This is a genomic window from Methylorubrum rhodesianum (genome assembly GCF_014199985.1).
Lineage (GTDB): Bacteria > Pseudomonadota > Alphaproteobacteria > Rhizobiales > Beijerinckiaceae > Methylobacterium > Methylobacterium rhodesianum.
On record NZ_JACHOS010000011.1, the window covers coordinates 110,055 to 165,028 of the forward strand.

At 69.8% G+C, this 54,974-nt stretch carries 56 protein-coding genes (2 of these 56 cut by a window edge); 31 read left to right on the top strand and 25 right to left on the bottom strand.

Features of this window, described 5'->3' with window-relative positions; all coding sequences use genetic code 11:
• A protein-coding gene (locus tag HNR01_RS16945; protein ID WP_183668795.1) for an MFS transporter crosses the window boundary here: on the bottom strand, positions 1-274 show its beginning. 1,037 nt of this gene lie to the left of the window's left edge; 274 of the gene's 1,311 nt are visible here — the first part of the coding sequence; it begins with the start codon at positions 272-274; its stop codon lies off the left edge, out of view.
• A gap of 253 nt (positions 275-527) precedes the next feature.
• Between HNR01_RS16945 and rlmH the strand changes: the two genes are divergently transcribed.
• The 8 genes from rlmH to HNR01_RS16985 all read left to right on the top strand — a co-directional run bounded on the left by rlmH (position 528) and on the right by HNR01_RS16985 (position 10,553).
• Positions 528-1,025 carry a 23S rRNA (pseudouridine(1915)-N(3))-methyltransferase RlmH gene (rlmH, locus tag HNR01_RS16950; protein ID WP_153874524.1) on the top strand — a complete coding sequence of 166 codons (498 nt, stop codon included), beginning with the start codon at positions 528-530 and terminating at the stop codon, positions 1,023-1,025.
• Positions 1,022-2,437 carry a murein hydrolase activator EnvC family protein gene (locus HNR01_RS16955; RefSeq protein WP_183668797.1) on the top strand — a complete coding sequence of 472 codons (1,416 nt, stop codon included), beginning with the start codon at positions 1,022-1,024 and terminating at the stop codon, positions 2,435-2,437. The genes rlmH and HNR01_RS16955 overlap by 4 nt, the downstream gene beginning before the upstream one ends.
• The gene (locus HNR01_RS16960; RefSeq protein WP_183668799.1) at positions 2,437-3,759 is read left to right on the top strand and encodes a S41 family peptidase; all 1,323 of its coding nucleotides are present in this window, start codon (positions 2,437-2,439) and stop codon (positions 3,757-3,759) included. The genes HNR01_RS16955 and HNR01_RS16960 overlap by 1 nt, the downstream gene beginning before the upstream one ends.
• Before the next feature lie 152 nt (positions 3,760-3,911).
• On the top strand, positions 3,912-5,111 hold the full coding sequence (locus HNR01_RS16965; RefSeq protein ID WP_183668801.1) for a divergent polysaccharide deacetylase family protein: 1,200 nt from the start codon (positions 3,912-3,914) through the stop codon (positions 5,109-5,111).
• 313 nt (positions 5,112-5,424) lie between these two features.
• On the top strand, positions 5,425-7,113 hold the full coding sequence (locus HNR01_RS16970) for a methyl-accepting chemotaxis protein (RefSeq protein WP_183668803.1): 1,689 nt from the start codon (positions 5,425-5,427) through the stop codon (positions 7,111-7,113).
• Between the two features lie 154 nt (positions 7,114-7,267).
• A complete protein-coding gene (locus HNR01_RS16975; RefSeq protein ID WP_183668805.1) occupies positions 7,268-7,852 on the top strand; it encodes an RNA pyrophosphohydrolase in 585 nt (194 codons plus the stop codon).
• Between the two features lie 27 nt (positions 7,853-7,879).
• Positions 7,880-8,536 (top strand): DUF2939 domain-containing protein, encoded by a 657-nt coding sequence (locus tag HNR01_RS16980; protein WP_017485609.1) that lies wholly within the window; start codon positions 7,880-7,882, stop codon positions 8,534-8,536.
• A 94-nt stretch (positions 8,537-8,630) separates the two neighbouring features.
• On the top strand, positions 8,631-10,553 hold the full coding sequence (locus HNR01_RS16985; protein WP_153874529.1) for a potassium transporter Kup: 1,923 nt from the start codon (positions 8,631-8,633) through the stop codon (positions 10,551-10,553).
• A gap of 122 nt (positions 10,554-10,675) precedes the next feature.
• Here HNR01_RS16985 and HNR01_RS16990 read toward each other — a convergent pair whose 3' ends face one another.
• The gene (locus HNR01_RS16990) at positions 10,676-10,981 is read right to left on the bottom strand and encodes a hypothetical protein (protein WP_017485607.1); all 306 of its coding nucleotides are present in this window, start codon (positions 10,979-10,981) and stop codon (positions 10,676-10,678) included.
• A 205-nt stretch (positions 10,982-11,186) separates the two neighbouring features.
• Complete coding sequence (locus HNR01_RS16995; RefSeq protein ID WP_183668807.1) at positions 11,187-11,978, bottom strand: hypothetical protein; 792 nt, start codon at positions 11,976-11,978, stop codon at positions 11,187-11,189.
• 105 nt (positions 11,979-12,083) lie between these two features.
• Between HNR01_RS16995 and HNR01_RS17000 the strand changes: the two genes are divergently transcribed.
• On the top strand, positions 12,084-12,707 hold the full coding sequence (locus tag HNR01_RS17000) for a Pr6Pr family membrane protein (RefSeq protein WP_153874530.1): 624 nt from the start codon (positions 12,084-12,086) through the stop codon (positions 12,705-12,707).
• Positions 12,708-12,710: 3 nt separating this feature from the next.
• Here HNR01_RS17000 and HNR01_RS17005 read toward each other — a convergent pair whose 3' ends face one another.
• From HNR01_RS17005 to HNR01_RS17035, 7 genes are all read right to left on the bottom strand, one after another.
• Entirely contained in the window at positions 12,711-13,439 is a 729-nt protein-coding gene (locus HNR01_RS17005) for a pseudouridine synthase (protein ID WP_183668809.1), read from the bottom strand.
• 13 nt (positions 13,440-13,452) lie between these two features.
• Positions 13,453-14,385 (bottom strand): class I SAM-dependent methyltransferase, encoded by a 933-nt coding sequence (locus HNR01_RS17010; protein ID WP_246417535.1) that lies wholly within the window; start codon positions 14,383-14,385, stop codon positions 13,453-13,455.
• 200 nt (positions 14,386-14,585) lie between these two features.
• Positions 14,586-15,557: a GTPase Era gene (gene era, locus HNR01_RS17015; RefSeq protein WP_017485602.1), complete on the bottom strand. Its 972-nt coding sequence runs from the start codon at positions 15,555-15,557 to the stop codon at positions 14,586-14,588.
• Positions 15,558-15,562: 5 nt separating this feature from the next.
• On the bottom strand, positions 15,563-16,333 hold the full coding sequence (gene rnc / locus HNR01_RS17020; RefSeq protein ID WP_153874531.1) for a ribonuclease III: 771 nt from the start codon (positions 16,331-16,333) through the stop codon (positions 15,563-15,565).
• A 61-nt stretch (positions 16,334-16,394) separates the two neighbouring features.
• Complete coding sequence (lepB, locus tag HNR01_RS17025; protein ID WP_026105691.1) at positions 16,395-17,201, bottom strand: signal peptidase I; 807 nt, start codon at positions 17,199-17,201, stop codon at positions 16,395-16,397.
• A gap of 131 nt (positions 17,202-17,332) precedes the next feature.
• On the bottom strand, positions 17,333-17,767 hold the full coding sequence (gene acpS, locus HNR01_RS17030) for a holo-ACP synthase (RefSeq protein WP_183668811.1): 435 nt from the start codon (positions 17,765-17,767) through the stop codon (positions 17,333-17,335).
• A complete protein-coding gene (locus HNR01_RS17035; protein ID WP_017485598.1) occupies positions 17,764-18,513 on the bottom strand; it encodes a pyridoxine 5'-phosphate synthase in 750 nt (249 codons plus the stop codon). Before HNR01_RS17035 ends, acpS begins: the two co-directional genes overlap by 4 nt.
• 167 nt (positions 18,514-18,680) lie before the next feature.
• Between HNR01_RS17035 and HNR01_RS17040 the strand changes: the two genes are divergently transcribed.
• The 3 genes from HNR01_RS17040 to HNR01_RS17050 all read left to right on the top strand — a co-directional run bounded on the left by HNR01_RS17040 (position 18,681) and on the right by HNR01_RS17050 (position 23,776).
• Entirely contained in the window at positions 18,681-20,096 is a 1,416-nt protein-coding gene (locus HNR01_RS17040; protein WP_183668813.1) for a sensor histidine kinase, read from the top strand.
• A gap of 113 nt (positions 20,097-20,209) precedes the next feature.
• Positions 20,210-22,792: an ABC transporter permease gene (locus HNR01_RS17045; protein ID WP_183668815.1), complete on the top strand. Its 2,583-nt coding sequence runs from the start codon at positions 20,210-20,212 to the stop codon at positions 22,790-22,792.
• 216 nt (positions 22,793-23,008) lie between these two features.
• On the top strand, positions 23,009-23,776 hold the full coding sequence (locus tag HNR01_RS17050; RefSeq protein ID WP_183668817.1) for a Bax inhibitor-1/YccA family protein: 768 nt from the start codon (positions 23,009-23,011) through the stop codon (positions 23,774-23,776).
• Positions 23,777-23,885: 109 nt separating this feature from the next.
• On the opposite strand, the gene yidD is transcribed toward HNR01_RS17050, so the two are convergent.
• Entirely contained in the window at positions 23,886-24,203 is a 318-nt protein-coding gene (yidD, locus tag HNR01_RS17055) for a membrane protein insertion efficiency factor YidD (protein ID WP_183668819.1), read from the bottom strand.
• Between the two features lie 5 nt (positions 24,204-24,208).
• Positions 24,209-24,670 carry an iron-sulfur cluster assembly scaffold protein gene (locus HNR01_RS17060; protein WP_183668821.1) on the bottom strand — a complete coding sequence of 154 codons (462 nt, stop codon included), beginning with the start codon at positions 24,668-24,670 and terminating at the stop codon, positions 24,209-24,211.
• 285 nt (positions 24,671-24,955) lie between these two features.
• Between HNR01_RS17060 and folE the strand changes: the two genes are divergently transcribed.
• The 3 genes from folE to HNR01_RS17075 are packed head-to-tail and all read left to right on the top strand — an operon-like array spanning position 24,956 to position 27,231.
• A complete protein-coding gene (gene folE, locus HNR01_RS17065; protein WP_486347946.1) occupies positions 24,956-25,717 on the top strand; it encodes a GTP cyclohydrolase I FolE in 762 nt (253 codons plus the stop codon).
• A gap of 21 nt (positions 25,718-25,738) precedes the next feature.
• Entirely contained in the window at positions 25,739-26,161 is a 423-nt protein-coding gene (gene hisI, locus HNR01_RS17070) for a phosphoribosyl-AMP cyclohydrolase (protein WP_183668823.1), read from the top strand.
• Complete coding sequence (locus HNR01_RS17075; RefSeq protein ID WP_153874536.1) at positions 26,158-27,231, top strand: patatin-like phospholipase family protein; 1,074 nt, start codon at positions 26,158-26,160, stop codon at positions 27,229-27,231. The genes hisI and HNR01_RS17075 overlap by 4 nt, the downstream gene beginning before the upstream one ends.
• Before the next feature lie 50 nt (positions 27,232-27,281).
• On the opposite strand, the gene HNR01_RS17080 is transcribed toward HNR01_RS17075, so the two are convergent.
• From HNR01_RS17080 to HNR01_RS17090, 3 genes are all read right to left on the bottom strand, one after another.
• Positions 27,282-27,713 carry a CBS domain-containing protein gene (locus HNR01_RS17080; protein WP_017485589.1) on the bottom strand — a complete coding sequence of 144 codons (432 nt, stop codon included), beginning with the start codon at positions 27,711-27,713 and terminating at the stop codon, positions 27,282-27,284.
• A gap of 403 nt (positions 27,714-28,116) precedes the next feature.
• Complete coding sequence (locus HNR01_RS17085) at positions 28,117-29,001, bottom strand: transporter (protein WP_017485588.1); 885 nt, start codon at positions 28,999-29,001, stop codon at positions 28,117-28,119.
• 240 nt (positions 29,002-29,241) lie between these two features.
• Positions 29,242-30,066: a rhomboid family intramembrane serine protease gene (locus HNR01_RS17090; RefSeq protein ID WP_183668825.1), complete on the bottom strand. Its 825-nt coding sequence runs from the start codon at positions 30,064-30,066 to the stop codon at positions 29,242-29,244.
• A 251-nt stretch (positions 30,067-30,317) separates the two neighbouring features.
• Here HNR01_RS17090 and HNR01_RS17095 point away from each other — a divergent pair, with 251 nt between their 5' ends.
• The 6 genes from HNR01_RS17095 to HNR01_RS17120 all read left to right on the top strand — a co-directional run bounded on the left by HNR01_RS17095 (position 30,318) and on the right by HNR01_RS17120 (position 36,408).
• Positions 30,318-30,938, top strand: a complete 621-nt coding sequence (locus HNR01_RS17095; RefSeq protein ID WP_153874538.1) for a PAS domain-containing protein — start codon at positions 30,318-30,320, stop codon at positions 30,936-30,938.
• Between the two features lie 358 nt (positions 30,939-31,296).
• Positions 31,297-31,920: a PilZ domain-containing protein gene (locus tag HNR01_RS17100; RefSeq protein WP_183668827.1), complete on the top strand. Its 624-nt coding sequence runs from the start codon at positions 31,297-31,299 to the stop codon at positions 31,918-31,920.
• A gap of 536 nt (positions 31,921-32,456) precedes the next feature.
• The gene (locus HNR01_RS17105) at positions 32,457-33,119 is read left to right on the top strand and encodes a transglutaminase-like cysteine peptidase (protein ID WP_183668829.1); all 663 of its coding nucleotides are present in this window, start codon (positions 32,457-32,459) and stop codon (positions 33,117-33,119) included.
• 215 nt (positions 33,120-33,334) lie between these two features.
• Complete coding sequence (locus tag HNR01_RS17110; protein ID WP_017485583.1) at positions 33,335-34,039, top strand: transglutaminase-like cysteine peptidase; 705 nt, start codon at positions 33,335-33,337, stop codon at positions 34,037-34,039.
• A gap of 127 nt (positions 34,040-34,166) precedes the next feature.
• Positions 34,167-35,282 carry an ATP-binding protein gene (locus tag HNR01_RS17115; RefSeq protein WP_183668831.1) on the top strand — a complete coding sequence of 372 codons (1,116 nt, stop codon included), beginning with the start codon at positions 34,167-34,169 and terminating at the stop codon, positions 35,280-35,282.
• A gap of 157 nt (positions 35,283-35,439) precedes the next feature.
• The gene (locus HNR01_RS17120) at positions 35,440-36,408 is read left to right on the top strand and encodes a Tim44 domain-containing protein (protein WP_183668833.1); all 969 of its coding nucleotides are present in this window, start codon (positions 35,440-35,442) and stop codon (positions 36,406-36,408) included.
• A gap of 91 nt (positions 36,409-36,499) precedes the next feature.
• On the opposite strand, the gene HNR01_RS17125 is transcribed toward HNR01_RS17120, so the two are convergent.
• The 5 genes from HNR01_RS17125 to HNR01_RS17145 form a co-directional block, all read right to left on the bottom strand.
• A complete protein-coding gene (locus tag HNR01_RS17125; protein WP_012454106.1) occupies positions 36,500-36,706 on the bottom strand; it encodes a Trm112 family protein in 207 nt (68 codons plus the stop codon).
• Between the two features lie 63 nt (positions 36,707-36,769).
• Positions 36,770-37,438 (bottom strand): LON peptidase substrate-binding domain-containing protein, encoded by a 669-nt coding sequence (locus HNR01_RS17130; protein ID WP_183668835.1) that lies wholly within the window; start codon positions 37,436-37,438, stop codon positions 36,770-36,772.
• Positions 37,439-37,523: 85 nt separating this feature from the next.
• Positions 37,524-38,432 (bottom strand): thioredoxin family protein, encoded by a 909-nt coding sequence (locus tag HNR01_RS17135; protein ID WP_026105690.1) that lies wholly within the window; start codon positions 38,430-38,432, stop codon positions 37,524-37,526.
• 130 nt (positions 38,433-38,562) lie between these two features.
• On the bottom strand, positions 38,563-39,087 hold the full coding sequence (locus tag HNR01_RS17140) for a hypothetical protein (protein ID WP_183668837.1): 525 nt from the start codon (positions 39,085-39,087) through the stop codon (positions 38,563-38,565).
• 72 nt (positions 39,088-39,159) lie between these two features.
• Entirely contained in the window at positions 39,160-40,152 is a 993-nt protein-coding gene (locus HNR01_RS17145; protein WP_183668839.1) for a glutathione S-transferase family protein, read from the bottom strand.
• A 183-nt stretch (positions 40,153-40,335) separates the two neighbouring features.
• Here HNR01_RS17145 and HNR01_RS17150 point away from each other — a divergent pair, with 183 nt between their 5' ends.
• The gene (locus HNR01_RS17150) at positions 40,336-41,454 is read left to right on the top strand and encodes an NADH:flavin oxidoreductase/NADH oxidase (RefSeq protein WP_183668841.1); all 1,119 of its coding nucleotides are present in this window, start codon (positions 40,336-40,338) and stop codon (positions 41,452-41,454) included.
• A gap of 166 nt (positions 41,455-41,620) precedes the next feature.
• On the opposite strand, the gene HNR01_RS17155 is transcribed toward HNR01_RS17150, so the two are convergent.
• Positions 41,621-42,400 carry a phosphodiester glycosidase family protein gene (locus HNR01_RS17155; protein ID WP_183668843.1) on the bottom strand — a complete coding sequence of 260 codons (780 nt, stop codon included), beginning with the start codon at positions 42,398-42,400 and terminating at the stop codon, positions 41,621-41,623.
• 227 nt (positions 42,401-42,627) lie between these two features.
• Here HNR01_RS17155 and HNR01_RS17160 point away from each other — a divergent pair, with 227 nt between their 5' ends.
• Positions 42,628-43,158, top strand: coding sequence for a hypothetical protein (locus HNR01_RS17160; RefSeq protein WP_026105689.1), 531 nt, complete (start codon positions 42,628-42,630; stop codon positions 43,156-43,158).
• Between the two features lie 69 nt (positions 43,159-43,227).
• Here HNR01_RS17160 and HNR01_RS17165 read toward each other — a convergent pair whose 3' ends face one another.
• Positions 43,228-43,635 carry a DUF4174 domain-containing protein gene (locus HNR01_RS17165; protein WP_183668845.1) on the bottom strand — a complete coding sequence of 136 codons (408 nt, stop codon included), beginning with the start codon at positions 43,633-43,635 and terminating at the stop codon, positions 43,228-43,230.
• A 91-nt stretch (positions 43,636-43,726) separates the two neighbouring features.
• Between HNR01_RS17165 and curA the strand changes: the two genes are divergently transcribed.
• From curA to panC, 5 genes are all read left to right on the top strand, one after another.
• Entirely contained in the window at positions 43,727-44,743 is a 1,017-nt protein-coding gene (gene curA, locus HNR01_RS17170) for an NADPH-dependent curcumin/dihydrocurcumin reductase (protein ID WP_017485571.1), read from the top strand.
• Between the two features lie 204 nt (positions 44,744-44,947).
• Positions 44,948-45,496, top strand: a complete 549-nt coding sequence (ssb, locus tag HNR01_RS17175; RefSeq protein WP_183668847.1) for a single-stranded DNA-binding protein — start codon at positions 44,948-44,950, stop codon at positions 45,494-45,496.
• A gap of 268 nt (positions 45,497-45,764) precedes the next feature.
• Complete coding sequence (locus HNR01_RS17180) at positions 45,765-46,370, top strand: helix-turn-helix domain-containing protein (protein WP_017485570.1); 606 nt, start codon at positions 45,765-45,767, stop codon at positions 46,368-46,370.
• A gap of 70 nt (positions 46,371-46,440) precedes the next feature.
• The gene (locus HNR01_RS17185) at positions 46,441-46,815 is read left to right on the top strand and encodes a hypothetical protein (protein ID WP_183668850.1); all 375 of its coding nucleotides are present in this window, start codon (positions 46,441-46,443) and stop codon (positions 46,813-46,815) included.
• Positions 46,816-46,891: 76 nt separating this feature from the next.
• Positions 46,892-47,749 (top strand): pantoate--beta-alanine ligase, encoded by an 858-nt coding sequence (panC, locus tag HNR01_RS17190; protein ID WP_183668851.1) that lies wholly within the window; start codon positions 46,892-46,894, stop codon positions 47,747-47,749.
• A 142-nt stretch (positions 47,750-47,891) separates the two neighbouring features.
• Here panC and HNR01_RS17195 read toward each other — a convergent pair whose 3' ends face one another.
• The 3 genes from HNR01_RS17195 to HNR01_RS17205 all read right to left on the bottom strand — a co-directional run bounded on the left by HNR01_RS17195 (position 47,892) and on the right by HNR01_RS17205 (position 52,389).
• Positions 47,892-49,730, bottom strand: coding sequence for an NADPH-dependent assimilatory sulfite reductase hemoprotein subunit (locus HNR01_RS17195; RefSeq protein WP_183668916.1), 1,839 nt, complete (start codon positions 49,728-49,730; stop codon positions 47,892-47,894).
• A 267-nt stretch (positions 49,731-49,997) separates the two neighbouring features.
• Positions 49,998-51,773 carry a diflavin oxidoreductase gene (locus HNR01_RS17200; RefSeq protein ID WP_183668853.1) on the bottom strand — a complete coding sequence of 592 codons (1,776 nt, stop codon included), beginning with the start codon at positions 51,771-51,773 and terminating at the stop codon, positions 49,998-50,000.
• 112 nt (positions 51,774-51,885) lie between these two features.
• On the bottom strand, positions 51,886-52,389 hold the full coding sequence (locus tag HNR01_RS17205) for an Lrp/AsnC family transcriptional regulator (RefSeq protein ID WP_017485565.1): 504 nt from the start codon (positions 52,387-52,389) through the stop codon (positions 51,886-51,888).
• A gap of 250 nt (positions 52,390-52,639) precedes the next feature.
• Here HNR01_RS17205 and HNR01_RS17210 point away from each other — a divergent pair, with 250 nt between their 5' ends.
• The 3 genes in view from HNR01_RS17210 to cysN are tightly spaced (each overlapping or abutting the next) and all read left to right on the top strand, a layout consistent with a single transcriptional unit that may run on beyond the window.
• Positions 52,640-53,449 carry a phosphoadenylyl-sulfate reductase gene (locus HNR01_RS17210; protein ID WP_183668855.1) on the top strand — a complete coding sequence of 270 codons (810 nt, stop codon included), beginning with the start codon at positions 52,640-52,642 and terminating at the stop codon, positions 53,447-53,449.
• Positions 53,449-54,378: a sulfate adenylyltransferase subunit CysD gene (gene cysD / locus HNR01_RS17215; RefSeq protein WP_183668857.1), complete on the top strand. Its 930-nt coding sequence runs from the start codon at positions 53,449-53,451 to the stop codon at positions 54,376-54,378. Before HNR01_RS17210 ends, cysD begins: the two co-directional genes overlap by 1 nt.
• Positions 54,378-54,974, top strand: partial view of a sulfate adenylyltransferase subunit CysN gene (gene cysN, locus HNR01_RS17220; protein WP_183668859.1) — the 5' portion only. The gene runs 816 nt beyond the window's last position; only the first 597 of its 1,413 coding nucleotides appear in the window; its start codon is at positions 54,378-54,380; its stop codon lies beyond the right edge, outside the window. Before cysD ends, cysN begins: the two co-directional genes overlap by 1 nt.

Here is a 54,974-nt window from a genome sequence, read left to right on the forward strand (position 1 = left end):
TGATGAGCATGGCCGGCTTGCGCCCGGCCCGGTCGGCGAAGGCGCCGATCAGCACGCCGCCCACGGGCCGCATCACGTAGCCGATCCCGAACAGCGCGAGCGAGGCGAGCAGGCTGTCGGTCGGGCTGTCCGAGGGGAAGAAGGTCGCGCCGATCGACTTGGCGAAGAAGGCGTAGATCGTAAAGTCGTAGAATTCGAGGGCGTTGCCGAGCACCACGGCTCCCACGGCCTTGCGGTCGAGGCGCGGCTGCGCGGCACTTGCGGGCGAATGCATCGTGATCCTGTCGTGAGATCCCGGATGGGCGAGGCGCGGCGGGCGGCCGGCTCCGGGCGAGGCGTCGGTGATCGTCGCCGGCTGCGGGCGGCAGTTAGGTCGTCGCGCCCGTGCCGCCACCCCGTCGCGGCCGCGCATGGGCCGGGCCGCCGCCTGTTGCCGGCCACGTTTTCTTGAGCCGGGCGGCTCCCGGTCCTCGATCCGATCGTGCTATCGGGCGCCAGGACCTCGCCGCCGGAACTGTTGACGCCCCTTGCGCCTGCTCGTCATCGCCATCGGCCGCCTGAAGAACGGGCCGGAGCGGGATCTCGCCGCCCGCTACCGCGAGCGCGCCGTCGCGCTCGGCAGAAGCCTCGGCGTCACGGCCTGCGACCTCACCGAAATCCCCGAATCCCGCGCGCGGCGGGCCGCCGACCGCGTGACCGAGGAAGCAACCGCGATCCTGGCCCTCGTGCCGGCAGACGCGGCCCTCATCGCCTGCGACGAGCGCGGCCGTTCGGACTGGCCGAGCGAGCGGATCGCGGACAGGATCGGGGCGTGGCGCGACGCGGGGCGGAGCAGCCTCGTCCTCGTCGTCGGCGGCGCGGACGGCCTTCACGAGAGCCTGCGCGCGCGCGCCGACCATATTCTCGCCTTCGGAGCGGCGACACTGCCGCACGGCCTGGTGCGCGTGCTCGCCCTCGAGCAGGTCTACCGGGCTCTGACCATCCTGGCCGGGCACCCCTATCACCGGGGCGATCCCGACGCATGAGGCCACCGGTGAGCGCCGATACGAGGTCCGCGACGATCCTGGCGGCCATCAAGCCCGCTATCCTGCCCGCTGCCCTGCTGATGGCGCTCGCCAGCCTCGCGGGTGGCCTCGTTCTGCCCGTGTTCGCGCAGACGACGCCCGATCCCGAGACGATGCGGCGCACGCAGGAGGAGCGGGACCGGCGCGCTCAGAGTCTCCGGCAGATCGAGGAGGCGCTGGCAGCCAGCGCCAGCAGCCGGACCGCCCTCGAAGCCGAGGTCGCCGCGATCGGGTCCGACCGGACCAAGCTCAGCGCCGCCCTGCTCGATGCCGGCCGTCAGGCCCAGGCGACCGAGGACCGGATGAACCGGCTGGAGGAGCGGCTGCGGTCGCTCACCGAGAGCGACGCGGCGATCCGCAAGTCGCTGGATGCGCGCCGCGCGGTCATCGCCGAGATCCTGGCCGCGCTCCAGCGGATGGGCCGGCGCCCGCCGCCGGCCGTGCTGGTGCGTCCCGAGGACGTGCTCGCGGCGATCCGCACCTCGATGATGCTCGGCGCCGTGGTGCCGGAGCTGCGCGGCGAGGCGGACACGCTGGCCGGCGACCTCGCCGAGCTGGTGCGGGTGCGCGGCCTCATCGCCGCCGACCGGGAGGCACTCAAGAAGGATCTGGCCGGCTGGGCCGGAGAGCGCCAGCGCCTCGACGCGCTCATCGCCGCCCGCCGCAGCCGGCAGGCGCAGGTCGAATCGAGCCTCACCGCCGAGCGTCAGAAGAGCGCCGAACTCGGTGCCCAGGCGAAATCCCTCAAGGATCTGGTGGACCGGATGGAGGGCGAGTTGTCGAGCGCCCGCCGGGCCGCCGACGAGGTCCGCGCCGCCGCCGAACGGGAGCAGCGGGCGATCCAGGAGAAGTTCGCCGCCGCCGGCGCGCGCGACCCGGCGCGGCTGGCACCTAAGGTGAAGTTCGCCGAGGCCCGCGGCGATCTGCCCAGGCCGGTGAGCGGCAGCCTGATGCGCGGCTTCAACCAGCCCGACGGCCAGGGCGGCACCACCCGCGGCATCTCGCTGCGGACGCGACCGAAGGCGGTCGTGTCCTCTCCCGCGGACGGATGGGTGTCGTTCGCCGGCCCCTTCCGCTCCTACGGCCGACTCTTGATCATCAATGCGGGCGACGGCTACTATCTGTTGCTCGCGGGGATGGATCAGATCAACGTCGAGGTCGGCCAGTTCGTGCTGGCGGGCGAACCGGTGGCCGTGATGGGCGAGGGCAGCGGCACCCCGGCAAGCACGCCGCCGAATGTGACGCAGGCTGCGTCACAGAGGGACGATGATCGCATTGATCCCGTCCTGTACGTCGAGTTCAGGAAAGACGGCGGCTCCATCGATCCGGAGCCGTGGTGGGCGAAAAGTTCCAGCGAGAAGGTTCGCGGATAATGCGCAAAGTGTCCCTCGTGTTGCTCGGCGCGGCCCTCGGCATCGGCGCCTCGGCCCTGTCGACCCAGACCCAGCTCCTCTCCGGCACGAGCGCCATCGCGGCCTCGGCGGAGACCTACCGGCAGCTGAGCCTGTTCGGCGACGTGTTCGAGAAGGTGCGCACCGACTATGTCGAGAAGCCCGAGGAGTCGAAGCTGATCGAGGCGGCCGTCAACGGCATGCTGACCTCGCTCGATCCGCATTCGAGCTACATGGACGCGAAAGCCTTCCGCGACATGCAGACGACGACGAAGGGTGAATTCGGCGGCCTCGGCATCGAGGTCACCATGGAGGACGGCCTGATCAAGGTCGTGTCGCCGATCGACGACACGCCCGCCTCGAAGGCCGGCCTGCTCGCCAACGACATCATCACCCAGATCGACGAGGATCAGGTCCAGGGCCTGACCCTGAACCAGGCCGTCGACAAGATGCGCGGTCCCGTGAACTCCACGGTGAAGCTGAAGATCTCCCGCAAGGAGGCCAAGGATCCGATCGACGTCTCGTTGACCCGCGACGTCATCAAGATCCGCCCCGTCCGCTCGAAGGTCGAGAGCGGCGATGTCGGCTACGTCCGCCTGACCCAGTTCAACGAGCAGACCTACGACGGCCTCAAGACGGCGATCGACAAGCTCCAGAGCGAGATCGGCGGCGACAAGCTCAAGGGCTACGTCCTCGATCTGCGCAACAACCCCGGCGGCCTGCTCGATCAGGCGGTGATGGTCTCCGACGCCTTCCTCGACCGCGGCGAGATCGTCTCGACCCGCGGCCGCAACCCGGACGAGACGCAGCGCTTCTCCGCCAAGGCCGGCGATCTGGCCAAGGGCAAGCCGATCGTCGTGCTGGTGAACGGCGGCGCGGCCTCGGCCTCCGAGATCGTCGCCGGCGCCCTTCAGGATCACAAGCGCGCGACCATCATGGGCACGCGTTCCTTCGGCAAGGGCTCGGTGCAGTCGATCATCCCGCTCGGCGGCCAGGGCGCCCTGCGCCTCACCACGGCGCGCTACTACACGCCGTCCGGCCGCTCGATCCAGGCCAAGGGCATCGAGCCGGATCAGGAGGTGCTGCAGGAGGTGCCCGACGACCTGAAGGGCAAGGACGAGACCAAGGGCGAGGCCGGCCTGAAGGGCCACCTGAAGCAGAAGGACACCGAGGAGCGCGGCGGTTCCTCGGCCTACATCCCGCCGGACCCGGCCAAGGACAAGCAGCTCATCGCCGCGGTCGACTTCCTGCACGGCATCCAGAAGGGTGCGGCCAACGTGACGAAGCCGGCCACCCAGAACTGATCGTGGCGCCCGCGGCGGCCCTTTGCCGTGCGGGTTAGCGAAAGATTAACCATGACGGCCCGCAATGCCGGTTCAGACCGGGATTGCGGGCCGTTTCTCGTTGAAGGCCGCGTCCGGTCGTCGGAACTTGCGCCAAAGGGGCGGAACGGCGGGTGAGCGACGCGGCCGACGACATCCTGACGAAACCCCTCGGCGTCGCGGACAAGGCGGCCCGGCCGCGCTTCGCGCTGCGCCCTTATGTGGGCGCGGCCACCGGTGCCGGCATCCTGACGCTCGCCCTCCTGGCCGGAGGCCTTGCCCTGACGGGGGATCCCCGCGGCGGCGAACCGCGCGCGGCGGCGATCATCGAAATCCGCGAAGCCCCGGCGCCCCGCGCAGCCGAGGCGGCGGCGCCCGTCCCGAAGGGCCCGGCCCAGTCGGCGAGCGAGGTCGAGCAGGCGTCCGGCGTCACTGTCTTCCGCCCCGACGGGTCGGCGGCTCCCGACGCGCCGGTGATCATCCGCGTCCCGAACGCCGCCCAGGTCAAGCTCGCCCCCGCGCCCGATCCGCGCCTGACCGAGCGCGGGCGTCACGGCCCGCTGCCCCGCCTCGGCGAGGGCCGTCTCCGCCCCCTCGACGTTTATGCCCGCCCGGAAGAGCCCGGAACCGGACCGCGCATCGCCGTCCTCGTCTCCGGCCTCGGCATCGGCGAGAACGCCACCCTGGGCGCCATCGCCCGGCTTCCCGCCGCGGTGAGCCTCGCGCTCTCGCCCTACGGCAACGACCTGGAGAAAACGGCCATCCGCGCCCGGGAGGCCGGGCACGAAATCCTGCTCCAATTGCCGATGGAGCCGTTCGACTTTCCCGACAGCGATCCCGGCCCGCAGACGCTCCTGGCCTCCGCCCGCCCGGGCGAGAACCTCGACCGGGCCGCCTGGGCGATGAGCCGGTTCCCCGGTTTCGTCGGCGCCGTGAACTTCATGGGTGCCAAACTGATGAGCGAGCCCGGCGCCCTGGAGCCGGTGCTGAAGGATCTCTCCGCCCGCGGCCTCGGCTTCGTCGACGACGGTTCGGCCGCCGGCTCGAAGGTTGCGGAGGTCGCGGCCAAGACGAAGCTGCCGACGGCCCGCGCCGAGATCGTGATCGACGCCGTTGCCCGACCGGACGCGATCGACGCGGAACTCGCCCGCCTTGAGACGTTGGCCCGGCAGAAGGGTTTCGTCCTCGCCTCCGCCAGCACCTCGCCGCTGACCATCGACCGCCTGTCGCGCTGGTCGCGGGATCTGGAAACACGGGGCATCCGGCTCGTGCCCGTCAGCGCGATCCTGCGCCGTCCCGGCGGCGTCGCCAAGCTGTCGAGCGCCGCGCCCTGACCAGCGCCCGGACGCTTTCCGCATCACGGCACGCTGGAATCGATGAGCAGGGCCGGAGCGGCAACACGCCGCTCGGTCCGTTGCCTCGGCCGATCACGCGCCGGCGCTGACGTCTCCACCGTCAAAATACGAACCGATCCCATCCAAGCGATCATTTGTTCGTTTTCGCCCGGCCTAAATCGGTCGCCCCATTTTAATCCGCTCGCCATGAGCGAAATCTGATCAGCAGTTTGTGATCCAGTAAGCGTTTTCGGGCCAGGGTTTTGCCACTCGCCCAATAAGTGTGCGCGAGCCACTCCTGTCGGGGTCTACCGTGTCACTTCAATCGCTTCCCATTCGCAGCAAGCTGATCGCCTCGTTCACTGTACTGACGGTCCTCCTCGTCGGTCTGGGCGTACTCGGTCTCATCGGAACCCAGACGATGCGTGACCAAGCGCTCGACATCGAGCGCAATTGGCTGCCCAGCGTGCGCCTGCTCGGCGAGATCGACACGGCAGCGGCGCGGATGAACACCGTGATGCTGCGGCACACGCAGGCGACCGACCCGCAGATGGTGTCCTCGATGGACAAGGACTTCGAGCGCTTCGGCAAGCTGATCGACGACAAGCGGGCGGCCTACGAGCGCCTGATCGCGAATGCCGAGGAGCGGTCGCTCTACGACACCTATGTGCGCGACGCCGCCACCTTCGAGACCGAGCGGCGGATCGTGATGGACCTGTCGCGTCAGGGCCGGAAGGCGGATGCCTTCGCCTATTACGAGTCCAAGGGCCTCGTGCCGCGCCGGGCGATGTCGAATTCGCTGGAGAAGCTGGTCGCCTTCAACAACGAGGGCGCGGCCCGGGCGATGAAGGCGGGCGAGGCCATGTTCCAGCAGGTACGGACGATCGGTCTCGCCGTCCTCGTCCTCGGCGTCGCCCTCTCGATTCTGCTTGCCGTCCTCATCATCCGCGGCGTCACCCGCGGCATCGCCTCGGTGGTGCGGCCGATGCAGGCCCTGGCCGCGGGCGACCTCTCGGTCACGATCCCGCACCAGGGGCAGCGGACCGAGATCGGCTCGATCGCCGACGCGGTGCAGATCTTCAAGGATGGCCTGCTCCGGATGCGCAGCCTCGAAGAGGAGAGCGCGGCGGCCCGCGCCGGTGCGGAGGCGCAGCGCAAGGCGGCGATGCGCGAGATGGCCGAGCGGTTCGAGGGTGCGGTCGGCGGCGTCGTCAGCCTCGTCTCGTCCGCCGCCTCCCAGCTGCAGGCCTCGGCGCACGGCATGACCGGCGCCGCGACCCGTACCGCGAACCAGTCGGTCAGCGTGGCGGCCGCGGCCGAGGAGGCGGCCACCAACGTCAACACCGTCGCCGCGGCGGCCGAGGAACTCGGCGCCTCGGTGCAGGAGATCGGCCGTCAGGTCAGCGGCTCATCGAGCCTCGCCCAGGCTGCGGTCGGGGAGGCGGCGCAGACGGCCGCCCATGTCCGGGCGCTGAGCGCGGCGGTCGCCAAGATCGGCGACGTCGTCACCATGATCACCACGATCGCGGGGCAGACCAACCTTCTGGCGCTGAACGCCACGATCGAGGCGGCCCGCGCCGGCGAGGCCGGCCGCGGCTTCGCGGTGGTCGCCGCCGAGGTCAAGGAACTCGCCAACCAGACCGCCCGGGCCACCGAGGAGATCTCCGGACAGATCGGCCGGATCCAGGAGACCACGGGTCACGCAGTCACGGCCATCGGCAGCATCACCGGGCGCATCGAGGAGATCAGCTCCGTGGCGGCCTCGATCGCCGCGGCGGTGGAGCAGCAGGGCGCGGCGACGCAGGAGATCGTGCGCAACGTCGCCCAGGCGGCAATGGGCGCGGGCGAGGTGACGAGCAACATCTCGGGCGTGGCCCAGGCCGCCGAGGAGGCGGGTGCCACCGCCGCCCAGGTGCTCGCCGCCTCCTCCGAGCTGTCGCGCCAGTCCGAGCATCTCAGCAGCGAGGTCGGCCGCTTCCTGGCCAACGTGCGCGCCGCCTGAACGAAGGCGGAAACGGCCGAGAGGGAAGGCGGGCGCGGCCGAGGCTGCGCCCGCCTTCGTTCCACGGCCTCAGATGGATGGCAGGTCGGCGTTGCCCGCACCGGTTCGGCCTCCTATGGTCGCGCCGCCAGCAAAAGCCCGCCCATAGCCCGCGATGACCCGCCCCAGAGACGATCTCCTGCGCCTGCCGGAAGGCAGCGCGCTGCCCTACCGCCCCTGTGTCGGCGTCGCACTGTTCAACCGCGACGGCCGGGTGTTCATCGGGCGGCGCAAGCGCGAGGCGGGCCCCGAGCACGTCGACGGCGATCTCGCGTGGCAGATGCCGCAGGGCGGGATCGACGAGGGGGAGGAGCCCCTCGCCGCGGCTTTGCGCGAACTCCACGAGGAGACCAACGTGCCGGCCGACGCCGTCACGCTGCTCGGCGAGACCCGCGATTGGCTCGCCTACGACCTGCCGCCGGAAGTCATGAAACGGGCCTGGAAGGGCCGCTACCGCGGCCAGCGCCAGAAGTGGTTCGCCTTCGGCCTGACCGGCAGCGAGACGGTGATCGACGTGGACGCCCCCGGCGGCGGTCGCCACAAGCCCGAATTCGATGCGTGGCGCTGGGAGCGGCTGGAGGCGCTGCCGGACCTCATCATCACCTTCAAGCGCCCGGTCTACGAGGGTGTCGTCGCGGCCTTCTCCGGTCTGACCGGCTGGAACGGCGCCGGGAAAGATGCCGCGGGCGATCCGGCATGACGCATCCGCGCATTCGCGGCTGATCCGATGCGGTGGTGGCTCATTCCCCTTCTCGCGGTGGCGGCGTGGTTCGCCTACACCCTGACGCCGTTCTGGTCGCTCTACGATTTCGCGGCGGCGGTGCAGGCGGGCGACGCCGCGGCCGTCGAGCAGCGGGTCAACTTCCGAACCCTGCGCCTGTCGCTGGCCCGGCAGATCAGCGCCGCGGTGAAGGCCGACAGCAACGCCCTCGATCCGCGCGAGCGGCAGCGCATCGCCGACGCGGCGGCGGCGGTGGCGCTCCCGGTGATGGAATCGGCGCTGACGCCGCAGGCCGTGATCGATCTCCTCGACGACGGCTGGCCCCAGGGCGCCGACCTCGCCGCGCCGGCCAACCGGCACGAGCGGCGCGACGGCCTGCGCATTCCCGATCTCAAGCGGCTCCTGCGCTACTATCTCGCCTCCGACATGCGCGGCTTCCGCTCCGTGTTGATCGACGTGCCGCCCGATCGGCCCCGGCACCAGCAGTTCCGCATCCGCCTGCGCCTGCGCGACTGGGGCTGGCGTCTCGTCGATATCGAGCTTTCCGATGACCTGCGCCGCCGTATCGCCGAGAAGGCCGCCGCCGCCGCCGCGCGTCTGCGCGACGGGCGGCCGAGCCCGGACAGGGCGCCATCGGATCCCCCCGCCTCCCGCGAGCCCTGACAGCGCCTGACAATTCTTAGATAGGCGCCCTGGACGCCGGACGCGCTCTCCATAGCTGAGCCGCCACGATCGGCCCCGCTTCCGGAGCGCTGCCTTGAGCCAGGACGCTGCACACCTGCCGGGAGCCGACGATTCGGGCCCGGGCCGCCGCCTCGGCGCGGGGCTTCTCGTCGCCACCCTCGGCGTCGTCTACGGCGACATCGGTACGAGCCCGCTCTACGCGCTCAAGGAGGCGGTGCGCGCCGCGAGCCCGGGCGGCCCGCCACCTGCCGTCGCGGTGACCGGCGCCGTCTCGCTGATCCTGTGGGCGCTGATCCTCGTCGTCGCGCTGAAATACGCGGTGCTGATCCTGCGCGCCGACAATCGCGGCGAGGGCGGCATCGTGGCGATGCTGGCGCTGCTCGGCGCCCGCCACGCCGAGCCCGGCTCGCGGCAGGCGCTGCTGCTGGTGGTCGGCCTCGTCGGCGCCGCCCTGCTCTACGGCGACGGCGCGATCACGCCGGCGATCTCGGTCCTGTCGGCGGTCGAGGGGCTGCGGGTCGATGCCCCTGCCCTCGACCGCTTCATCGTGCCGATCGCATTGGCGATCCTCGTCGGGCTCTTCCTCGTGCAGCGGCGGGGCGCGGCCTTCATCGGAAAGATCTTCGGGCCGGTGATGCTGGTGTGGTTCCTCGTACTGGCGGCCCTCGGCCTCGGCGGCATCGCGCAGGCGCCGCAGATCCTCACCGCGATCAATCCGCTGCGCGCGGTCGAGTTCACGGCGCATGCCGGTCTGCATGTCGGATTCGCGATGCTCGGCGCGGCCTTTCTCGCCGTCACCGGCGGCGAGGCGATGTACGCCGATCTCGGCCATTTCGGCGCGCGGGCGATCCGCGTCGCGTGGTTCACCCTCGTGCTGCCGGCGCTGGTGATCCACTATTTCGGGCAGGGTGCGATTCTGCTCGTGGACCCGTCGGCCGCCGAGAACCCGTTCTACCGCCTCGCACCGGACCTTCTGCATTACCCGCTGATCGGGCTGGCGACGCTCGCCGCGGTCATCGCCTCACAGGCGGTGATCTCGGGCGTGTTCTCGCTGACACGGCAATCAATCCAGCTCGGCTTCCTGCCGCCGCTGCGCATCGTCCACACCGCCCCCGACGAGAGTGGCCAGATCTACGTGCCGCTGGTGAACTGGCTGCTCGCCGCAGCGACGCTGTCAGCGGTTCTGATCTTCCGCTCCTCCGACGCGCTGGCCGGGGCCTACGGCATCGCCGTGTCGCTGCTGATGGCGATCACGACCCTGCTCGCCGGCCTCGTCGCCCGCAAATGGGGCTACGGCCTGCCCGTCGTGCTCGCGGTCAACGGCTTCTTCCTCGTGATCGACCTGATCTTCCTCTCCGCCAACAGCGTGAAGCTGTTTGAGGGCGGCTGGTTTCCGCTGCTGCTCGCCGGGATCATCGCCTTCCTGATGCTGACCTGGCGCAAGGGCAATGCCTGCATGGAACAGGCCCGCATCGCCCTGCGTCCGCCCGAGGCGCAGTTCCTGGAGGGCCTGCGCCGGGAGCCGCCCACCACCCTGCCGGGCGCGGCCGCCTTCCTGTCCTCGGCGACCGAGGGCATCCCGCTGCCGATGATGCGCTTCGTCGAGCGCCTAGGCGCTCTGCACGCCCGAGTGGTGATCGTGACCGCTTTGTTCGAGGAGACGCCGACGGTGCCGCGCGACGAGCGGGCGCGCGTCACCGAGATCACCCCCGACATCCGCCGCGTCGTGCTGCGTTACGGCTTCATGCAATCGGCCTCGATCCCCGAGGGGCTCGACTGCGCCGTCCATGCCGGCCTGCTGCCGAAGGAATTCACGGAGGATCTGACCGTCTTCGTCGGCCACGAGACGATCATCCCGGTCTCCGACCGGCGCGGCATGTCGGACTGGCGCGAGGCGGTCTTTGCGGTGATGCAGAACAACGCCGAGCGCACCGGCGCCCATTTCTGCGTGCCGGCCCGTCAGGTGATCGAGATCGGTACCGAGATCGAGATCTGACGCCGCTTCGTCATCGCAAGGCGAAGCCGAGGCGATCCGGCGCGCGCCGTCTCCGGACAGGGCACGCCTCTGGAACGCTTCGCTGAGGCTCGCGATGACGGCGAGCGGGGTGGACGGCGGCGTCAGTCGTCCGCCATCCCCTTGCCCGTCATCCGGAGCTGCGAGGCGACGCATTCGCGTAGCGCGTCCTCGATCTTGGCCTTCTGCGCGTTGGAGTATCCCGCGACATCGTCGATGCATCTGACGAAATAGCCCGCGGTGAAGCTCTCGTTGACCGACACGAACGACTTGCCGAAGCGCGTCGCGAGCTGGAGGCGTTCCATCGCCGGGCTCTGCCGCCACGCCTCCAGCGTGTCCGTCATCGATAGGGCGTGGGCAGCGCCGGGCAGGAGGGCAGCGGCGAGGAACAGAGCGGAGAAGCGGAGCATCGTGCCAAAATCTCCCGATCGAGTTTCTCATTTTACAGCAAAATTCTTCCGAACAATCCTTTGACTAAGCAAATCGCACCGGCTCGCTCGGACCAATTAGACTCATAGACTTTGAAAAAATTCGAGGCAGCCGATCTTTCATCCTTTCTTCTTATTTTGCTCTGAGACTGTTCCGACGGCATCATGATCGGGTCGGCCACCTCGATCATGCACGCCAATCGGAAAAGCCGGCGACGCCATGGATCAGGCGCCGGTTGCGGGCGGCTTCGCCGAAGGGGGCGAGTTCCCAGGTCCAGGCCTCGTCGGGTGCCCCGAGCCGCACGCCGTAGAGAAGGTCGTGCCGGGCCTCGATCCGCCCCTGGCGGTCCTCCTCGGTCTCGTCGATGTCGGTGACGAGGCAGACCCGCGCCTTCAGGCCCGCCAAAGCGTCGAGATGCGCCTCGACGATCCGCCGGCCGAAGGCGTCGCCGTCCGCCGGGGTCCAGCCGCCGAGAGGGCGGCGCGACGCTTCCAGCCGCGCGACCGGGCGGATCGGCAGTTGCGAGAGAAGGTTGGCGGAGATGACGAGGCCGGTGCCCGGCTCGGCGCAGACCGGCGGCAGGCACGGTTCGAGTTCGCGCGCCGCGCCGGTCATCAGCCCCATCGCGCCGCTCAGATCCGCCGTCAGCGTTTCGACATTGGAAAATGCCCGGATCGCCCGCTGGGCGGGCCGGAGATGCACGGCATCGACCAGCACCACCCGGCGGAAGCTGCGGGCGAGATCCGTCAGGGGCACGTCGAGCAGCAGGCCGGAGCCCAGCACCACGGCGGTGTCGCGCCGCTCCGTCCCCGCGATGGCCGCGCGCATCACGGCGCGGCTCGCCGCGAGGTGAGGCGCCCAGGCCCGGCGGCAGCGCCGCGCCCGCGACATCAGCCAGATGCTGTCGCGCAGGTATCCGAGCCGGCGCTGGGCCCGCGGCGCGGGCGTAATCAGGAGATGCAGGAGGTCGAGCAACACGGGCGCCGGGCGTCCGGCACGGCGCCGCGCCTGTCAAGCGGCGTCACGTCTTGGTCGCGAAGGAGCGCCAGAACGCTGAGCCCTCCACCGCTCCGACGCCCGACCATGGATTCCCGAAGTGCCCGCCTCGCCGCCGCCCTGATCGCGCTCTGCGCCGCCCTCGGTGTTGCGGCCGGCTTCTCCGCCGTGTTCGGCCGGACCGGCTCGGTGCCGCTGACCGTCTGGATCATGGTCGCCTACTTCACGAACCTGACCGGGCTCGTCGTCCTCGCCGTGTTCGGCGGGATCGCCCTGCGGGCGCCGGCTCTGGCCCAGCCCCGCTTCGTCGCCACGGCCCTGCTCGCGACCCTGCTCGTCGGCCTCGTTCAGCGGCTGCTGCTTTACGGCCTCAGGACCCTGCGCGGCGGCGACCTCGTCGGCGACATCCTGCTCCATCAGGTGCTGCCGGTTCTGGTGCCGCTCTACTGGCTCGCCTTCGTCCCCAAGGGGCGCCTCGCGCCCCGCGACCTCGCGCTGTTCGCGAGCTATCCGCTGATCTATCTCGGCTACACGCTTCTGCGCGGCGCCTACGACGCGCGCTATCCCTACCCGTTCCTCGATGTCGGCAAGATCGGCTGGGGGCCGGTCGCAGCCTATGCCGGGGCGATCGCGGCGGCCTTTCTCGCCGTCGGCTGGGCGCTGGTGCTCCTCGATCGCCGCCTCGCCCGGCGCAAGGCGGCGCTCGGGTAGCCGCTAGCCCGCGAACAGCGCGGCGATCTCGCCCGGCCCCAGGATCCGGAACTCCCCCGCCGGCAGGTCCGCCGGGAGCGCGAGGCCGCCGACGCGGTCGCGGTGGAGCGCATCGACGTGGTTGCCGAGCGCGGCGAACATGCGCCGGACCTGGTGATAGCGGCCCTCGTGCAGGGTGACCGTGCAGAGGGTCGGGCCGTCGATCTCCATCTCCACCGGAAGGAGCGGCTTGTCCTCGCCTTCCAGCATCAGCTCGCCCGAGGCGAGGATCGCGGCCTCGTCGCCCTGAAGCGGGCGGGCCAGCGTAACCCGGTAGCGCTTGGAGACCTTGGCCTTCGGCGAGATGATCCGATGCAGCAGCGCACCGTCGTCGGTCATCAGCAGGAGGCCCGAGGTCTCCTTGTCGAGGCGCCCGACCGTTGAGATCGCCGGATCGCGCCGCCGCCACCGCTCGGGCAGCAATCCGTAGACCAGGGGCCCCGCCTCCTTGTGCGAGCAGGTGACACCGAGCGGCTTGTGCAGCATCAGGCAGAGGCCGGGCAGCGGATCGAGGGCTGCGCCCTGGACCGTCATCCGCTCGGAGAGATCGGGATCGAGGGGCAGGCGCTGCGAGGCGTCCCGCAGCGCCTGCCCGTCGAGGCGGACGAGACCGGCCCGGGCCAGCCCCTCGACCTCCCGGCGCGAGCCGTAGCCGAGATTGGCCAGCAGCCGGTCGAGGCGGACGGCCTTCACTTGCGGGCCTCGCTCATTTCCGGGCCTCGAACAGCTTGTAGCCCCCCTCCGTCACCGTCGGCGTGACCGTGCGGAAAGCCGCGCGCAGGGGCGCCTCGTAGGGCAGGTGGCCGTTGGCGACGAGATGAAGCGTTCCGCCCGGCCGAAGAGCGGCCGCGGCGCGGGCGATGAAGGCCTGTCCCAGCGCCTGATCCTCGGCGCCGCCGTCGTGGAAGGGCGGGTTCGAGACGACGAAGTCGAGGCCCGACAGCGGCGGCGAAGCGCCGCGCAGATCGGCCCAGTGGGCGGTGGCGCGCGCGTCCGCGACGTTGCGCCGGGCCATCTCGATGGCGCGGCGGTCGATGTCGATGAGCGCGAGCGAGGCGACCTTTTCGGATTTCAGCACAGCGCGCGCCAGAATGCCGAGGCCGCAGCCGAAATCGGCGCCGCGCCCCGCGAGCGGCGGCAGTTGCCGGAGCAGCAGGGCGGTGCCGGGATCGAGCCGGTCCCACGAGAAGATGCCGGGCTGGGTGCAGAGCGCGAGATTGTCGATGTGGCGCGGGGCACCGGCTTCGACCGCCGCCTCGATGCCGCATGGCGCCTCGGGCCGCGTCGCCGTGCAGATGCGGTGGTGGCGCCGCGGCTCGTCGGTGACGGCGCAGCCGAAGCCGCGCAGCTCCTTGGCGAGGCGCGTACCGCCCTTATCCTTGGGCGCCAGCGTCACCAGCCGCCCGCCGGGCCGCACCGCCCGGATCGCCAGTGCCAGAACGTAGCGCCGCTCGACCGTGCCGGGGGGCGCCAGCAGCAGGGCGGCCTCCAGGCTCGCCTCGGACACGTCCTCCAGCCGCGCCGAACCGGGGATCAGCGGCGAGACCTGCGCGGCACCGTCGGGCACGGCCGCGAGGTCGGCCGGCGGGAGGCCGTAGAGGACGGCCCGCATGTCGGGGTCGGCGTCGGATTGGAGCATGGGCTGGGGCTGATGATCGGGCCGCGGCGCTCGGCGCCAGAGAGGATCTCCAACCTTCGCCCCTCAGCCCGAGGTGCCCGCGCCAGCGGGACTCGAAGGTTTCTTCCCCGATCGCGCGATACCGGAAAGATCCTCCGAAGCCGCCGCCTCGCGCCGGCGCCTCAGGATGAGGGCGGAGATTGGATCGAGGGAAATAGAGGTCAGCCGGTCGGAAATTCGAGTCCCATCTCGCGATAGCGCGCGGGATCGTCGGCCCAGTTCTCGCGGACCTTCACGTGCAGGAACAGGTGCACCTTGGCCTCGGCCACCTCGGCGATCTCGATGCGGGCCGCCTGCCCGATCGCCTTGATGGTCTGACCGCCCTTGCCGAGCACGATCGAGCGCTGGCTCTCGCGCTCGACGAAGATGGTCTGCTCGATCCGCACCGAGCCGTCCGGCCGCACCTGCCACTGGTCGGTCTCGACGGTGGAGCGGTAGGGCAGTTCCTCGTGGAGCCGGTCGTAGATCTTCTCGCGGGTGATCTCGGCGGCCAGCATCCGCAGCGGCGCGTCCGAGATCTGGTCCTCCGGGTAGAGCCAGGGACCGGGCGGCATCCGGGCGGCGAGCGCCTTGCGCAGGTCGGCCACGCCGTCGCCGTTGAGCGCCGAGATCAGGAAGGTGTCCTCGAACGGCACCATCGCGTTGAGCTTGGCCACCAGTTCGAGCAGCCGCTCGCGGGCGATCAGGTCGATCTTGTTGAGGATCAGGATCTTGGGCCGCTTCACCTCGGGCAGGCGACGCAGGATGGTCTCGACCTCCTCGTCGGCGCCCTTGCGGGCATCGATCAGCAGGCAGACCGCGTCGGCATCGGCCGCGCCGCTCCAGGCGGAATGCACCATCGCCCGGTCGAGGCGGCGCTTGGGCGCGAAGATGCCGGGGGTGTCCACCAGCACGATCTGCGCGTCGCCCTCCATGACGATGCCGCGCACCAGCGCCCGCGTCGTCTGCACCTTGCGCGAGACGATCGAGACCTTGGCGCCGACGAGGGCGTTCAGCAGGGTCGACTTGCCCGCATTCGGCACGCCGATCAGCGCGACGAAGCCCGCACGGGTGTCCTGAGGCGGCTCTTGAGGCGCCGCCGCCTGGGGGAGAGCGTCTTCGCCCTCCGCGTCGTCCGGCTCGTGCTCAGACATCCGACCTAACCACCTGATCCATCCTGTCCCTGCGTCCCGCCGATATTCTCGCGGGCGAGCACGGCGCGGGCCGCTTCCTGTTCCGCCACGCGTTTGGAGGCGCCCTCGCCGTATCCCGGTTCAATGCCTTCGACCCGCACCGCGATCCGGAAGACCGGCGCGTGATCGGGTCCGGAGCGCTCCACCACCTCGTAGACCGGGATCGCGAGGCTGCGCGCCATCGCCCATTCCTGCAAGGCCGATTTTGCGTCGCGCCCGCGCGGGGCCGCGGTTTCCTCGCCGGGGCGGAAGCTGCGCTGCACGATGGCCCGCGTCGCCTCGTAGCCGGCATCCAGAAACACCGCACCGAGGATCGCCTCGCAGACATCGGCCAGGATGGTCTGGTTGCGCCGCCCGCCCGTCTGGATCTCGCCGGGACCGAGATTGAGATGCGGCCCGACCTCCCAGGCCTCGGCCACCGCGGCGCAGGTCTCGCGTCGGACGAGACCGGCCAGCCGCCGCGACAGCTCGCCCTCCTCCGCATCCGGCAGCGACTTGTAGAGCGTCTCGGCCACCGCGAGCCCGAGAACCCGGTCACCCAGAAACTCGAGGCGCTGGTAGCTGCCGACCCGGCCCGACGCGCCGGCCTTGCTCACATGGGTGAGCGCCAACGGCAGCAGGGTAGGGTCGGCGAAGACGTGGCCGATGCGCGCCTCCAGCACGGCCAGGCTCGGGCGCGGGCGATGCGCGCGCCGGGCGCGACTGGAGCGTCCGGCGCCCTCGCCGGCCTCGCTCATCGCCGTCCACCCTGGGGGAGAACGGCGGATCGTTTCGCCGCTGACACGTCCGCTCGAGAGACTAGTGGATGGTGGAGAAGATGCGGCCCCAGCGCACGTCCGCCGGCCAGCGCCAGATCTGCCAGGCCGGCGTGCGCTCGTCGATGGAGAAGAAGATCATCTCGGCGCGGCCGACGAAGTTCTCGAACGGCACGTAGCCGACGCTGGCGAGATCGCGCGAATCGGTCGAGTTGTCGCGGTTGTCGCCCATCATGAAGAAGTGGCCCGGCGGCACCGTGTAGACCTCGGTGTTGTCCCAGAAGCCGCGGTCGCCGTCGCGCTCGATCACCCGGTGGGTCACGCCGCCCGGCAGCGTCTCCATGTACTGGGGCACCTTCACCACCTGGTCGAAGGCGTCGAGCGTCTCGTAATCGGCGATGCGCTCGCGCTTGACCGGCTTGCCGTTGATGTTGAGCACGCCCTCGACGACCTGGATCTTGTCGCCGGGCAGGCCGATCACCCGCTTGATGTAGTCGGTCGCGTTGTCCTTCGGCAGCTTGAACACGGCGATGTCGCCGCGCTTCGGCTCGGCTGCCCAGACCCGGCCATGCGCCTGAAACGGCAGGTACTCCGAGAGTGGCAGCGAGTACTTCGAATAGCCGTAGGTGTATTTCGAGACGAACAGGTAGTCGCCGATCAGGAGCGTCGGGATCAGCGAACCCGAGGGAATGTTGAAGGGCTGGAACAGCAGCGTGCGCACCACCAGTGCGATCAGCAGCGCCTGTACGCCGACCTTCACGGTTTCCCGGATGCTGGCCCAGGTTCCGGGCTCGGCCGTCCGGATCTCCGTCTTGCCCTCGCGATCCACGCGCGCCTGTCCTGTATTCATGAGTGGTATGCCTCCGGCCCCGCCGTCTGATCCGGCAGCCGCTGCCCATTGGCCGGTGGACTGTCGTGCTGGGCGGCGGGTCTAGACTAAGCCGCGCCGCCCCGCAACGCGGAGGATGGGCTGCCAAAAACCTATGATGGGACCGAGCCGGCAGGCTGAGTCGGCGTCGAGAGCGGCACGGCCTCAATAATCACGAAGGCTTGCGCCAGGGGCGGCTCGTCGGTGAGCGTGAGGTGGAGCCGCGCCTCGTAGCCCGGCGGCACCATGCGTGCGAGGTGTTCCCGCGCACCTCCGGTCAGGGCGAGCGTCGGTTGGCCGCTGGGCAGGTTGACCACCTCCATGTCGCGCCAGAACACGCCCTGGCTCATGCCGGTGCCCAGCGCCTTGGAGCAGGCCTCCTTCGCCGCGAAGCGCCGGGCGTAGGACGGACCGCGGGCGGCGCGCCGGTCGCATTTCGCCCGCTCGCCGTCGGTGAAGACGCGATGGGTGAAGCGCTCGCCGAAGCGTTCGAGCGAGGACTCGATCCGGCGGATGTCGCAGAGGTCGGTGCCGATTCCGAGGATCACGGCTCGGCCTGCCGCCGCGCCCGGTCCATGGCTGCGCGCATGTCGTGGACCGCCTGCCGCAGGCCGACGAAGATCGCCTCGGCGATCAGCGCGTGGCCGATGTTAAGCTCGCGGATCTGCGGCAACGCCGCCACGGGGCCGACGCTCTCGACGGTGAGGCCGTGGCCGGCATGGATCTCGAGGCCGAGCCCGGCGCCGTGGGCGGCGGCGCGCACGATGCGGTCGAGCTCGTGCGCGGTTCTCGCAGCGTCGCCCGCGATCACCGCCTCGCAATAGGAGCCGGTATGCAGCTCGACCACGGGGGCGTGGAGGGCGCGGGCGGCCTCCATCACCGCCTCGTCCGGCTCGACGAACAGCGAGACGCGGATTCCCGCCTCCGACAGGGTCCTGATGCGGGGGGCGAGATGCGCGCGGCCGGCGATGATGTCGAGACCGCCCTCGGTGGTGCGCTCCTCGCGCTTCTCCGGCACGAGGCAGGCGGCGTGCGGCCGCGTGGCAAGCGCGATGCCGACCATCTCGTCGGTCGCCGCCATCTCGAGGTTGAGCGGTACCGGCAGCTTCCGCAGCGCCGCGATGTCGGCATCGCGGATATGCCGGCGGTCCTCGCGCAGATGGGCGGTGATCCCGTCGGCGCCCGCCGCCACGGCCTCGTGGGCGGCGCGCACCGGATCGGGCGCGAGCCCGCCGCGGGCATTGCGGACGGTGGCGACGTGATCGATGTTCACGCCCAGGCGCAGGGACGACACGGCAGGCTTCCGAAGCTCCGAGGATGGGAGGGCTGCCGGTGTAGCGGCTGCCGCGGGAGCTTGGAAGGGTCCGGGGTGGCCCACACGCGTCGAAGCTTTGGGGATAGGCGCGGGACGGGCCGCGTTTCACGTCGCCGGAGGCCGCGTCGGCATATAGCTCTGAGTCGATGCACAAGCTGCTGATTCAGCTCGGCCTTCGCTTCGACGACCCTGACGAGGAGCGCTCCTTCGTGCGGAGCTTCACGCTCCACGACCTCGGCCGCACGCAGGCGGCGATGGTACTGGGCGCCTTCGTCTATTGCTCGTTCTCGGCCATGGACTGGATTCTCAGCCCCGAAGCCTGGGCCGTGGCAACCACGCTCCGGCTCGTCGTCGCCGTGCTCGTCCTGCTGCCGGCAACCCTTCTGCTCACCCGGCCGGACGCCCGCCCTTTCGCCGAACAGATCTACCTCGTCTACTGCGTCGTACCGGGCTGCGTGCTGAGCGTGATCTACGTCTTCCTGCGGCCGAGCTTCGACCACGGCGCGGCCGGTCTGATCGTGGTGATCCTGTTCGTCTCGACGCTCCTGCCCCTGCGGGTCCCCTCGTTCGCGGCGTTCGCGGCCCTGACCTGGACCTGCTTCGCCCTCTTCGAGACGATCGCGACGCACGAGAATCCCGGCCTCGCTCTGGTGAACAATGCCGAGCTCGGCGCGGCCTACGCGCTCTCGCTCTACGGGGTCGGCGCCCGGGAGTTTCGCGCCCGGCGCCAGTTCCGGACGACGCAGGAACTGCACGTCGAGAAGGAGCGCTCGGAGGCGACACTGGCCGAATTGCGAGCGGCCCAGGCGCAGCTGGTCCAGGCCGAGAAGCTCGCCGCGCTGAGCCAGCTCGTGGCGGGCGTGGCGCACGAGATCAACACGCCCATCGGCCTCGCGCTGACGACCTCAACCGCCTTCGACCACGACCTCGCGCGGCTGCGCCGAACCATCGCCTCGGGACAAATCCGCCGCTCGGACCTGACGCAGAGCGTCGAGCGACTGGGCGAGGGCGCCGCCCTGGTCTTCGCCAACCTGACCCGCGCCGCCGATCTGGTACAGAATTTCAAGCAGGTGGCGGTGGATCAGGCGACGGAGGACCGGCGCCGCTTCGAGATGCGGTCCTGGCTCGTCGAGCTCATGAGCACCCTCGATCCGCTCCTGCGGCGCAAGGGTCACGAGGTCCGGCTCGCCTGTCCCGACGGCATCGTGCTCGATTCCTACCCCGGGGCGCTGGCGCAGATCGTCAGCAACCTCGCGCTCAACGCCGTCATCCACGCCTTCGCCGAAGACCGCCCGGGCACGCTGGTCATCGACGTGGCCCGGCTCGGCGACGCGCAGGTCCGGATGGTGGTGCGGGACGACGGGCGCGGGATCCCGAGAGAGAATCTGCAGCGGATCTTCGACCCGTTCTTCACCACCGGGCGCGACAAGGGCAGCACCGGGCTCGGCCTGCACATCGTCTACAATCTCGTGGTCTCGACCCTGCGCGGACAGATCGCGATCGAGAGCGAGGAAGGCATCGGCACCCGCGTGACGATCGAGCTTCCCGTGAGCGTGCCGTAACCCTACCCTGACCCCGCCTCGTGCCGATGCGGCGGTGCGGGCAGTTGCGCACGCCGTCTCGATGCCCAGATTGGCCCGGCCGGCCCGACCGGCGACGAAACGCACGAGCCTCCATGCACGGCACGCTGTCCCAGCCGGATTCCCCGAAGCCGGTCCCGCCCTCCCGGCTGCCGCTCACCCTGCGGCTGGCGCTGCGCGAACTGCGCGGGGGACTTGCCGGCTTCCGCGTGTTCATCGCCTGCATCGCGCTCGGCGTCGCGGCGATCAGCGGCGTCACCTCGATCGCCGCCTCGCTTTCCGGCGGGCTCGGGCGCGAGGGGCGGCGGATTCTGGGCGGCGACATCACCTACAGCCTGATCAACCGGGAGGCGACGCCGGCCGAGCGCGCCGTGCTCGACGGGCAGGCGCCGGTCTCCGAGGTGGCGAGCCTGCGGGCCATGGCGGTGGCCGGTGACGGCAGCGCCGCCCTGGTCGAGCTGAAGGCGGTCGATCGGAGCTATCCGGCGGTCGGTGCGGCCGAGACCGATCCGCCGGCGCCGGTTCAGACGCTCATCGCCGAGCGGAACGGCCTCTACGGTGCCGTGGCCGATCCGGCCCTGCTGACCCGGCTCGGGCTCAAGGTCGGCGACCGGGTGACGCTCGGAGGCTTTCCGATCGAGATCCGCGCCGCCCTCGTCTCCGAGCCCGACCGGATCGGCTCGGGCATCGGCTTCGGTCCGCGCCTGCTCGTCTCGCTGAGCGCCCTGCGCGCCACCGGCCTGGTCCAGCCCGGCAGCCTCAACCGCTTCACCTACCGCCTGCAGCTGCCGCAGGCCGACGATGCCCGCTTGAGCGCCGTCAACGCGGCGGTGCAGAAGGCCTTGCCGGAAGCCGGCTTCGAGATGCGCTCGCGCGACAACGCCGATCCGCGCTTCGCCAAGGGCATCGAGCGCTTCACGCAGTTCCTGACGCTCGTCGGCCTCACCGCGCTCATCGTCGGCGGGGTCGGGGTGGCCAATGCCGTGCGCGCGTTCGTCGACGGCAAGCAGGCCTCCATCGCCACCCTCAAGAGCGTCGGCGCGCCGGGCTCGCAGGTCGTCGGGCTCTACCTGATCCAGGTGATGCTGATCGCTTGTGTCAGCACCGCGCTGGGCCTCGTCGTCGGTGCCGTCCTGCCGTTCGCACTCGACATCGCGCTGCGCGACCAGCTTCCCCTGCCGCTCAACCCCGAGATCGCTCCGGCCCGCCTCGCGCTGGCGGGCGCCTACGGCCTCCTGACCGCGCTCGCCTTCGCGATCCTGCCGCTCGGCCGCGCCCACGACATCTCCGTCGCCGGGCTGTTTCGCGATGCCGTCGATCCGGCGGCGCGCCGGCCGCGCTGGCGCTACCTCGCGGTGCTCGCCCTCGCCCTGCTGGCGCTCGCGGGCCTTGCCCTGTTCACCGCCTTCGACCGCAAGGTCGCGCTGATCTTCATGGCGGCGGCGGCGCTGGCCTTCGGCGCCCTGCGCCTCGTTGCGGCGGGGCTGATGGTCGTGGCCGCGCGGCTGCCGCGTCCGAAGGGCATGGTGCCGCGCATGGCCCTGGCCAACCTCCACCGCCCCGGCGCGCTGACCCCGGCGGTGGTGCTCTCGCTCGGCCTCGGGACGACCCTGCTGGTGACGTTGAGCGCCATCGACAGCAACATCACCCGCGCGCTCGAAAGCTCGCTGCCCGGCCGCGCCCCGAGCCTGTTCTTCCTCGACGTGCCCTCGCGCGATGCGGAGGCCTTCTCCGCCTTCCTCGGGGCGCATGCACCGAACGCGAAGATCGAGCGGGTGCCGATGATGCGCGGCCGGATCACTGCGTTGAACGGCGTACCGGCCGGGCAGATCAAGCCACCGGAGGACGCCGCCTGGGTGCTCGACGGCGACCGGGGCATCACCTACGCCGACGCTCCGCCCGACGGCTCGACCCTCGTCGAGGGTGCGTGGTGGAACGAGGAGGAGGGCCGGGCACCGCTCGTCTCGTTCGATGTTGAGCTGGCGCGTGCGCTGGGACTGAAGGTCGGCGGCACGGTCACGGTGAACGTGCTCGGCCGCTCGATCACCGCCCGGGTCGCCAACCTGCGCAAGATCGAGTGGCGCTCGCTCGGCATCAACTTCGTGATGGTGTTCTCCCCCGGCACGTTCCGCGGGGCGCCGCATGCCGACCTCGCGACCCTGACCCTGCCCGACGGTCCGGACCCCAAGCTCGAGGCGGAGGTGGTGCGCGACGCGGCGAAAGCCTTCCCCTCGGTGACGAGCGTGCGGGTGAAGGATGCGCTGGAGGCGGTCAACGACCTCGTGCACAAGCTGGTCCTGGCGATCCGCGGCGCCAGCATCGTCGCGGTGCTCGCGAGCCTGCTGGTGCTGGCCGGCGCGCTCGCCGCCGGCCACCGCGCCCGGCTCTACGACGCGGTGGTGCTGAAGGTGCTCGGCGCCACGCGGATGCGCCTGCTCTCGGCCTACGCCCTCGAATACGGTGCACTCGGGCTCGCCACCGCCTTCTTCGGCATCCTGGCCGGTTCGGCCGCGGGCTGGGTCATCGTCTCCCGCGTCATGCGCCTCGATTTCGCGCCCGATCCCGCCGGGGCGCTGGCGGTGGCCGCGTTCGCCGTTATCTTCGCGATCGGGGCCGGGCTCGCGGGGACATGGCGCATCCTCGGGCAGAAGCCGGCACCTTACCTGCGGCAGTTTTGAAGATGCTTAATCACGTTCGAAGAGCAGGTTTAATCCGCAAAGAATCATAAAAATCTCACGCCTCTGTAAGGCTTGAAAACGCGGCCATTCGGCCGAGTCCCACTTGTTTGTGACTGTTCCAGCGAACATATTCGGGCACGAGGCGCGCTCGACGCGCCAGGGGTTGCGTGTGGACCTCGACAAACTCCACGCCGAGAGCTTCCAAGGGAAACTTTCATGGCATTCGACAACAGCCCGTTTCGCTACGGCGCCCAGCCGCAGGGATACGCCAGCTCTCAGGTCGAAGTTGACCAGGGCCTGCGCAGCTTCATGCTGGGCGTCTACAACAACATGGTCGTCGGCCTCGGGATCTCCGGTCTCGTGGCGCTGGCCCTCAACATGGCGGCCGTCGCGCAGACCGGCGCCGGTCGCCTTGCCCTGACCCCGTTCGGGCAGTTCCTGTACACCAGCCCCTTCAAGTGGGTGCTGATGCTGGCGCCGCTCGCCTTCATCTTCGTGTTTTCGTTCCGGATGGACCGCATGTCGGCCGCCTCGGCGCGCACGATGTTCTGGGCCTTCGCGGCGGTGATGGGCGCCTCGATGTCCACCCTGTTGCTCGTGTTCACGGGCGCCAGCGTGGTGCGGGTGTTCTTCATCACGGCGGCGACCTTCGGTGGCCTGAGCCTCTACGGCTACACCACCAAGCGCAGCCTGTCGGGCATGGGCTCGTTCCTGATCATGGGCCTGATCGGCCTGATCATCGCCTCGCTGGTGAACCTCTTCCTGGCTTCGTCCGCGCTGCAGTTCGCGATCTCGGTGATCGGCGTGCTCATCTTCGCCGGCCTGACCGCGTACGACACGCAGAAGCTCAAGGAGATGTACCTCTACAGCGGCGTCGATGCCGAGGGCGCGGCCAAGATGTCCGTCAACGGTGCGCTGACGCTGTACCTGGACTTCATCAACATGTTCCAGTTCCTGATGCAGCTGCTGGGCGACCGTCGCTAAGCGACGGGGCGAGTTCTGAAACAAGGAAAAGCCCCGGCCGAGAGGCCGGGGCTTTTTCGTTGCGGTCCGCGGCGCCCTCTTCGCCGAGCGGCAGGCGGACGAGCTCCCGCTACTTCTCCTCCACCGCCTCGCAGACCAGAGGCGGGGGCGCCTCGACGCCGCGCCAGCGTCCATAGGCCCAGGGCCGGTACCACGCGGCGCCTGAGGGCAGGTGCTCGGGCACGAGGTCGATGCCGTGGGTGCCGAAGGGTCCGCAGCGGCAGATGCGGGCGAACCCGATCCAGCCGCCGGCCCAGAGGCCGTGCCGCTGGATCGCCTCGTCGGTGTAGGTCGAGCAGGAGGGCCAGTGCCGGCAGTGCCGCCCGATCAGCCCGGACAGCGTGAGCTGGTAGACGCGGATCGCCCCGTGCGCCGCCCGGCGGATCATAGGGTTCAGGCCGCCTCGGGCGCGCCGGCGCTGTTGCGCGAGGCGATCTGATCGAGGGCGTCCACCACCGCGTCGAAGGTCAGGAGCGTCGAGGCATGGCGGGCGCGGAAATCGCGCACCGGCTCCAGCACGGCGAGGTCGGCCCATTTTCCGTCCGGGGCCGGGCCGTTCTCCTTCAGCATCGCCCGCATCCGGGCACGGACGGCTCGCAGCTCCTCGGCCGTCGCGCCGACAACGTGGCGGGCCAGCAGCGAGGAGGAGGCTTGGCCGAGCGCGCACGCCTTCACGTCGTGAGCGAAGTCGGCGACCGTGGTGCCGTCCGGATCGAGCTTCAGATCGACGGTGACGGTCGAGCCGCACAGCTTGGAATGGGCGGTGGCGCTGGCGTCCGGCGCCTCCAGCCGGCCGAGGCGGGGAATGTCGGCGGCCAGTTCCAGGATGCGGCGGTTGTAGATGTCGTCGATCATCGCTGACACGCCTTTCGCGGGCGCCCGTTTCGGGGAAGCTTCAAGGATTCGTTGAGCCAGATACGCATGCCACGCATTGCGCGGCGGAGCGATTGCGACGATATAGGCGCGATACCGCCATTCCGCGAGAATGGCACCGTCGACCCCGGTCACGCCCTGGCCCAGGATTCGGATCGTTCGAGGGCGTCGGCACTTAAACGTTTAAGACGCCGGGACGGACCGACGATGTACGCCAAGCCCGACAGCACGACCATGAAGGCGCGTGTGGCGAAGGCCGGAGATGCCATGGATGCCGCTCTCAAATCCCTGTCCTACGGCATGAGCGACGACGAGCGACGTATGAGCGCCGTCGGCCTGCAGGGGATGCGCGGCGCCAACGATGCGGGCCGCCCCGACCTTGCGGCCGACACCGCTCCCGATATCGCTCCCTTGCCCGAATCGGCCCAGCGGGTGCCGAACGAGGTGGCGCTCGGCCGTCCGAGCCGTCAGGAGGCGGAGGCCGCCGTCCGCACGCTGCTGCGCTGGGCCGGCGACGATCCGACCCGCGAAGGTCTGATCGACACGCCCGCCCGCGTGGTGAAGGCCTACGAGCAGATCTTCGGCGGCTACCGCATGGATGCCGATGCCCTGCTGGAGCGGGTGTTCGAGGAGGTCGAGGGCTACTCGGACGCCGTGCTGGTACGCGACATCCCGTTCTACTCTCATTGCGAGCACCACATGGTGCCGTTCATGGGGCTTGCCCACATCGCCTACTATCCCACTAAGGGCGTGGTCGGCCTCTCGAAGCTCGCCCGCGTGGTCGATGCCTTCGCCCGTCGCCTGCAGACGCAGGAGACGATGACGGCGCAGATCGCCGACACGATCGAGAGCATCCTTCAGCCCCGCGGCTGCGCCGTGATGGTCGAGGCCGAGCATCTCTGCATGGCGATGCGCGGCGTGCAGAAGGCCGGTGTCTCCACCATCACCACCCAGTTCCGCGGCGTCTACAAGAGCGATCCGAACGAGCAGGTGCGCTTCCTGACCTTCGTGCGGAACCCGAAGGGCTGAGTCGGGCGGATTGTCTTCGCGATGACCGAGCGGTTCGCTTCCCCCGGCTCCCGCGCCGAGGTCGAGGAAGGCGCCAGGCTGACGCCGCGCTTCGGCCCCGACGGGCTCCTGGCCTGCATTGCCGTCGATGCGCGGGACGGGCGCGTGCTGATGCTCGCCCACATGAACGCCGAGGCGCTGGCCCGCACCCTTGAGACCGGCGAGGCGTGGTACTGGTCGCGCTCGCGCGGCGAACTCTGGCACAAGGGCGCGACCTCCGGACAGGTCCAGCGCATCGTGGAGATGCGGGTCGATTGCGATCAGGACGCCCTCCTGATCCGGGTCGACGTCGGCGGTGACGGCGGCTGCTGTCATACCGGCCGCCGCTCCTGCTTCTACCGCACGGTCGAACGCGACCCCGCGACCGGGGCGGTCGCCCTCACGCCCGCCGACCCGGACCGATGATGTTCGAGGCGTCCCGTTCCCTCCCGCCCCGTTTCCCGGAAGGGGTGGTGGAACCGGTGGTGCCCCGTTTTCGCGCTCCTCGTATCGGTCTCGCCCTGGGCGGCGGCTCTGCGCGGGGCTGGTCGCATATCGGTGTGATCGAGGGGCTGGAAGAAGCCGGAATCTACCCCGAGGTGGTCGCCGGCTGCTCCATCGGTGCAGTGGTGGGCGGGGCCTACGCCGCGGGCCGTATCGACGCCCTCAAGGATTTCGCGCTCTCGCTCACCCGGCGGCGGGTGGTCGGCATGCTCGATCCGCGCATCACCGGATCGGGCCTGATCGCCGGCGAGCGCCTGCGCCGTCGCCTCGCCCGCGAGCTCGAGGGCTTTCGCATCGAGGACCTGCGCCTCGCCTTCGCCAGCGTCGCCACCGAACTCGGCACGGGCCACGAGGTCTGGCTGTCCCGGGGTCCTCTGGTCGAGGCGGTGCGGGCCTCCTACGCCATCCCCGGCATCTTCCCGCCGGTCGCCCTCGACGGGCGCCTTCTGATGGACGGGACGCTGGTCAACCCCGTGCCGGTGCGTCTCGCCCGCGAACTCGGGGCCGACCTCGTGATCTGCGTGAACCTCGCCTGCGAGACGCGCGCGCCCGCGCGCGTGATCCGGCCGGAGCGGGACGCCGCGATGCTCGGCGAGGCCGACGAGCCAGTCGAGCGGGCGATCGAGCAGACGCTGGAGGCCACCGTGCGCCGCCGCGGCCGCTGGGGCCTCTTGAGTGGAGCGAGCCGACGCCTGATGGGTCAGCGCTTCCTGGGCCGCCGCGGCCATCCGGCACCGGCGCAGGCCGCCGGCCGGCCGAGCCCGGGCGTCGCCCGCGTCATGCTCGACGCGTTCAACATCACCCAGGACCGGATCTCACGGGCGCGGCTCGCCAGCGAACCGCCGGATGTCGCGATCCGGCCGCTGCTCGCCGAGTTCGGGCAATTCGAATTCCATCGCGCCGCCGACGGGATCGCTCTCGGCCGTCAGGCGGTGCGATCGGCGCTGCCGGAGATCCGGCGCATGATGGAGGGCGCGGCGGCGCGCAGTTGAGCCGCCGCGACGGATTCAGGCGCCGGGGCAGACGCGGGGTCGGAGCCGCGTCAGGCCATCGTGATGTAGTCGCGCATCGCCCGATGCTCGGCCTCGACGGTGGCGATGCGCTGCTTCACCACGTCGCCGATCGAGACGACGCCGACGAGGCGCCCGTCCTCCACCACCGGCAGGTGGCGGAAACGGCCCTCCGTCATCGTCTCCATCACGTCCTCGATGCTGGCACGCCGGGTGCAGGTCACGACCTTCTCGGTCATGTAATGCGCCACAGGCCGGTCGAGGGCAGATGCCCCGTCGCTGGCCAGGGCCCGCATCACGTCGCGCTCGGACAGGATGCCGATCACGCGACCTCCGGCATCGCCGACCACGAGGGCACCGATCCGCTTCTCGGCCAAAAGATGGATCGCCTCGTCGACGGTGCGATGCGGGGGCACTGTGACCACCGAGCCGCCTTTCTCTGCCAGGATACGCGCAACGGTCATGAAGTCTCCTCCCTGGATGACGGCACCGTCAGCCCGCGGTGCGGACGGATGCGGCCGGGTTGGCCCCGGCTCTCGGAGGCGAGTGTGTGGCGCCCCGGCCGCGCTGGCAAGCGTTCGACGCTGCACTATTGCTCGGGAAAGGATGAAATCGGAAGAAAAGTTCACTTCTCACCTGCAAGTGTCGGCGGAAGCGCCTCATCGCTCTCTCGATTGTACTGTCCCGATGCGACGGAGCGGATGTGAATGGAACTCCGCCCGATCGGGACCGTGGACCGGATCGAGGGCGCGCCGGTTGCGGCCGTCAGCATGGACGGTACCGCGGGTCGCAACAAAAAAGCCGATCCCGAGGCAGCGCCCTCGGGACCGGCTCGGACTGTTGTCGTGCGGCGTCGCGCGGTGGCGCTCAGCGGCCCTCGGCCTGGCGGCGGGTGATCAGGGTGCGGTTCGGCTGAGCCTCGCCCTTATCCTGAAGGAACGGCACGACGATGCGCAGCCAACCGCGGGTTTCCTTGCCGCCGTAATTGCGCTCGGCGACGTCGCGGGTGACGTAGCCCTGCACGTTCATGAAGCCGAAATTGTAGCCGACGAGACCGCCCACCGCGATCTGGCCCTGCTGCCGATAGCCGACCACGTTGGTCTTGAGATCGGTCGAGCCGAAGGCGACCGGGCCGACCTGCCACTTGCCGAACTTCTTCGTCAGCGTGACGTCGAGATTGAGGTAGTCGGGATAGAGCACGCCGTTGGGCGAGCGCGTTTCCAGCATGTGGCCGTAGAGCAGGTTGGCGGTGATCGCCCAATCGTTGGCGGCGTAGGTGATCGCGAAACGGTGGCTCAGCGAGGCCGATTGGGTCAGGAACCGGGTCTCCCAGGGAAGATAGCCGCCGAGGAGGTAGCTGACGCCGACGCCGTCGCCGAGGTCCCAGGCGAGCTGGCCCGCGAGCAGCGGCTGGCCCCAGCCGCTGTTATACGGCGCGCCGCGCACGCTGGAGGCGGCGATGGGTGCCACGAAGACGAACTGCACCTGTCCCCCGAGAACGGAGAAGGGGGTCGCCCAGAGCAGGGTCGGCAGGTTGACGTTGCTCTCGGAATTGAGCGGAGCGGTCTCGCGTACGCCGAAGCTCGACAAGTTCACGGCGTAGAAGCCCTTGGGGAACGGCGCTCCGAACGGAACGCCGATGGTCTGGCCGGGCTGCGCAGCGGAGGCGGCATGGGCGGCTGTACCGCCGAGGCCCCACGCGCCGGATAGGGCAAGCCCGAGACGGGCGATGACGGCTGCTCGATGTTTCACCGGGTTCCACTCTCCATCAGGAACGAGGCGATCATCTGCAAAATTTTCTTAATCCGCGCTCGTTCACATAACCGACGGACGAGTGGCGGCGTTTATTGCCGCCTTCATTTCAAAGAAACCGCCACGTGGCAGCAATGACACAGGCTGCTTCGGCCGACCCGGCAAGCGACCGAGACGAGGCCGTCGACCGGCCCGGCTTAATGGGTGCACGGGGCCGCAGCGGGGGCGCCTCGGGCGGTTCTACCCGCGCCGCCCGGCGCTGCCTCGCTCCATCAGCGGCAGGAGGAAGAAGCCCGCGGCGAAGCCGCCGAGATGCGCGTCCCAGGCGATCGGCCCCTCGCTGCCTCCGAGCGGCAGGGCGAGGACGCCGAACAGCAGGTTGGTGACGAACCAGACCGCGAGGAACAGAACCGCCGGCCGGTTGCGCAGCAATTCGGGAATGGTCTGAAGCCGCGGCCGCGGCGGCAGCTGCCAGGGCGCCCCGGCCGCGAAGGGCGCCGGAGGCTGGAACACGAAGCGGGCCGCCGCCGCCATCAGGGCCGAGATGCCGGCCGAGGCGCCGACGAGCGGCATCAGGCTGTAGGGATCGACGAGGAGGTGGGCGACCGCTCCCACCACGATGCCCGCGAGCGCCAGCAAGCCGTAGCGCAGGGCGCCGTAGCGGCGCGCGACCGGAGTGCCGAAGACGGCGAGCCACACCGCGTTGAAGATCAGGTGCACCCAGGAGCCGTGAAGCAGGGCGTAGGTGACGCCGGTCCAGGGCATCGCCGACGGGTCGGCGACGAGATAGCGGGCGAATTCCTGCCGTGCCGAGGCCATCTCGGGCCCGCCCGCCCCCTCCCCCGCCGCCCGGATGATCGCGGCCGCGGAGGTGGGATCGAAGGCGGCGGTCCAGCGGGCCGGGATAAAGGCGAGATCGAGCAGCACCGAGAGGTCGGTCACATCCGGCAGCACGCTGCGGAGGACGTGTATTCCGGCCAGCACCGCGATCGAGACGGTGACGATTCCCGGCAGGTTGAAGACGGGCACGCGGCCCTGGCGCGGCAGATCGGGAGAGGCATCCATGCTGCACCATGGCGGCGGGACGTGCGGCGCCGCAAGGTCCAATCGGCGCGGGGCCGGCGCGCGATCGCTCAATTGCCGGCGAATTCGTCCACCGCTCGTTAAGGTTAAGGATGGGTTGCGCGAGCGCCACCGTACGGGACGGCATAGGGTGTGCGGACGATCACCACGAACGGCGCGTGAGGACGCTTTTCGTGCCGGACCGATCAAAGACAGGGCCCATCCGGACCCGGGCCGTACCGATACGGAACACCATGAAGCATCCGACCAGCCGTCAGCTTCACGCCTACTGGGACCGGCTGCGCGGAGAGCGGGCCGCGCCGGAGCGGGGCGAGATCGAACCGGGCGAGATCCGCAACCTGCTCGCCGACAGCTTCATCCTGGAAACCGATCCGGCGCGACGCACGAGCGCGGTGCGCCTCGCGGGCACCCGCCTGTGCGCCCTGTTCGGGCGCGAATTGCGGGGCAGCGCCTTCGTCGATCTGTGGGGCGAGCGGTCCCAGCCCTTCACCGACCCCTGGCGGCTCATCGAGACGGTCGCCTGCGACACGGTGGGCGTCGTGGCGGGCCTGACGGGCGCCACGGCCCGGGACGAGACCCTCGACCTCGAATTGCTGCTCTTGCCGCTGCGCCACCGCGGCAAGACGCAGGCGCGCATCCTCGGCTCCCTGAGCCCGCATTGCATCCCACCATGGCTCGGCAGCCGGCCGATCCTGCGCGTCGAGACCGTGTCCCTGCGGGTGCTCGAGACGGCGGCGCACGAGCCGGCGGCGATGCGGTCCTTCGTGGAGGCATTGCCCGAGCCGGCCAATGATGCCCGCCCCGTCCGCTTCGGCCACCTGCTGGTTCACGAAGGCGGCCGCGGCAACGCCTGATCTTTCCCCGCCGGGACGCCCTGCCGGCGGGCGCCCCGATCGATGAGAAGGGAGCACCCGCGCAAGTCGCGGCGGCGTCGACCGAGGGCGGCGGAAACAGGGCCGACCCGCGGTGAGCCGCGGACGGTCCAAGGCGCTCCGATCCTCCGTGGCCGGGCTTCAGGCACCTCTCCACGGGGAGAGCCTGTCGTCGGTCCGCTGGGCCGGATCGTCCGGCGTGCAGCCGACCGGCGTCGGCCGACATTACCTCGTATCGTTTTCATGTCCGCCGGCAGTTCATCTTCGACGTGCAGGCAAGCCTTTTGTAACCGTGGCGCGGCTAGTGATTCGATCGGGACATCGAGACTGCCGAGCTGACATGACTGAGCTTTCCCGCCCCGGGACGGCCACCTCTCTACCGGATTACGCCGCCGAACAGCGTCGGCACCAGCGGGTGCGCGCGACTCTGCTCGGCCGCTACATGCTGGCCGACCGGCGGGAATATCCCTGCCAGACCGTGGACATGTCCCCCGGCGGCGTCCGCCTGACCTGCGCCGTGATCGGTGCGCTCGGCGAGCGCGTGGTCCTGTATCTCGAACAGATCGGCCGGCTGGAGGGCATGATCGTACGCCATCCGCCGCGGGGCTTCGCGATGCGGATCAACGCGACGCCGCGCAAGCGTGACAAGATCGCCTCTCAGCTGATGTGGCTCGCCAACCGGGAGAGCCTCGGCCTGCCGGAGGGTCGGACCAACGAGCGCCTCGTGCCGAACCAGCCCGGCGTGACCCTGCGCCTGGAGAGCGGCCGGTTCATCGCCGCCCGGATCATCGACATCTCGATGTCCGGCGTGGCGCTGGCGACCGCCACCTCCCCGCCGATCGGCACGCATATCATGGTCGGGTCCACTCCCGGGCGGGTGGTGCGCTACTTCGAAGGCGGCATCGGCGCGCAGTTCATGCTGCCGATCTCCCCCGACCGCTTCCACGAGGGCATCACGCTCTGACGTCGATGCGCGGGCGCCGCCGCGATGCGGCCGCCCGATAGCCGGCGCCCACGGCCCGGTCCGCGGCCTCGACCGCACCGTCTTCGCTCATCGACGCGGGACATCCGGTCCGGCACCGGACGACGTCGCCGCCGTGTTCGCCGGCCCGGGCACCGCTGTTCAGCCATCCTCGCGATCCCATCGCGCCGCGAGTGCGCGGCGGGTCGGCATCTGAACGGCCCGCCGCCAGCACGTTGAGGCCGGGTCCGTCGGCTCAAGGACGATCCCCGGACGCCGGTCAGCGTCGCTCCGGCGCGGCGCAGCGATCTCTGGGATTTCCTGAAAGCGAGCTCTCGAGAGAACGTGTCCGGACGACCCTCAGGGTTTCCAGTCCCCTAACGGGTTCCCTCCGATTCGCCGCAGATCCGTGAGCCGCAATTCGCCCTCGCGCAGGGGCGGATCGTTGCCGGGGCGAATCGATAAAATTGCGCGGATCGGCTTCAGCGCGGCGGAGGGGGTGCGGCGACATCCTGGCCAGGTTCGAAGGAAACGCCGCGATGCGCATCACCGGAACGGGTCATCTCAAGACGGGGCTCCAGATCGGGCTCCTGATGCTGGGCGTCTGCGTCAGCCTCCTCGGTGCTGGCGCCCGGGCCCAGACCGCGACCCAGACGATGGCCGCGCTCCCCGCGCCGGGGGCCGGTCTCACCCCCGGAGCCGAGGCCCGGCCGATCCTGGCCTGGACCGAGTTCTGCCAGTCCTATCCGGCCGAATGCGCCTTCGATCGGGCCGAGCCCGCCCGGATCGCGCTGACCCCCGCGATCTGGTCGACGATCGTCTCGATCAACCGCCGGGTGAACCGGACGATCGACCCCGTCACCGATCAGGAGCATTGGGGCCGGGCCGACCGCTGGGATCTCGCCGAGGACGGACGCGGCGACTGCGAGGACTTCCAGCTTCTCAAGCGCAAGCTGCTGGCCGCGGCGGGCCTGCCGCGCCGGGCGATGCGGATGACGGTGGTGATCGATGAAAAAGGCGAGGGCCATGCCGTGCTGACCCTGATCACCGACCGCGGCGACTACATCCTCGACAACAAGACCAACGCGGTGCTGACCTGGGCCCAGACCGGCTACGTCTTCATCAAGCGCGAGGGGCAGGACGCCTTGGCATGGGTTTCGCTGGGCGGAGCCAGCTCGCCCGTCACCACGGCGAACCGCTGAACGCGGCGTGCTTCACGGATCGGTGTCGCGCGGCCGGCGGAAACTCGGTAGGGATGGGCGTGCGGTGTGGCCGGATTGCCAGCCCGAGCGAGGTTGTTCCGGCCCGGCACGGAGAAGCGGCAATCCGCCTTCATCCTTCCTTCACTTTCGTATTGAGCCGGGCGCCGGCCCGTGCAAGCTTCGCCGGGAAACAAGGGGCTGCGGGACGGTCGGCCATGCGGTACGCGGTGCTTCGGGGCGGCGGCAATGGATCGGCGTTCCCCCGCGCGGACGTGAAACGGCGCCTCGGCCGGGTAGCCCATCTATCCCTCGTCGGCGCGACCCTGCTGCTCGGCGGTGCCGCGGCCCCGATCCAGCCGAGCCAAGCGCGCAGCGCCGCCGGCCTGCCCGAGGCGGGCACCGTCGCCGATCCCGGCGCCCCCGCCCGGCCCGTCGCCGCCTGGAACGATTTCTGCGCCCGCTACCCGGCCGAATGCACGGTCGATCCCGGAGAGCCGGCCGTCGTCACCCTGACGCCCGCGACCTGGCACACGCTGACCACCGTGAATCGCCGGGTCAACGCCCGCATCAAACCGATCACCGACATGGCGCATTGGGGCGTCGTCGACCGCTGGGACTTTCCCGATGACGGCTTCGGCGACTGCGAGGACATCCAGCTCCTCAAGCGCCGGATGCTGGTGGAGCGACGCCTGCCCCGCCGGGCGCTGCGGATGACGGTGGTGATCGACGAGATCGGCGAGGGTCACGCGGTGCTGATGGTGCGCACCGACCGGGGCGACCTGATTCTCGACAACAAGACCAATGCGGTGCTGCCCTGGCAGCGCACCGGCTACAGCTTCGTCAAGCGCGAAGGGCAGGACGGCAAGGCCTGGGTCAGCCTCAACAACGACGCCTCGCCCGCCACAACGGCCAATCGCTGATCCGGATCGTGGTTCGGGCGTTGAAGGGCATGCTTCCGCCGAAACCCGAAACCGTCCCGGTCCGCCCGGCCGCCCGCCGGATACCCGCTGCCCGGGCCGGATCCCCCTTCCACGGCGGCGTCCCACGATGACCGCTGCCCCTGCCCCCTCCGCTGCGCCGCAGCCTGCCGCAGAGCCCGACCGCCTCGCGATACTGCCGCTGCCCGCGCTCCTCATGCAGCAGGGAGCGGCCGGGCCGGTGATCAGGTCGGTCAACCCCGCCCTGCTGACGCTGACCGGGTTCGGTGAGACCGAGCTCGTCGGGCAGGCGCTCGAGGTTCTTGCCTGCCATCACGGTGATCATGCCGGCTGGGGCGCCCTGCGAGAGGCACTGGCCCGAGGCGAAGCGGGGCGCTTCGAATTGCTGTTCGTCCGCAGTGGCGGTGCCTCGTTCTGGGGCGAGATCCATCTCGCCGCCCTGCCCAGCGCCGGTGATGCCGCCCGCTTTCTCGGCCAGATCATCGACGTGACGCGGCGGCGGGACGCGGAGGATGCCCTCGCCCTGTCACGGCAGCGTGAGGCGCTCGGGCTTCTGACGAACAGCGTAGCGCACGAGTTCAACAACTTCCTGCAGATCCTGATCGGCTACATCGACGGGCTGAAGCGGCGCCTCGGCGAGCGGCCCGAGCCCTTCATCCAGCGGGCGATCACCCGCTCCACCGAGGCGTCGGAACGGGCCGCCGTGCTGACCCGTCAGCTCCTCGCCCATTCCCGGCGAATCGCACCCGACCTGCGCCCGGTCGATCTCGGCGCGGCGGTGCAGGCGAGCCTCGACCGGCTGCGCCCGATCCTGCCCCCGGGGATCGAGCTCGAACTGTCGATACCCGACGGTCTGCCGCCGGCCCTGTGCAATCCGGTCCAGCTCGAACTGGCGCTCGGCCACATCCTGGCCAATGCCTGCGAGGCGATGGCCGGACGGGGCCGTGCCCGCGTGGCGCTGTTCGCGGTCGAGCCCGGTGACCGCTCGTTGCAGCGCCCCGAGGCCGGTGCCGTCGGCCTCACGGTGTCGGATACCGGTCACGGGCTGTCGCCGGAGATGCTGTCGCGGGCACTCGCCCCCTTCGCCACGACCCGCGAATCCGGACGGGGCGCCGGGCTCGCCATCGTTCACGGCTTGATGAAGCGGCAGAACGGCACGATCTCGATCGAAAGTCGGCCCGGCGAGGGCGCGACCGTGCGACTTGTCTTCCCCGCCGCACGCTGATCGTTTCCGGGGAGCGCGGCACCTCCGGTGACCTTGGCGGAGAAAAAATCCGCCGCACCGTCAAAAAAGTGGAGCTTGAGCGGGACTAAAAACCCGCGCCGAACGTCCCCATCTAATGAAGGGGCATTCCGCCCCTTTTGTGGACCGAGGTGTTTCGATGGCTTCCTCTCCCGCGCCCCGGCGGCGCGTCGTCACCCTTCTCGCGCTCGCGGCTTCGCTCGCCCTGGCGGCGCCCGCCGTCGATGCACGGCCGGGCGGCGGCGGCGGTATGGGCTCGCGCGGCTCGAAGACCTTCAGCGCGCCCCCTTCCACCCCGACCTCGCCGGGGGCGATGGCGCCGATCCAGCGCTCGCAGACGAGCCCCAGCCCCGGCTTCAACAATCCCGGCATGGCGGCGCAGAACCGAGGTTCGCGCTTCGGCGGCGGCTTTCTCGGCGGTATGCTCGGCGCGGGCCTGATCGGTGCCCTGCTCGGGGCCGGCCTGTCCGGTGGCCTCGGCGGCATCGGCTCGTTCATCGGCCTGATCTTCCAGATCGGCCTGATCGCCCTGCTCGTGATGCTGGCGGTGCGCTTCTTCCGCCGCCGCTCGGAGGGCAATCAGCCTGCCATGGCCGGCAACACGCCCCATGCGCGCTCCGGCCTGCCGCCGCAGGGCGGCCTGCAGGGTGGACCGAACGCGGGCATGAACCCGATGGGTGGCAGCTACGGCGGCGGCGCCCGTCCGCAGCCGGTGCAGGTTCAGCCGGACGATTTCCAGGCCTTCGAGCGCTCGCTGCAGGAGATCCAAGGCGCCTACGGCCGTGAGGACGTCGCTGCCCTTCGCCGTCTCGCGACGCCGGAGATGGTCGGCTACTTCGAGGAAGACCTGCGCGCCAACGCCGCCCGCGGCGTGGTCAACCGGATCTCGGACGTGAAGCTGCTCCAGGGCGACCTGTCCGAGGCGTGGCGCGAGGGTCCGGTGGAGTTCGCCACCGTCGCCATGCGCTTCTCGCTGCGCGACGAGGTGTTCGAGCGCTCCACCAACCGCCACGTCGAGAACGGCCCGCAGGAGGCCAAGGAGTTCTGGACCTTCGTGCGCGAGCCCGGCGGCCCCTGGCTGCTCTCGGCGATCCAGCAGGGCCGCTGAGCGGTCTTAGCCTCTCTCAACAGAAAAGGGCGTCCGGCGAGAGCCGGGCGCCCTTTTTTTACGTCCGGCCGACGCTGAGCGCGTCGCCCCATCACTCCGTCAGCGAGCGCGCCTCTTCCGGCAGCATGATCGGGATGCCGTCACGGATCGGGTAGGCCAGCTTGGCGGAGCGGCTGATCAGCTCCTCGCGGGCTGAGTCGTATTCCAGCGGCTCCTTGGTCAGCGGGCAGACGAGGAGTTCCAGCAGGCGGGGATCGACCCGGGTCGCTTCGACGGGCGGGGTAGAGGTATCGGCCATGTTTCCTGTCACTTCCGGTAGGCTCGCCCGCGGTCGGCAGAGGGGACCGCGGGACGCAGAAACTCATTGCAGCGTCGGTTCAGCTCCGCTGGCACGCACCAGCTCCATCTCGGTCACGGCGATCAGCACCTCGGCCCGCGTCTTGAGATCGGGGGCTTCCAGCATCGCCTGCTTCTCGCGCACGCCGAACGGGCTCATCATGCAGAGTGCGTTGACCAGCGCCTCGTTCGGCGCCTCCTCGATGCCGGCCCAATCGACCTGAAGCTCGTTGGCCTCGATGAAGTTGCGCAGGGCCCGCAGCACCCCCTCGCGATCAACGGCCTCCTCGCCGGCCCGCGCCTCGAAATCCTGGGCGAAGCTTTCGTAGGACACTTGGCAGCGGCGGTAGGCGGTGGTGACGGCGAGCTCGCTCTCGACCCGGAAGCGGCTGATGCCGGTGAGCGAGATCAGGTAGCGTCCGTCGCCGGTCTCGGCGAACTGACTGATCCGCCCGGCACAGCCGACCCGGTAGAGCCGGGGGCTGAGCGGTGAGCCGCCGCCCTCGGCATCGGGCTGGATCATGCCGATGATCCGCTCGGAGCGCAGCGCGTCGTCCACCATGGCGAGGTAGCGCGGCTCGAAGATGTTGAGCGGCATCTGTCCCCGCGGCAGCAGCAACGCACCGGGCAGCGGGAAGACCGGAATGATGGCGGGGCACTCCGCCGGCGACTTGCAGCTCGGCTGAGGGCTCATGCGCGGCTTTCCTTCTGCGGGAAGGGGTGCGGGCCGCCCCGTCCGGAGGCTTCGCTCGCCGTAACGCTCCCGTGAGGATTCTGCCTCACGAGAACAGCAGCGTCGAGAGTTGCCGGCGCCCGCGGATCGCGGCCGGGTCCATCAGGCCCCAGGCCTCGAAGAACTGAAGCAGCTGCTTGCGCGCCGCGTCCTCGTTCCAGTTCCGGTCGGCCCGGGCGATGGCGACGAGTTGGTCGACCGCCTCGTCGCGCTTGCCGGCGGCGTTGAGACCCAGCGCCAGGTCGAACCGGGCCTGAAAGTCGTTTCCGTCGGCCTCGATCCGCTTCTGCAAGCCGGCGAGGTCGCCCAGGCTCTCGGCCTGGTCGGCGAGTTCGAGCGCCGCGCGCACGCCCGCGAGCAGGGGATCGTCGGCCTTGGCCGGCGGCACCATGGCGAGCACCTGGCGGGCGTTCTCGATCTCCCCGAGCTCGATCTGGGTCTTGGCCAGCCCGGCGATGGCCTTGAGGTTTTCCGGCTCCTCGCGCAGCACCGCGGCATAGAGTTCGGAGGCCGACGCGAGATCGCCGGCCGAAGCGACCGCGGCGGCCTCTTCGAGCACTTGGTCGATCTCGGAGGGACCGGCGAGGCGATCGACGAAGGCGCGCACCTCGGATTCCGGCACCGCGCCCATGAAGGCATCGACCGGGCGGCCGCGATCGATCGCGATCACGGCGGGGATCGATTGCAGGCCGAGCTGCTGGCCGATCTGCTGCCAGACGCCCGGATGCTCGTCGATGTTGAGCTTGGCGAGCTTCACCCGTCCGCCCGCGGCCCGCACCACCTTCTCGAGGATCGGCGTGAGCTGCTTGCACGGGCCGCACCAGGGCGCCCAGAAATCGACGATCACCGGCTGGTTCATCGATTCGGCGATGACGTCCTGCCGGAAGCCCGCCGTGGTGGTGTCCGTGATGAGGCCGTCGGCGGGGGCGCCGGCGGCGGCGTTGGCTTCGAGCATGGAGCCCTCGAACAATCACAAAAACGCAGTTCGGTCTGCCGCGCGGGTTTGCAGCGCACGGCGCCCGTTACATGGGGCCTTGCGGCGCACCTGACCAGACGTTTTCGCGGCCCCCGGGAACGAATCCCGCTCAGGGTCTGGCCGGGCCGGCCGGGGCCTCCTTTGAGGCGTCCTTGTCCCCCTCCTTGCCGGGCTCGGCGCCGGGTTTCGCATCGGTAACGAACACGCCCGCATAGGTCTTGCCCTGCGAGGTCGCCTCGCAGGCGATCATGGTCTTGCCGGGCTCGGGGCGCGAGAACTTGCAGGCACCGACCGCGGGGGCGGGGCTGCGGACGATGCCCTCCTTGTTCTTCATGCCCGGCACCACGAGGCTGATCGGCTGGAGCTGCTCGGTCTCCTCGGTCTGCTCGTGCTGCGCTCCCGACCCGCTGAAGCTCAGCGACTGTCCGTCCCAGGCGGCGAAATCGAAGGTGGTGCGCCCGCGCGAGACCGTGTTGACGAGCTGTTCCTTGCAGTTCTGGGTGATGTCGAGGCCGCCGATGACCAGCCGCTCGCACCGGCCGGTCATCGTCACCTCGGCCTGCTGAGCCGAGGCCGGCGCTGCGGCGAGCAGGCCGAGGAGCGCGAGAAGCGGGGCGCGCGAACGGGTCGTCATGGCGTAATGTTCCTCCTGAACGGCCCTGCCGGCCGCTTGTCGCGATGGATATTTCCTGCGGGCCGTCCGGGTTCAACTGCCGAAGCGCAGGGCGCGATCGTTGGGCGCACCGAAGTGAAGCTCGGGCCCGAGCGGCACGATCCCCGTCGGATTGATGCCGGCGTGGCTGCCGTAATAGTGGCGCTTGATCTGATCGAGGTTCACGGTCCCGGCCACGCCCGGCAGGGCGTAGAGGTCGCGCAGGTAGTTCGACAGGTTGGGGTAATCGTCGATCCGGCGCCGGTTGCACTTGAAGTGCCCGACATAGACCGCATCGAACCGCACCAGGGTGGTGAACAGTCGAATGTCGGCCTCGGTCAGGGACGATCCGCAGAGGTAGCGCTGCCGGTCGAGCCTGTCCTCGAGCGCGTCGAGCTCGGCGAAGAGGGCGGTGAAGGCCTCCTCGTAGGCGGCCTGCGTGGTGGCGAAGCCCGCCTTGTAGACGCCGTTGTTGACCCGGTCGTAGACGCGCGCGTTGATCGCATCGATCTCGCCGCGAAGAGCCTCCGGGTAGAGATCCGGCCCGGGCGCGTCGAAGGCGCCGTTCAGCATCCGGATGATCTCGGCCGATTCGTTCGAGACGATGGTCTCGCGCCGCTTGTCCCACAGCACCGGGACGGTGACGCGGCCGGAATAGTCGGGCTTGGCACGGACATAGATCTCGTAGAGCCGCCGGGCACCGAACAGCGGATCGGCCGTCGAACCCGCTACGCCACCCTCCTCCTCGGCCTCAAAGACCCAGCCCTCCTCGCGCATGTAGGGCGAGACCACGGAGACGGTGATCGCCTCCTCGAGATTCTTCAGCTGGCGCACGATCAGGGTGCGGTGGGCCCAAGGGCAGGCCAGCGCGACGATGAGGTGATAGCGCCCCGCCTCGGCCTCGAACCCGCCCTCGCCCGAGGGGCCGGGCGTGCCATCGGGTGTCACCCAGTTGCGGAAGGCAGCGGCCGAGCGCTCGAAGCGCCCGCCGGATTTGGACGTGTCGTAGCCCTTGTCGTGCCACTCGCCCTCGACCAGCAACCCCATCCCGAACGGTCCTCATCGCGTTGCGCACGGGGTGAGATGGGAGGACCGGCCGCCGGGGGAAGCCTGCACCCGGGATCTTGTGGGCGGATCTCGGGTGTCCCATGCGCGGTTCCGGGCTGGTGGCCGGGACCCGCATGTTCCAGATAAGCCGCCAGTTGCCGACACCGCTCCCGGAGCCCGCCGATGTCCGCCCGCCTGTTCGAGCCCCTGCGCCTGGACGACCTGGAGCTCGAGAACCGCATCATCATCGCGCCGATGTGTCAGTACTCGGCGCTGGCAGGCGCGGCGACCGACTGGCACCTGATGCATCTCGGCCAGCTCGCGCAGTCGGGTGCGGGCCTCCTCACCCTGGAGGCGACGGCGATCTCGCCCGAGGCACGGATCTCGCCCGGCGATCTCGGCCTCTACGACGACGCCACCGAGCGGGCGCTCGCCCGCGTACTCGACGCGGTGCGCGGCTACGCGCCGATTCCCGTCGCGATCCAGATCAACCATGCCGGCCGCAAGGCGTCGAGCCGTGCCCCTTGGGAGGGCGGCGCGCAGATCGCCCCGGAAGCCGCCGACGGCTGGCTCACCGAGGCGCCCTCGGCGATTCCCCACGCGCAGGGCGAGGTGCCGCCGCACGCCCTTGACGCGGAGGGTCTGAAGCGGGTGCGCGAGGGCTTCGTCGCCACGGCGAGGCGCGCCATGCGGCTCGGCATCGACGCCGTCGAGCTGCACGGCGCCCACGGATACCTGCTGCACCAATTCCTGTCGCCGCTGTCCAACCACCGGGAGGACCAGTACGGCGGCAGCCTTGAGAACCGGATGCGGTTTCCGCTCGAATGCTTCGAGGCGGTGCGCGAGGCCGTGCCGGCGGGCAAGCCGGTCTGGATGCGCGTCTCGGCGACGGACTGGGTCGAGGAGGGCTGGGACCTCGACCAGACGATCGAACTCGCCCGCGCCCTCAAACGCCGCGGCGCGGCCGCCCTCCACGTCTCCACCGGCGGCCTGTCGACGGCGCAGAAGATCCCCGTCGGACCGGGCTATCAGGTGCCCTTCGCCGAGCGGGTGAAGGCGGAGACCGGCCTCACCACCATCGCGGTCGGCCTCATCACCGAGCCGCGTCAGGCCGAAGCGATCCTGGCGGAGGGCAAGGCCGACGCGGTCTCGCTCGCCCGCGCCCTCCTCTACGATCCCCGCTGGCCCTGGCACGCCGCCGCCGAACTCGGCGCGCAGGTGCGGGCGCCCAAGCAGTACTGGCGCAGCCAGCCGCACCAGTACAAGGACCTGTTCAAGAGTGCCGCCTTCGGGCAGCGATAGCGCCTGCGCCGCGCATCCGTCCGCCCGACGACCGCGCGTCCCGAGATGCGGAGCCCCGGAAGGATCCTCCGGTTCCCGCGCGGATCCCCGGAGCAACCTTCGACGGCCTCGCGGCCTCTGAGGATGATGGCGCGGATGGGAAGGCGTTGCCTTTCCGTCCGTCCTTCTACTTCCCCACCGCGCCCACCAGCGGCCCGAGCGGGCGGCTGAGGTCGGAGCGGCCGAGCCCGGGGGCGTAGAGGCTCGACACGCTGCCGTCGAGGAACAGCGCGTTGCGGCAGCCGAGGCTGTCCTTGAACAGGCGGGCGAAGGCACCGAAGGTCACCGGGCGCTCCGAGATCGCGAACACGGCCACGCGCCCGCCCTCGCGCACGCCGACGCCGTTGCGGATCTTCTGGCTCGGGCCGTCGGCCGAGATCTTCGGGTGGATCTTGCCCTCGATCACCAGCATCGGCCCCGATTGCGTGGCGAAGTCCGGCGCCGCCTTGGCGCGCAGGTAGCGGCTGGTGTCGAGCACCCCGGCGCGGTCGCCCTTCACGTAGAAGACGCCATTCGGCTTGAGGTGGAAGTTGCCCGGCCCGTTCGCGGTCGAGACGCCCTTCATCTCGCGCCCGTCCTCGACATAGAGCCCGACCGGGGCCTGGCCCTTGTCGTACATGCCGGCATTCATCGCGAAGCTGAGGCCCCGACCCTGCCGGTCGGCGAGGCTCGACAGCGAGCCGTAGGGCAGTCCGTCCGCGCCGAGCCAGAACAGCCGCACACGCTCGCGACGCAGGTCGATCGTGCAGACCGTGTAGGGCTGCCCCTCGAACTCGACCGCCTGGCACGGTCCCCTGGCCGCGGCGGCAGCCGGTTGCGCCCGGACCAGACCGGCAGCGGGCGGGCCGAGGACCGCGAAGAGCGCAGCGAAGAGGGCGGGGACGAGAACGGCGAGGCGGCGGGTCACGGAAAGGGCGGTTCCTGTCTGGCGGCCGCCTGTCGACGCAGGCTCGACCGTATGCGCCCTCCTCGCGCGAAAGCATAGCAGCATTCAAGCGGCCATCCTGCCCGCGCCGTCCCCTCTCCCCGCCGCGACGGTTTCAGGACCAGAGGTCGCAGGGACCGAATTTTCGCGCCGGACGTTCAAAGCGAACGGGGGGTTGGCGAAGTTCTCTCTCGGGTGGAGACGATCTGATGAAAAGGGTTGTTCTGGCATCGGCCGCCATGGTGGGCGCGCTGATGATGATCCCGGCGACCGCCGATGCCCGCCCCGGCTTCGGTGGCTTCCATGGCGGCGGCGGTTTCCGTGGCGGTGGATTCGGCGGCGGCTTCCGCGGCGGCGGTTTCGGCGGTCCTCGCTTCGGCGGCGGCTTCGGAGGCCCGCGCTTCGGCGGCGGTTTCGCCGGCCGGGGCGGCTTCTACCGCGGGGCCGGCTTCGGCGGCTGGCGCGGCGGCTACGGCGGCTGGCGCGGTGGCTATGGCGGCTGGGGCTATCGGCGCGGCTACGGCTGGGGCGGTGTCGGCCTCGGACTCGGGCTCGGCCTCGCCGCGGGGAGCCTCTACGGCGCCTATGGCTATCCCTACGGCTACGGCGGCTGGGGTGGCCCCTACGGCTACACCACCGTCGGTTACGACCCGTACTACAGCAGCGGCTGCTACACCGTCCCGCGCCTGACATGGACGCCCTACGGCTACCGCCGCGTCCTGGTCGAGCGCTGCTACTGATCGGCGAGACAGCCCGACACGACGAGGGGCCGCACGCGGCCTCTCCTCCCTCCTCTCTTACCGTGCCGCTCAGCGCCGCCTCGCCTCGTCCCGCCGCATCGGCATGGCGTCGATGGTCGAGAACAGGCGCTGCGGCGGAATAGGCTCCTCCGAGGTGAGCTTGGCGCCGCCGTCCTTGCCGACGAGAACCGCCCGGAAGGCATCGCCTGGGAGACCGAGACGCCGCCGCAGGGCCACCGCGTCGGCGCCCTGCCCCACCGCCTCGACCGTCACGAGATCGCGCTCCGACGCGCCCGCCCGTGCCGAGGCAAGGGCTTGCCGCTGCGCCGCGAGGCGGAAATCGCCGGTATCGCCCGCGGCCAGCACCAGCACCCGCGACTTCCAGCGGTAACCCGCCAGCGGATCGCTCCCCACCGCCCCGGCGGGACCGGCCATCGCCAGCAGACCGACCGTCAGAGCCGCCCTACGCCACCCCATCCCCGACCTCCGCACATCGCTGCCTCGCATTGCCGGAACCAGCGCGCGACCCATCTGCCCGGTTCCAGCTTGAACAACGCCGGAGCGCTCCATGGCAGTCGTCAACCGTCGGATCGTGCTGGCCGCGCGCCCGCACGGTGAGCCGAAACCCGAACATTTCCGCCTCGAAGAGGGGCGCACCCCCGTTCCCAAGGCGGGAGAGGTTCTGCTGCGGACCCGCTGGCTCTCCCTCGATCCCTACATGCGCGGGCGGATGAGCGCGGCGAAATCCTACGCCAAGCCGGTCGAGCTCGGCGATACCATGGTCGGCCAGACGGTGAGCGAGGTGGTCGCTTCGGAGAATCCGGCCTTCGCCGAGGGCGATCTCGTGCTGAGCAACTCCGGCTGGCAGGAATTCGCGATCTCGGACGGGCGGGATCTGCGCCGTCTGGATCCTGCGGACGGGCCACCGAGCCAGTTCCTCGGCATCCTCGGCATGCCTGGCATGACCGCCTATACCGGTCTCCTCGAGATCGGACGGCCCCGTCCGGGCGAGACCGTCGTGGTGGCCGCCGCCGCCGGACCGGTCGGCTCCCTCGTCGGCCAGATCGCCCGCATCAAGGGCGCGCGGGCCGTCGGCATCGCCGGGGGCGCGGAGAAATGCGCCTACCTGACCGAGACACTGGGATTCGACGCCGCCGTCGATCACCGCGCCGGTGACTTTGCCGAGGCGCTGGCCCGCGCCTGCCCCGACGGGATCGACGTGTATTTCGAGAATGTCGGCGGCGCCGTATTCGACGCGGTGCTGCCGCTGTTCAACGACTTCGCGCGGATGCCGGTCTGCGGCCTCGTCGCCGACTACAACTTGAGCGAACTGCCCTCCGGCCCCGATCGCTCGCCGGTGCTGATGCGCGCCATCCTCACCAAGCGCCTGACGCTGCGCGGCTTCATCGTCTGGGATTTCGCCTCGATGCAGGATGACTTCCTGCGCGACGTCGGCGGCTGGCTGCGCGCCGGACGGGTCAAGGCCCGCGAGGACGTGGTCGAGGGCCTGGACAACGCACCGGCCGCCTTCGCCGGGATGCTGAAGGGCGCCAATTTCGGCAAGCTCGTGGTGAAGGTGTCCTGACACGATCCCCGCTCCGACGAGCGCGATGGTGCTTGTCGGAAAATCGGAACAGATATAGAACATTCGCGAGGGGCGCGGCACCGGTGGTTAGCGTGCACAAGCGTCACCGACGGCTTGCTCCGGTGGGCGCCTTGCTCAAGAGTCGCGGCCTTCGCGGGCGTCACGAAACATGCCCTGTGAGATCCGATCGGATGGAGAGATGAGATGGCGGGCAGCGTCAACAAGGTGATTCTCGTCGGCAATCTTGGGCGCGATCCCGAGACCCGGCGCCTGTCCTCGGGCGATCCCGTGGTCAACCTGCGCATCGCGACGTCGGAGTCCTGGAAGGACAAGATGTCGGGCGAGCGCAAGGAAAAGACCGAGTGGCACTCGGTCGTGATCTACAACGAGAACCTCGCCCGCGTGGCCGAGCAGTATCTGCGCAAGGGCTCGAAGGTCTACATCGAGGGCCAGCTCCAGACCCGCAAATGGGCCGACCAATCGGGCGCGGAGAAGTACACCACGGAGGTGGTGCTCCAGCGCTTCCGCGGCGAGATGACGATTCTCGACGGGCGCGGCGGGGGCGGCGACTTCGCGGGCGAGGACGAGGGCGGCGGCCAGATCAGCCGCGGCGGCGATCGGGGGGGCGACCGGGGCGGTGATCGCGGCGGACGCGACGATTACGGCTCGAGCCGCTCCGGCGGCGAGCGCCGGCCCTCCTCGGGCGGCGGCGGCAAGCCGAACTACGACCTCGACGACGACATCCCGTTCTAGGATTTTTTGGATCGAGGGACGGCTCGGGAAAGGGGCCGGCGCGGACAGCGCCGGTCCTTTTTGCGTCTGGCGGACGCCGTCGGCATCGGGATGAAGGCATGCCGGAACAGCAGCTTGAGCGCATCGATTGCCGATTTTTGCCGTCCCGGATCAGGCGTATGGCCCGGAATGACTTGCAATTTTCAACAACAGTACCCGGTGGCGCCCTCGAATTCCTGCGCCATAATGATTTTCGCGCCGCAGCGGCGGAAGGAGCAGTCCGGGATCCATGCTGAGCACAGCGTCGAACGCCCCCGTCATCGAGGAGCGCCCCCTGGAGAAGGCTCTGGGCCATCAGGTCCGCCTGCTGCGACGCGAGCGCGACCTGTCGGTGGCCGATCTCGGCAGCGCCGCCGGCATCTCGCCCGGCATGATCTCGAAGATCGAGAACGGGGCGATCTCCCCCTCGCTCGCCTCGATCAACGCCATCGCCTCGGCCCTGAACGTGCCGATCACCGCACTGTTCGCCGCCTTCGAGGAGACACGGGACTGCAGCCACGTGAAGCGCGGCCAGGGTGTGCCGATCGAGCGGCGCGGCACCAAGGTCGGGCATCTCTACGAACTCCTGGGAGCCGGAATCCGCGGCGACGTGGTGGTCGAGCCCTATCTCATCACCCTGCAGGACGAGGCCGAAGCCTATACGAGCTTCCGCCATATCGGCACCGAATTCATCTACATGCTGACCGGCGAGGTGATCTATCACCATTCGGGTCAGGACTATCATCTCGAGCCCGGCGACGCGCTGATGTTCGATTCGAACGGCCTGCACGGACCCGCCAAGCTGCTCAAGACGCCGATGACCTATCTCTCCGTCATCGTCTATCCGCGGGCGTGAGCGCGGCGCGGTAACGATCCGTTCACCATGACCTGCGAGGCCTCATGCGACGGAACGGGAGAATGACGCGATGACGGCCGGTCGGCAGCGGGTGCTCGGCAGCCTTCTCGCCCTTGCCTGTCCCCTTGTCCTTGCCTGTCTCCTCGGACCGCCCGTCCGCGCCGCCGACCTGCCGGTGTTCGAGCCGGGCCCGCCGGCCGCGCCGCCGGCCCCGCGGTTCTTCCCCCGCGGCGACGGGGACGCCCTCGTCGACGGGCCGCCCCGCCCCCTCCCCCGGCGTCTCGTCGGCTGCGCCCCGCGCGTCGCCCCGGTGCCGACCAACGCGCCGAGCGATCCGAGCTATGTCGGCTCGGAATACGGCCTCGGCAAACCGAGCTATTACGGCTTCCGACCCGGCCTCGGCTACGACGATCCGTTCGACCGGCCGCTGCGCTACTGCCCCTGATCCGGCGGGAACGCTGGCATCCCGCCGCGGCGGCGCTTAACTGTGCGGCGCGATTTCCTCGTATCCGAGCCGCCCCATGTCCGACACGACCCTCCGCTTCGACAGCCTTGAGGCCCTGCGCAGACGGGTCGATGCGTGGCGTTCGGGCGGCGACCGGATCGTGCTCGTGCCGACCATGGGTGCGCTGCATGCGGGCCATCTCGCCCTCGTGGCGCATGCCAAGGCGATCGGCCGGCGGGCCGTCGTCAGCATCTTCGTGAACCCGACCCAGTTCGGCCCGAACGAGGATTTTTCGCGCTATCCGCGCGACACCGAGGCCGACCTCGCCCTGCTGTCGGGGGCGGGCGCCGATGCGGCATGGCTCCCCTCCGTCGAAACCATGTACCCAACCGGATTCTCGACGCGCATCGAGCCCGGACCGGCGGCGGAGGGTCTGTGCGGCACCTTCCGGCCCGGCCATTTCTCCGGTGTCGCCACCGTGGTGACGAAGCTGATCAATCAGGTGCGGCCCGACATCGCCCTGTTCGGCGAGAAGGATTTCCAGCAGCTGCAGGTGATCCGCTCGGTCATCCGCGACCTCGACCTGGCGGTCACCATCGAGGGTGTGCCGACGCTGCGCGAGGCGGACGGCCTCGCCCTCTCCTCCCGCAACCGCTACCTCGACCCGTGCGAGCGCGAGATCGCGCCGCGGCTGCACGCGGTGCTCGCCGACATGGCCGAGCGCCTCGCCCGCGGTGCCGAGGCGGCTCCGCTCGTGGCGGAGGGCACCGCGGCGCTGGCGGCGGCAGGCTTCGGCCCGGTGCAGTATCTGGAGGTGCGCGACGCCCAGACCCTCGCACCGGTGGCCAGAGCCGAGCGCGAGGCGCGGCTTCTGGTGGCGGCCTATCTCGGCAAGACGCGGCTCATCGACAACGTGGCGGTGGTGCCGGTCTGAGCCGAGTCGTCATCGCGAGCGGGCGCGACGCGATCCAGCCGCGCGGACCGCTCCGGAAGTGGGCGGCCCGGATTGCCTCGGCTTCGCCTCGCGAGGATGGGGCGTGTCACGCGCACCGTCCTCGCGAGGAGACCTAAGCCGTTTACGCCGCCCGCAGCGGCCCCGTGCGCTCGTGGAAATCCGGGCCGTTGCTCGTCTTGGCGACGTAACCGGCGCGGATCACGAAGTCGCCGAAATGCTCGCCCGGCTGCCGGTCCTTGGCGTAGGCGGCAAACAGCGGCTCCAGCGTGTCCTTGATCTCGCTGGCCAGCACGTCTTCGCGGTATAGCTTGCTCAGACGCGAGCCGTCGAAGGCAGCACCGAGATAGAGATGGTAGCGCTCGGGGCCGCGGCCGACGAGACCGATCTCGGCGATGAAGGGCCGGGCGCAGCCGTTGGGACAGCCGGTCGAGCGGATCGTGATCTCCTCGTCCTGCAATCCGTGGCGGGCGAGGCTCTCCTCCAGCTCGGTGAGCAGGTCGGGCAGGTAGCGCTCGCTCTCGGCCAGCGCCAATCCGCAGGTCGGCAGCGCGACGCAGGCCAGCGAGCTGCGGCGGATCGCGGAGGCGCCCCGAGTCAGACCGTACTCGTCGACCAGCGCATCGATCTCGGGCTTCTTGGCCGCCGGCACGTTGGCGATGATGACGTTCTGGTTGCCGGTGAGGCGGAAATCACCCTCGTGCACCTCGGCGATACGGCGCAGGCCCGAGAGGAATTGCGGGCCCCCCTCGATGTCCTTGATCCGGCCCGACGGCACGTAGAGCGTCAGGTGGTGCCGCCCGTCCTCGCCCTCGACCCAGCCGTAGCGGTCGCCGTTGTTCTCGAAGGTGAAGGGTTTGGGCTCGCCGAGCTTCTTCCCGATGCGCTTCTCGACCTCCGCCCGGAAGGCGTCGAGGCCGAAGCGCTCGATCGTGTACTTGAGCCGGGCGTTCTTGCGGTTCTTGCGGTTGCCCCAGTCGCGCTGGACCGTCATCACGGCCTCGGCCGCCTTCAGGGCGTCCTCGGGCTTCACGAAGCCGAGCACGTCGGCGGTGCGCGGGAACGTGTCGGTCTCGCCATGGGTCATGCCCATGCCGCCGCCGACCGTGACGTTCCAGCCGGTGACCCGGTTCTTCTTGTCGAGGATGGCGATGAAGCCGAGGTCGTGGGCGAAGATATCGACCTCGTTCGAGGGCGGCACCGCGACCACGGTCTTGAACTTTCGCGGCAGGTAGGTCTTGCCGTAGACCGGCTCAATCTCCGCCTCGTCCTCGCGGCCGACCACGCGCTCCCCGTCGAGCCAGATCTCGCGCCACGCGCCGGTCTTCGGCAGCAGGGTGTCGGAGATGTCCTTGGCCAGTTGCAGCGCAGCCTTGTGGGCACCGGCCTGGGCAGGGTTCGTCGCGGCCATGACGTTGCGGTTCACGTCGCCGCAGGCGGCGATCGTATCGAGCAGCGCCGAGTCGATCGCCGCCATGGTGCGCTTGAGGTTCGACTTGATCACGCCGTGATACTGGAACGTCTGGCGCGTGGTCGCGCGCAGCGCACCCCCGGCGTAGGTCGTGGCGATGTTGTCGAGGATCAGCCACTGCTTCGGCGTCACGACGCCGCCGGCGATGCGCAGGCGGATCATGAAGCTGTAGGCTTTCTCGAGCTTCTTCTTGGTGCGTTCCGCCCGGATGTCCCGGTCGTCCTGCATGTACATGCCGTGGAATTTGACGAGCTGGCCGTCATCCTCGGAGATCGCGCCGGTGGCGTGCTTGAGGAGCCCATCGGCGAGCCCGCCGCGCAGGTAGCGGCTGGCGATCTTCAGGTGCTCGTTATGCGCGAGCCCGGCGGCCTTCGCCGCCTCGGCCTCCGTGATCGGGCGATCGGTCGGCGGCGTCTCGTAGCGGTGCGCGCCGATGCCGGGCGTGTCCACGGCGGGGCCGTCAGGCGTGTCGATCGGCTTGTGGTCGTCCATGGCGGTGATCCGTTTCACACTCGGCCCTCCCCCTCTGCGGGGGAGGGTGGCCCTCGCGTCGGCGAGGGTCGGGAGAGGGGAGCGCCCTGTCCGGAAAAGTCTCGACAACACAGGCTGCACCCTCTGCGGCGCCGTCGTGCTGCCCCTCTCCCGCCTCGCTGCGCTCGGCACCCTCCCCCCACCCAAATCGGGCTTGCCCGATTTGGGCAACCCTATTGCAGACCTTGGGCAAGCCCAAGATCTGTTGGGGGGAGGGTTGGGTGAACTTCAGTAAACGTCCTGCTGGTAGCGCTTGGCCCGTTCCAGCGAGGCGACATGCGCTTCCGCGTCCGCGCGGCTCAGGCCCTTGACGCTCTCGAAGGCCCGCACCACGGCGGCGCGCACGTCACGCGCCATGTTCTTGGCGTCGCCGCAGACGTAGAAGTGGGCGCCGCCGTCGAGCCACGCCACCACCTCGGCGGCGTGCTGGTCGATCCGGTCCTGGACGTAGATCTTCTCCGGCTGATCACGGGAGAAGGCCACGTCGATCTTCGACAGCGAACCATCCTCCAGCGCGTCCTGCCATTCGAGCTGGTACAGGAAGTCGTGGGTGAAGTGACGGTCGCCGAAGAACAGCCAGGAGCGGCCGGAGGCCTCCGTGGCGCGGCGCTCCTGCACGAAGGCGCGGAACGGGGCGACGCCGGTGCCGGGACCCACCATGATGATGTCGGTCGCCGGGTCGGCGGGCAGGCGGAAATGCTTGTTGGGCTTCACCCGCACCCGCAGCTTGGCGCCGTTCTTGATGCGGTCGGCGACATGCACCGAGGCGACGCCGGAGCGGGCGCGGCCGTGGGTCTCGTAGCGCACGGCGGCGATGGTGAGATGCACCTCGTCGCCGACTTCCTTGCGCGACGAGGCGATGGAGTAGGCCCGCGGCGGCAGCGGCCGGGTCACGGTGTTGAGGTGTTCGGCCGTCAGCTCGGCGGGGAAGCGCTCGATCAGGTCGATCAGGTGGCGCCCCTCGATCCAGGCCTTCACCTCGCCGCTCTCCACGAACTTCTGAGCGTCGGCGTGGCCGGTGGCCTTGGCGAAGCGCTCGACGGTGGTGGGCGAGAGCGTGGTGATGTCACGCTCGGCGAGCAGGGCCCTGCGCAGGCCCTCGTCTCCGGTGAGCCCCGTGGCGCGCAAAATCTCGTCCACGAGCTGCGGGTCGTTCTCCGGGAAAATCTCCAGCGAATCGCCGGGCTCGTAGGCCGGTGCTCCGTCCTCGAATTCGAGAGCGAGGTGGATCGTCTCCTTGTCCGAGCGCGAGGAATTGAGGTTCACGTGGTCGATCACCTCGACCACCCTCGGCTCGCGGCTGACTTCGCCGTCCTCATCCTCGGCTGCGCCGCGGAAATCGACCGCCACGACATTGTCGGCGGCGGTATCGGCCGGCGCCAGCGCCTTCAGCGCGCCCTTGATCCAGTCGGCGGCGGGCTTCTCGAAATCGAGGTCGAGGTCGGCGCGGTCGTAGGCGCGTTTGGCGCCGAGGGCCTCGAAGCGCGCATCGAGCGCCTTTCCGATGGCGCAGAACTCCGCGTAGCTGGTGTCGCCGAGCGCCAGCACGCCGAACTCGACGCCCTCCAGCCGCGGCGCGGCGTCCGACATCAGCTCACCGTAGGCTCGCACCGCGCGGGCGGGCGGCTCACCCTCGCCCCAGGTCGCGACGATGGCGACGAGCTTGCCCGTCTTGGGCAGGGTGGCGAGATCGAGATCGGCGAAATCCACGATCTTCGGCTTGAAGCCCTGCTTGCGCGCGAGCTTTCCGACATCGCTGGCGAGCTTTTCCGAATTGCCCGACTCGGAGGCGAACAGGATCGTCAGCGGCTCGGCCGCTTTCGGGGGGGCCGCCGGGGCGACCGCCGCCGCACCGGATTGGCCGGCGGCCGCATCGAGCCCCGCGAGGAAGCCCGCGAGCCAAGCGCGCTGGATCGGCGTCGCCGCTCCGAGCGCTGCGTCGAGATGAGCCCGTTCCTGGTCTCCGAAAGGAGCCGTGCGGGGAAGGAGTGCTTGCCTGGACATCGTGGGTGCCATGTCGTCCGCCGGAGCGCCGCTGTCAACGTCGAAACGTCCGTTTTAAAGAACGCCCGGTCGAGAGAAGAGATTGTTCGCTGTTGCGTCGCAAAAAGGAAGATTATTCCCCAACCACCGCCAGCCTCGGTTCGGAACGCCCGCGCGGCGGGGGAACGGGCAGCGGCAGGGCGGTCGTGGACTTCACCTTTTCCATGGCGAAGCGCGAGGTCACGTTCTTGAGAGGAAGCGTGGCGATCAGGTTCTTGTAGAAGGTGTCGTAGGCGGCCATGTCGGCCACGACGACCCGCAGCATGTAGTCGACGTCGCCGGCCATCCGGTAGAACTCGAGCACCTCCGGCATGGCCGAGATGCGGTCGGCGAAGCGCTCGAGCCAATCCTTGGAATGATCCGCGGTCTCGATCGAGACGAAGACGGTGAGCCCGAGGCCGAGCTTCACCGGATCGAGCACGGCCACGCGCCGGTCGATCACGCCGTCGGCCTCGAGGCGCTGGATCCGCTTCCAGCAGGGCGTCTGCGAGAGCCCGACCTGCTCGCCGATGGCGGCGATGGAGAGCGTGGCATCCTTCTGCAGGAGCGCGAGGATCTTCAGGTCGATCGAGTCCAAGGGGCCTCTCCGCAATGAATGGCGAGGATGGTCTCTCGAGGGTCTCTCGGGGCATCCGGCCATAAGCCCGCCCCGCCACCTCTTTGAGAAGATTCTTTTCTGAACGAGCAACGATCGGCGGCGGCAACCGTTGCCGTGCCATTCGCGCCGCAGCAGTGGATTGCGTGCGCAGAAGGTCCGACGCCTTGACAGCGTTCTTTATAGCGAACATCTCAGGGCTCCGACAAGCAGGCAAATCGAATTTACGCACATGACCGCTGCCCTCGTCCGGGCGGCCGGGGATCTCGCCAGGGACATGGCGGGTCTGGACCTCCGGGGGCGTATCCGCCTCGTCGAGGACCGCATCCCGGGCCGGCTCGTCTTCACCACCAGCCTCGGCATCGAGGATCAGGCGCTCACGCACGCGCTCGCCCTGAACAAGGGCCGCACTGAGATCGTGACGCTCGATACCGGCCGGCTGTTTCCCGAAACCTACGACGTCTGGACCGAGACGGAGGCCGCCTACGGCATCCGCATCCGCGCCTACGCGCCGGAGCGGGTGGCCGAGGAAGCGTTCGTTGCGCGCGAGGGCATCAATGGTTTTCGCCATTCGGTCGCCGCACGGCAGGCCTGCTGCGGCTTCCGCAAGGTCGAGCCGCTGGGTCGGGCGCTGGAGGGCGCGGCGGCGTGGTTCACCGGCCTGCGCGCCGGGCAATCCGCCAACCGGGCCGACACGCCGCTGGCCGAGGCCGACGAGGGACGCGGCCTGATCAAGGTCAACCCGCTCGCCGATTGGACGCGGGCCGACGTCGATCGCTTCGTGCGCGACAACTTCATTCCCTACAACCCCCTGCACGACCGCGGCTTCCCGTCGATCGGCTGCGCCCCCTGCACCCGCGCCGTGAAGATCGGTGAGGACGAACGGGCCGGCCGCTGGTGGTGGGAGCAGGAATCCAAGAAGGAATGCGGCCTGCATCTGCACAGGCCGGAAGGCGACGTGGCGCCCGGGCAGGAAGCCGCCGCTTTCGAGGAGCCGGCGAGCGCCGCCACCTCACGCGAACACAGAAGGGAACTGGTCTGATGAGCGCCGCCGTCGCCGCGCCCGCGCGCACCCGCCTGACGCATCTCCAGCGCCTGGAGGCCGAGAGCATCCACATCTTCCGGGAGGCGGTCGCCGAGGCCGAGAACCCGGTGATGCTCTACTCGATCGGCAAGGATTCCTCCGTGCTGCTGCATCTGGCGCTGAAGGCCTTCGCGCCGGGGCGCCTGCCGTTCCCCCTGATGCACATCGACACGACTTGGAAGTTCCGCGAGATGATCGCCTTCCGCGACCAGCGCGCGAAGGAACTCGGCCTCGAACTCATCGTGCACACGAATCAGGAGGGGCTCGCCAAGGGCATCGGCCCGGTCAGCCACGGCTCCGAAGTGCATACCGACGTGATGAAGACGCAGGCCCTGCGTCAGGCGCTCGACAAGTACAAGTTCGACGCGGCCTTCGGTGGCGCCCGCCGCGACGAGGAGGCGAGCCGGGCCAAGGAGCGCATCGTGTCGCTGCGCAACGCGCAGCATCGCTGGGACCCGAAGCGCCAGCGCGCCGAGCCCTGGCACCTCTACAATTTCAAGAAGCGGCGCGGCGAATCCTTCCGCGTCTTCCCGCTCTCGAACTGGACCGAGCTCGACATCTGGCTCTACATCGAGCAGGAAAACATTCCGATCGTCCCGCTCTACTTCGCCGCCGAGCGTCCGGTGGTGGAGCGCGACGGCCAGCTCATCATGGTCGATGACGACCGCCTGCCGCTGGAGCCGGGCGAGACCCCGCAGAAGCGTCAGGTTCGGTTCCGCACGCTCGGCTGCTATCCGCTGACCGGCGCGGTCGAGAGCCCGGCCGCGACCCTTCCGGAGATCATCGGCGAGACGCTCGCCGCCCGCACCTCGGAGCGCCAGGGCCGCGTCATCGACAAGGACGGTGCCGGCGCCATGGAGCGCAAGAAGCAGGAGGGCTACTTCTGATGACGATCCATCAGTCTCCGGAAGCGTTCGGCTACGAAGCCTTCCTGCACAAGCACCAGAACAAGGAGGTCCTGCGCTTCATCACCTGCGGTTCGGTCGATGACGGCAAGTCCACCCTGATCGGACGGCTCCTGCACGACACCAAGCAGATCTTCGACGATCAGGTGACGGCGCTGCAGCGCGACTCGCGCAAGCACGGCACGCAGGGCGGCGAGGTCGATCTCGCCCTGCTGGTCGACGGCCTGCAGGCCGAGCGCGAGCAGGGCATCACCATCGACGTCGCCTATCGCTTCTTCTCGACCGACCGGCGCTCCTTCATCGTCGCCGACACCCCCGGCCACGAGCAATATACCCGCAACATGGCGACCGGCGCCTCGACCGCCGACGTCGCCGTGATCCTGGTCGACGCCCGCCACGGGCTGACCCGCCAGACCCGGCGCCACGCGCTGCTGGTCTCGCTGCTCGGCATCCACCGGGTCGCGCTCGCCATCAACAAGATGGATCTCGTCGGCTGGTCGCAGGACAAGTTCGAGGCGATCCTCTCCGGCTTCCAGGCGTTTGCCGCGCCGCTGAATTTTTCCGAGGTGCGGGCGATC

Coding starts and splice junctions, on each gene's coding strand:
- HNR01_RS16955 (WP_183668797.1), top strand. CDS start 1,022: ATGAGGCCACCGGTGAGCGCCGATACGAGGTCCGCGACGATCCTGGCG.
- HNR01_RS16960 (WP_183668799.1), top strand. CDS start 2,437: ATGCGCAAAGTGTCCCTCGTGTTGCTCGGCGCGGCCCTCGGCATCGGC.
- HNR01_RS16975 (WP_183668805.1), top strand. CDS start 7,268: ATGACCCGCCCCAGAGACGATCTCCTGCGCCTGCCGGAAGGCAGCGCG.
- HNR01_RS16980 (WP_017485609.1), top strand. CDS start 7,880: ATGCGGTGGTGGCTCATTCCCCTTCTCGCGGTGGCGGCGTGGTTCGCC.
- HNR01_RS16990 (WP_017485607.1), bottom strand. CDS start 10,981: ATGCTCCGCTTCTCCGCTCTGTTCCTCGCCGCTGCCCTCCTGCCCGGC.
- HNR01_RS17000 (WP_153874530.1), top strand. CDS start 12,084: ATGGATTCCCGAAGTGCCCGCCTCGCCGCCGCCCTGATCGCGCTCTGC.
- HNR01_RS17010 (WP_246417535.1), bottom strand. CDS start 14,385: ATGCTCCAATCCGACGCCGACCCCGACATGCGGGCCGTCCTCTACGGC.
- era (WP_017485602.1), bottom strand. CDS start 15,557: ATGTCTGAGCACGAGCCGGACGACGCGGAGGGCGAAGACGCTCTCCCC.
- rnc (WP_153874531.1), bottom strand. CDS start 16,333: ATGAGCGAGGCCGGCGAGGGCGCCGGACGCTCCAGTCGCGCCCGGCGC.
- lepB (WP_026105691.1), bottom strand. CDS start 17,201: ATGAATACAGGACAGGCGCGCGTGGATCGCGAGGGCAAGACGGAGATC.
- HNR01_RS17040 (WP_183668813.1), top strand. CDS start 18,681: ATGCACAAGCTGCTGATTCAGCTCGGCCTTCGCTTCGACGACCCTGAC.
- HNR01_RS17045 (WP_183668815.1), top strand. CDS start 20,210: ATGCACGGCACGCTGTCCCAGCCGGATTCCCCGAAGCCGGTCCCGCCC.
- HNR01_RS17050 (WP_183668817.1), top strand. CDS start 23,009: ATGGCATTCGACAACAGCCCGTTTCGCTACGGCGCCCAGCCGCAGGGA.
- yidD (WP_183668819.1), bottom strand. CDS start 24,203: ATGATCCGCCGGGCGGCGCACGGGGCGATCCGCGTCTACCAGCTCACG.
- HNR01_RS17060 (WP_183668821.1), bottom strand. CDS start 24,670: ATGATCGACGACATCTACAACCGCCGCATCCTGGAACTGGCCGCCGAC.
- folE (WP_486347946.1), top strand. CDS start 24,956: ATGGATGCCGCTCTCAAATCCCTGTCCTACGGCATGAGCGACGACGAG.
- hisI (WP_183668823.1), top strand. CDS start 25,739: ATGACCGAGCGGTTCGCTTCCCCCGGCTCCCGCGCCGAGGTCGAGGAA.
- HNR01_RS17075 (WP_153874536.1), top strand. CDS start 26,158: ATGATGTTCGAGGCGTCCCGTTCCCTCCCGCCCCGTTTCCCGGAAGGG.
- HNR01_RS17080 (WP_017485589.1), bottom strand. CDS start 27,713: ATGACCGTTGCGCGTATCCTGGCAGAGAAAGGCGGCTCGGTGGTCACA.
- HNR01_RS17090 (WP_183668825.1), bottom strand. CDS start 30,066: ATGGATGCCTCTCCCGATCTGCCGCGCCAGGGCCGCGTGCCCGTCTTC.
- HNR01_RS17095 (WP_153874538.1), top strand. CDS start 30,318: ATGAAGCATCCGACCAGCCGTCAGCTTCACGCCTACTGGGACCGGCTG.
- HNR01_RS17100 (WP_183668827.1), top strand. CDS start 31,297: ATGACTGAGCTTTCCCGCCCCGGGACGGCCACCTCTCTACCGGATTAC.
- HNR01_RS17105 (WP_183668829.1), top strand. CDS start 32,457: ATGCGCATCACCGGAACGGGTCATCTCAAGACGGGGCTCCAGATCGGG.
- HNR01_RS17110 (WP_017485583.1), top strand. CDS start 33,335: ATGCGGTACGCGGTGCTTCGGGGCGGCGGCAATGGATCGGCGTTCCCC.
- HNR01_RS17115 (WP_183668831.1), top strand. CDS start 34,167: ATGACCGCTGCCCCTGCCCCCTCCGCTGCGCCGCAGCCTGCCGCAGAG.
- HNR01_RS17120 (WP_183668833.1), top strand. CDS start 35,440: ATGGCTTCCTCTCCCGCGCCCCGGCGGCGCGTCGTCACCCTTCTCGCG.
- HNR01_RS17125 (WP_012454106.1), bottom strand. CDS start 36,706: ATGGCCGATACCTCTACCCCGCCCGTCGAAGCGACCCGGGTCGATCCC.
- HNR01_RS17130 (WP_183668835.1), bottom strand. CDS start 37,438: ATGAGCCCTCAGCCGAGCTGCAAGTCGCCGGCGGAGTGCCCCGCCATC.
- HNR01_RS17135 (WP_026105690.1), bottom strand. CDS start 38,432: ATGCTCGAAGCCAACGCCGCCGCCGGCGCCCCCGCCGACGGCCTCATC.
- HNR01_RS17140 (WP_183668837.1), bottom strand. CDS start 39,087: ATGACGACCCGTTCGCGCGCCCCGCTTCTCGCGCTCCTCGGCCTGCTC.
- HNR01_RS17145 (WP_183668839.1), bottom strand. CDS start 40,152: ATGGGGTTGCTGGTCGAGGGCGAGTGGCACGACAAGGGCTACGACACG.
- HNR01_RS17150 (WP_183668841.1), top strand. CDS start 40,336: ATGTCCGCCCGCCTGTTCGAGCCCCTGCGCCTGGACGACCTGGAGCTC.
- HNR01_RS17160 (WP_026105689.1), top strand. CDS start 42,628: ATGAAAAGGGTTGTTCTGGCATCGGCCGCCATGGTGGGCGCGCTGATG.
- HNR01_RS17165 (WP_183668845.1), bottom strand. CDS start 43,635: ATGGGGTGGCGTAGGGCGGCTCTGACGGTCGGTCTGCTGGCGATGGCC.
- curA (WP_017485571.1), top strand. CDS start 43,727: ATGGCAGTCGTCAACCGTCGGATCGTGCTGGCCGCGCGCCCGCACGGT.
- ssb (WP_183668847.1), top strand. CDS start 44,948: ATGGCGGGCAGCGTCAACAAGGTGATTCTCGTCGGCAATCTTGGGCGC.
- HNR01_RS17180 (WP_017485570.1), top strand. CDS start 45,765: ATGCTGAGCACAGCGTCGAACGCCCCCGTCATCGAGGAGCGCCCCCTG.
- HNR01_RS17185 (WP_183668850.1), top strand. CDS start 46,441: ATGACGGCCGGTCGGCAGCGGGTGCTCGGCAGCCTTCTCGCCCTTGCC.
- panC (WP_183668851.1), top strand. CDS start 46,892: ATGTCCGACACGACCCTCCGCTTCGACAGCCTTGAGGCCCTGCGCAGA.
- HNR01_RS17195 (WP_183668916.1), bottom strand. CDS start 49,730: ATGGACGACCACAAGCCGATCGACACGCCTGACGGCCCCGCCGTGGAC.
- HNR01_RS17200 (WP_183668853.1), bottom strand. CDS start 51,773: ATGTCCAGGCAAGCACTCCTTCCCCGCACGGCTCCTTTCGGAGACCAG.
- HNR01_RS17210 (WP_183668855.1), top strand. CDS start 52,640: ATGACCGCTGCCCTCGTCCGGGCGGCCGGGGATCTCGCCAGGGACATG.
- cysD (WP_183668857.1), top strand. CDS start 53,449: ATGAGCGCCGCCGTCGCCGCGCCCGCGCGCACCCGCCTGACGCATCTC.